The following is a 57,671-nucleotide window of genomic DNA, read 5'->3' on the forward strand; positions in this document are numbered from 1 at the left end:
AAAGAAACAGATCAGCACATAGACGATCATCGTACCGAGGAACGCTGGCCATGAACGGTTGATGTGCAAGCGGATCAGCGTGAGGAAGTACCAACAGCTCACCGTGCCGGCACAGATCAGCGCGATGGCGGTGGCGGATTGGGCCAGCGCAATCGCGATCAGCGAAAATAACGAGCAGAGGATGGCCCATGGATTACGCTGGCGGATCATCGGCAGCAGTAACAGAATAGCGATCGCGTTGATCCGTGCGCCGGCATTTTTTTCCGGGAAAATCCCTTTGAACGCACCATCGCGGGGACCGCCGTATACGAAGGCGATGTCAGGCCTGAACAGCGCGATTATCAAGCCGAAAAACGCTGCGGCGCCGATGATGCAGCCGAGCATGAAGGCGACTTTCTCGAGGCTGTAGTTGTAGGCGATGAAACCTGCAAAGAACACCACGCTGATCATTGCCACAAAACGTTTGAAACTTAACATCGGGTCGTAGGACCAACTGATCGATACGGCCACGCAGAGCATGAACATCAGTAGGAAGGCATTGTTCCTGTAAAAGCTTTTGCTGAGAAAGACCTTGTTGCGGATAAAGAAGAACAGCGGTACCAGCAGGGTGATCAGGCCGCAGATCTGGTTGATCGTGTTGCCTTCGAGGTCTTTTTCGGCGGCGTCCAGATTCGACACATCAGCCAACCCGAAAAAAAATCCAATCACCTGGATATAGAACAGCCCGCCGAACAACGTGAAGGCGTCGCGCAGGGTGGTGTACCTGACTTCCAGTTTGTTCATGACGACGGACTCCCAAGTAGCGCGTCGAGATAAGTTTTCGCCGCACAGGCGCTCACGAAACGGGCAGCGGCATCGATGCGCGCCTGACGGTTTGCCTCAGGCGGTAACGTTAGTTCCACGGTAATGGCCTGGGCCAATGCGCCAGGGTCGTCGACCGCCACCAGCGGGGCGATCGCGCCATTGTCGAGAATCTCTTGCGGGCCATAGGGGCAGTGGGTTGATACCACCGGGGTGCCCGTGGACATGGCCTCGACCAGCGCATTGGGACTGCCCTCGAAACGCGACGACAGCACAAAGCAATCGGCCGCTGCCACTTCCGCCAATGGATCGCTGGTATAGCCCGGCAGATCGAATCGGTCGGCCACGCCCAAGGCGACGGCCTGCTCGATCAACTCGGTTCTGAGTGCGCCTTCGCCGAAAATGATCAATCGGGTACTGGGGTCGGGTAATCGGGCGAAGGCATCGAGCAATACGTCAAAGCCTTTTTGCTGTGTCAGGCGACCTACGGCGACAATCACCGGGGTTGTTTTTTTCGACAGCCAGCGGTGGTTCGGACGTCCCGGCGCCTTGTCGCGAAAATCATTGTCGAGCACCGGGTTGTCGGCAATGGTGACATCCTGCGCGCGGGTGATGGTGGTGTCGACCAGGTCCTGGGCGACGCCGCGCGAGACGCAGATCACCGGATTGGGGATGAGTCGATACAGCAGCGGTGCCAACAAGTAAGCGGTGCGCACCATCAACGCGGGATTGACGTGTCTGTCATGGGAAAACGCGTTGCGTTCGCTGACATGCAGGCGCGCCAGCGTACCGGACAGCGCGGCGGCGGCGATGGCCACCACGTTGACATGGGTGAGGGCGGCCAGTTGCGCGTCAAAGCGATTGTGGCGAAGAAAGCGTGCCAGCGCCGGCACTGCCCTGGAGCTGCGCGCACTGTGCAACTCTACCTGTTTGACCCGTGGGTCGAGACCAGCCGAGTTCACCCCTGCGCCAGTGAGCATCAGCAAGGTCACGTCATTGCCTGCATCCGTCAGCGCTCCGGCGAGGCGCACCATCATTTTTTCGGCGCCACCTCCGCTCAAGTCCTGCAGAATAATCAGCAACCTTTTCATTGATTCCATACCTGGTAGTACGCCTGCGCGGCGGATTGACTGGTGTACTGTCGGACGGCTTCAGCGGCCACTTCCCCGCTGGGCGCAGCCTCGCTTTGCGTGATCAGGCTGCGCAGCATCCCTTCGGCCAGCGCCGCTACATCGTTGACCTTGACCAGGTCGCCGAGGCGGCCGTTATCAAGCAGTTCCCTGGGCCCGGTTTCGCAGTCGCAGGCCAGCACGGGTGTGCCCAGCGCCAGGGCTTCGATCAGCACGGTCGGCAAGCCCTCATGAAACGAACTCAGGATCAGCAGTCGTGCCTGCCTGATAAAAGGGTAGGGGTTGCTCAGGAAACCGGTGAAATGCACACGGTCCTCGATGCCCAGTCGGCTGGCCTGTGAGGTCAGCGCGTCAAGTTGCGGGCCATCGCCGATGATCACCAGATCCGGCAGTGCAGCGCTGCGCAAGGCCATGGCGTAGGCATCGAGCAGCAGGTGGAAACCCTTCGGTTCCACCAGCCGGCCCACCGCCAGCCAGAACTGCGCCGGCGTGTCGGTGAGCATGGGCGTCTGTGCGGCACTGAGCAGTTGTTCGGTGACCACAGCGTTGGGGCAATAACGAACGCGTTCGCGACCCCAGGGCACCCGCTCGGCGAGGGACTGGCGCAAGCCGTTGGAAACCGTCACTACCCGACCGTTGCCACAGAGGTACAACGCATAGAGCAGACGCAAGATGGCGGGGTTGATTTTCTGTTCGCTGCAATCCAGTGCTGCATGACGGCTATAGATGACCTTGCATGGGCTACCCAAGGTGGCAAACCAGCTGCAGAGGTTGGCTTGTTCCTTGGCGGCGATGAGGTGGGTCACCTCCTGGCGACGAATAATCCGCCGCAGCAGTACGATGGACTTGAGCAAACCGACGATGCCATTGCCGCCGCCATTGAGCGTGGCAGCCCCTTCATCGTCTGGTGTGTCGCCATTCATGACGAAATAACTGACACGCTGGCCATCTTTGAGAAACTGCCTGGCCAGGCGTTGCTGAACGCGCTCCAGGCCACCATCGGGCTTGAAGTCCTTGAGGATGAACAGGATATGCATGGTCGTTGCTCGGAGCCGGATGCTCAGGGATAAGTGATATTGATGGTCACTTTTCGCCGGATGATCATCACCAACAGATGAACAAAATTGGTCGGGTAATCGATCAGGTAGCGTTTGATGGTGTGCGGTTCGCGGTACATCCGATAGAACGCGCGCAGATGCAGGCGGTTGATCAGCTCAGGGTAATATTGATGAGTAGCCGTGGCCTCTTGGCGAATGAAACCGCCACAGGTAAATGCCACCCCGGTGAAGCCGGCGCGCAGGGCATCTTGCTCGAACTGCTCCTGCAGCCCGGCGCCCAAGCCTACGATGAGGATGTTCGCTTCACTGCGGCAGATGTCTGCCTGGATGCACGCGGCCTGCGCTGCATCGAAATAGCCGTTGTGATGACCGGCAATAATCAGCGCGGGGTAGCGAGCCTCTATCTTGTTGAGGAACAGGTCCAGTTCGGCTTGCTGGGCACCGACAAAATAAAGGCGCTTGCCTTGTTTCTCGGCGCAACTGAACACAGAGTCGGCAATGGACGAGAAGTCGAAGCTGACCCGGCCGATCGTGCGGCCGGTGATGCGCGACATGAAGGTAGACATCAGCATGCCGTCGCAAAAATAGGCGATGGAAGTCGGGTCCCGGTCGAACAGACTGCCGACGGACGCAAAATTAATGAAGGAAAAGGCCTTGTTGGTGTCCAGCAAATTCGGGGTGTAATTCCCGATTAATTCGAGACTGATCATTGCTGACTCCTGAGGTCTGTTAATGGATGAACTCGCGCCTGCTCGAGTTACGCAATAACCAGCTCCGAAAACACGCTTCAAGTTTCCCGGGACTAAATGTGTAACTACGGGTGGAGTTTTAAGTCAGTCAATAGGCAGGCTGTCAAATGTCACTAGTCAAAAATATAACCTTCTGTCCAATAACCTGTTCAGACGCTCCAACCATTTGTTTTCGCCCGCTGTTGTGAAGGAGGTGTCTGGATTAATCAGTCTCTGATACGGCTGAGGGATAATGAAAGTAATTTTTTGATTTGTCTGGCAATGGGGACTTCTATCTTTTTGTGGATGATATAAGACGCACCTATCATCAAGGCGACGGTGCCCCATAGCAGGATGTGCGGGTTAACAACTGGATAGGCAATATTAAAGATCATAAAGCCGATCATTTGATGTAATAGGTAAAGTGGGTAGGTCAGCGCTCCTAATGTAGTCCAGTTCAATGTCCCTATGGCTGCCGTTCTGTTCGTGGCGATCAAAAAAAACATCATGAAGAACAGGATAATTACGCTGCAAACGATCAGAGGATTGAATTCGGTTGAATATTTGGTTTCGAGCGATTCGGCCCATACAATTGAGGTATAGCTGGCTAATGTGAATGCACCTGTCAATAGGAGGATTCGTGTTTTTGTGAATCCCTTGGCCCATATAATGTAGAACGTGGCACCCGCTATGAAGTATGCAGCGTAATCGGTAACTAATATCGCGCGCATCTTTTCAAAAGTGAATGCTTCTGCGATGGCAGAGATGAGTAGCCAGAGTACGAGGTATGTCTCTATTTTTTCTATTTTCTTGAAGCCCAACAGAATGGATATCATTAGGTAGAATTTAATTTCTACAAATAGAGACCAGTAAACGCCGTCTATCGACGGGACGCCCATCAAGTCGCTAAGTAATGTCATGTTAATAATGTATTGATAAAAGCTAGCCGTATATCTTGGCTGTCCGATGGCAAGAGTGATTAGAAAAGTAATGGTGCAGCACACCAGGAAAGCAGGGTAGAGGCGAACGACGCGGGATATAAAAAATACTTTGAGATTATTACTCGAAGCGGTCATCAGAATGACGAATCCGCTGATCATAAAAAACAGTTCGACGCCTAAATAACCGTATTTAGCAGGCTCAGCCAATAGCGGGTAGGGCATCGTAGACATGTCGCCCCTTGCATACCCGCGAAAAGCATAGTGAAAAATCACTACTGCGAAAGCAGCAAGGAAGCGCAGCAAGTCTAATTCTTTCACTCGGCGCTTGATCATGTCTATGCGCTCCAAACGTGTTGGCGCTGATTGAAAACAGACCATCCTGCCGATTGATATTTGATCCGGGACGAACGTTATAGCGCGGTGTGCGGGCTATTGAGCACGGCGCCACATCTTGACGTAGTCGACGCTGAAGGTGGAGGGCAGGTCAGCATCGTCAACCACGCCGAACCATTTCCACATGGCCTCACTGTCAAAGACGATTTGCATGGGGAAGAAGAAGTGTGTGTTCTTCGATTCCCTGACCAGCACGCCATCGACGTACCAGCGCAAGGTGTCGGGCTGCCAGTCGAAGCCGTAGACATGAAAGGCACTTGCCAGGCGCCAGGGGCTGATCCAGGTGCTGCCGTTGGCGACATGTTCGGTGCTTTGCGGCGTGGCCCACAGGTGGGCGTTCATGTTGTATAGCCGGTCGAAGGCAGCGTCTTTGGTCTTGCCGCCGATTTCGAAGATGTCGATTTCGGTTGCGTTGTCAGCCATGCCCGTCCACGCAAGCCAGAATGCGCTGGAAGCTGCGGAGTTCATGGGTTTGGCATGTGCTTCGTAATATCCGTAGAAGCCGCGTTCAATGGTACGAACCATGGCTGAGGTGTAGTCCTTGAAACCGAGCAGGACATACTTCTGCGGCAAGGTTTCCTTGCGAAAGACAATGTTCAGGTTGCCATTGCTGACGGTGGCATTGCCCGGAGTGAAAAGCGCCGGTTTGCGTCCGAGCGATTCGGTTCCTATGGCATTGTTGACGTGCCAGCGCCCGGGGTCGAGGGTGGTGCCATTGAAGTCGTCGGACAGTTTCGTGTTGAGAATCCACTGACCGGCATTGGCCTGATCGGACAGCGGCAGATTGGCGTTGGTCCGGGTCGGCAATGTGCCGAGTGGTCCGACACGGGTCCAGGTATCGGCCTGTAAGGGAATGGCGACTGACCACTTGTCTGCCAGGTACTGAAATGCACGCTGGCGCTCTGCAAGGGAGGCAAACGGACGGTCGTACACCAGCACTTCTGCGATGTCGCCACGAAAGTTTTCGGAACTGCCGACGACATTGCGCCCGACTGCATACGGACCAATCGGCACATCGTAAAGCTCCAGGACGGAAAAGGTCGGCGCATACGCGGTGGTCTGTCGCAGGCTGATGGCGAAATTCGGCAACACGTTATCGTTGTTGGCGGTTTGCGGGCGTGAGCTGAACAACCGTTGCCAGGGATCGACCTGGGCTTGTTCGGGTAATCTACGGGACACGATCAATACCGTCACAGGGCCTTTGGCCGTTCGGATTGTTTTGCCGAGAAACGCCGAAGCGCCGCTGAAACGCACTACCGAATGACCATTCAGGGCGTTTGCCATCCGCTGTGGCTGCAAGGCAGCATCGTCTACTGTGGCGTCATTGGCCTCGCCGGATTTGTCGCTCCAGCGCTGGAGACGGTTCTGCGCATCCAAGGTCATTGTTGAAGCATCGGCCGCGTCCAGCCACAGCACGAGCCCGGTGGTGGGTACACGGGACGGCGCTTGTGCTGCGTTGCAAACAAGCGAAACCGACAGCAGTAATGCCAGCAGACATTCTTTAAGCATCTGTATCACTTCGCCTCAATCGGCGCCGGAATTTCAAATGAAGTCTGATACCCCTGCGGATTACACGACTGCCACCGCCAGGTATCGATGATCATCTGTTCCAAGCCGCGTTGATACCGGCTCAATCAGCGATGGTCGACGCCGTTGCCTTGCGCAATGATCTGGCGTGGGCATAGAGGTAGCGCAAGGTCGGTTTGCCGTTGGCGAAGATCAGTGCTTGCCAGGAATATTCCAGCATTTGCCGGTACACGCCAATCACTTGGGCATGCTCGCCGCGTCGGGAAAATGCATTGAGAAAGTCGGTGTGATTGCCCAGCACGAAATCGATCCGTTGCTTCTTGCTTAGCTGCGCGCCGTAGCGGGCCAGGTACACTTCGATGAACCTGATCTTGTTCTGGTAGTACTTTTTCGGTTGCGCGGTCATGTTGCCGCTGTTGACCGTGCGCTCCAGCAACACCTGTGGCACCGTGTGGATCTCCCAGTGTTCGGCTATTCGGGCCCACATGAAGCGGTCTTCGGAGTAACGCAGGCTGGCATCGAAGCCGCCCAGTTGCATGATCACATCGCGTTTGACCAGCGCGGTGGATACGCCATTGACGACGTTGGCGTGGATGAAATCGTAGAAATGCCTGCCGTTCTTGCGCCGGTTGTCCAGTTGTCGCCTGCCGTCGCTGTAATTGACCTGCGTATAGCAGTCGATTAGCCCCACCGGCCGTCCCTGACTAGTGAGTTCGTCATACAGCGCCAGTTGTAGCTCCAGCTTTTGCGGACAAAATTGGTCATCGGCATCGAGAAAGGCCACAAAAGTCTCTTCAGTGTGCTGCATTCCATGGTTGCGGGCGCTTGCCTGGCCTTCGTTGGCTTGATGCAATAGCGTCAGGCGAAACGGCGCCGCGAAGTCTTTGACCCGTTGCGGTCCGTCGTCGGTGGAACCATCGTCGACGACGATGACGTGATCGGGCAGTCGGGTTTGCCCGACCAGGGACGCCAGTGTTTGCTCAATGCTGTCGGCGCCGTTGTACATTGGGATCACGACGCACACTGAATGCGGTAAAAGGGGAGCTTGGTCTGACACGGGTGTTTCTCCTTTTGTTATGCCTTGGCCGGGTCGCGCGGTATTGCCCTGCCAGACGGACGCTGTTTCTCGGCGCAACTGAAGACAGAATCGGCAATGGACGTGAAGTCGAAGCTGACCCGGCCGATCGTGCGGCCGGTGATGCGCTCGATCAATTCCAGGTCGATCATTGCCTGACTCCTCAGTAAGTGTCTTTTGAGAACAATGTAAAAGGGGTCTTGACCAGAATCTTGATGTCGAGCCACAGCGACCATTGGTTGATGTAGTTGAGGTCCTGGGCGACGCGCTGCTGCATTTTTTCCAGCGTCTGGGTTTCACCGCGATGCCCGGTGATCTGGGCCAACCCGGTGATTCCCGGCTTGAGGCGATGACGGGCCATGTAGGCGCGAACCTTGCCGGTGTAGTAAATGTTGTGCGTGACCGCATGCGGTCGCGGGCCGACCAGGGCCATTTCGCCGCAGAGCACGTTGAACAGTTGCGGTAGCTCATCGATGGAACTGCGGCGCAAAAAACGCCCAAGCGGGGTGATGCGGCTGTCCTCGCGGGTGGCCTGACGGACTTCGTTGTCGTCGTGCAAACGCATCGATCGGAACTTCCAGACCTTGATCACCTCAGCGTTACAGCCGTAGCGATTTTGTTTGAACAACACCGGGCCGGGCGATGAAAGCTTCACGGCTGCCGCCACGATCAGCAGCAAAGGGCTGAGCACCATAATGGACACGGCGGCCAGGCTACGTTCGAACAACTCTTTGCAGAGCAGGCTGCCGGGGTGCGAACTGATAAGACTCTCATTGAGGTAGATGGCCGGCATCCGCTCTATTTCCGAAATCGACTGATTGAGCAGCACCATGCCGCCGAAATCAGGGATCCAGACCACGTCGACATTCATGTCCAGCAGGTCGATATACAGCGCTTCAATAAGGGCGGCTTGTGCCATCGGCAAGACGATGTACACCCGGCGTATGCGCAGGCGGGTGATGATTTCGCGAACCTCGTCGATGCGCCCCAGCAACGGCAAAACGCTCGGTGCCGGGCCGGTATGTTCGGCGGTCGCGATAAAACCCACTAGCGGCACGCGATTGCGCCGGGACAGTTTTCTCGCCAGCGTATGTGCGGTCGGACACGTCCCGATGATCACTGCGCGGCGCTCGTTGCAGAGCTTGTGCGAATGCAGTCGGGCCAGGTAATGCAGGGGCAAAAAGCTCGCCGCCTGGACCAGGTAACCCAATACGGCCCAGACGATGATCACCTGACGCGAGAAAATCACGCTGGTCTGGGTGACGAAGGCAATGCTGATCAGAACAGCCAGCAAAATCATCCAGGCCACCAGCAGCCGAGCGAGCCCGGACAACCACTCATGACGCTTGTGGTAAACCTGCATGACGCTGTAGATCGGCACCGAACCGAGAACGGTGAGAATCATCAGAACGCGGTATTCACTGGTCAGGCTGCCGACGCGCCAATACACAAGCAACATCAGCAGCATGTTGACCAGACTGAGAGCGCACAGCCATTGGCCCCAGAAGGTCAGACCTCGACGGCGCGTCATTTGAGCGGTGTAGAGCGATGTCATCGGCGCAACCTCCGGGCATGGGTTGGACTTCGGCGCCCAATACTGCACGCCCTCGTTCCCGCACGCTGGTATAGCTCGACTGGGATGAAGCAGCTTTTGGTAGATGTTTGGGAGGGGACTACGGGTGAGACAGGCGCAAGGTTCTACCGGGACATGTAGTCGTAGTTCTGAAACGTATCGGAATGGCTGTAGCCCTGTTTGCGTGCCTTGCTCAGGTCAACCTGGTTAAGCACCACACCGAACACCGGCGCATGACTCTGCTGCAGTATCGCAAGGCACTTCTGTACCTGGCTGACAGGCGTGCTTTCGGCCTTGATCACGTAGATCACCGCGTCCGAATGCTTGGCCAGCAACAGTGCATCGCTGACCATTTGTGCTGGCGGGGAGTCGATGATGATGCGTTGATACCGCGACTTCAGCGCCTCAAGCATGGGGGCAAGGCGCGACGAACCGAGCAGATCCAGCGGTGGTGGCGACAATTTCCCGGCCGGCAGCATGTCGAGATTGCCGACAGTCCGGATACAGTCCTCGAGCCGCGCAGTGCCCGCCAGAACGTTGGCCAACCCCGGTGCGTCTACCGGGAAATCGAAGTTGAGCGAAAGGCTGGGTCTGCGCATATCGGCGTCGATCAACAGGACACGCTCGAGCATTGTGAGCGAGTACGCCAGGTTGTTGGCGATAGTGCTTTTGCCTTCTTCGGCCATGGTCGAGGCAACGAGTACCACCTGTGACGACGTATCGCCGCTGTGCAACATCAACCAGGTGCGCAAGTTGCGTATGGTCTCGCAAAAACGCGGATGGTTGTTGTCGTCGAACAGTCGCGCGAGTTGCCGGCGGCTTTTCCTCGTGACCAGCGGCACCACGCTGAGCAGGGGAACGTCGAGCGTCCTTTCGATTGCTTCGTCGGTCTTGAAGGTTTTGTTCAGGGTTTCCGATAGCAATGCCAGCGCTACGCCGATCAGCGCAGACACGACGGCGACAATCGCCAGAATCAGTGTTTTACGCGGCTTGCTAGGTTCCAGAGGAACAATCGCAGGGTCGACGATGCGTGCTTTGGTGGAGTCCATGTCGGACGTGGCCGCGGTTTCCTTTAAACGGGTGACGAAGGTTTCATACAGCGCGCGGCTGCTGTCGACTTCACGCTGGAACTCACGCAGTTGAAACTCCTTGCGCGAAATGTCCTGTATTTGTGCCTTGTTGCTGTTGAATGATTGACGCAATGAGTTTTCGCTGGCTCGGGCTAGCTGGTAATCCTGTTCGATGCTGGCCACTACCTGTCGAACCTGCAGACGCAAGCTTTCGGTAGCCATTCGCAACTCGGCGCGAGCGGCGACAAGGGTCGGATGTTTTGGACCGTAGCGCCCGGACATTTCTTCGACCTTGGCTTGAGCCTTGGCCTGTTGTGCCTGGAATTTCTGCACCAAAGGATTACTCAAGACGGCCGGCACACTTGAGAGTTTGCTCAGGTTGCCATTGCTCAAGGTCTGGACCTGGCGGAACCGGCTCTCGGCCTCTGCCAGGTTACGGCGGGCATCGATCATGCGGTTGCCGGTCATTTCCAGTTCATTGGCGCTGATGGTGGCGACACCGCCGACGTCGACCAGGCCTTGCGCTTCCCGATAGGCCTGAAGTTTGTTTTCGGCACTGCGCAGGTTATTGCGCAACTCGATCAGGCGTGAGTTCATCCAGCTGGTGTTGGTCTGCGAGGACTTCAGGCTGTTGTCGAACTGACTATCGATGAAGCCTTGGGCAATCGCATTAGCGGTAGCGGCAGCCAAACCTGGGTCGGGCAACTCCACTTCTATGTTGATCAACTGGCTTTTGCCGACGAATTTGACGCTGGTTCGCCGCATGAGGTTCTGCGTGACTTGATTGAAGATCTCGGCTTCGGAGGGCATTACCTCGATGGGTGTCAAACGGCCCAGCACTGGCAGCCATTGGCCAAGCTCAAGCGTTGCCAACCATTTGCGTGGCGCAAACCATGACTGCGGTTGCTGGCGTGGATCGGTCACCGGATGGGTGGTGAGGTTCAGTTTTCTTACCGCGCGTTCGGCCAGATCCCGCGATTGCAGGAGTGCCAGTTGCGTCTGCAAATAATCGACGGTACCGGCGCTCGAATCCGTGACTTGCTGGAAGGCCAACAATGGTGGCGTTTTCTCTTTGATCAGCAACGTGGTGCTGCCGATGTACTGCGAGGGAATGAATGACAGCGTGGCCATCGCCAACGCACAGCCAAGCAGTATCAGCCAGCCGATTTTCCAATGGGCGCGCCAGATCACCCTCCAGTATTTGAGCAGGTCAATGGTGTCCTTGTCCTCGCTGTACTGCTGATGCTGCGGCACATGCGGCTGGATCGGACGTTCGACATATATGCTAGGGCTGTTGTCCATGATTAGAAAAAGCCTTGTGCAATGGATATGGTGTCACCGGGGGCGATGGCAGTGCTGCGCGTGACCTTGTCGGTCAGTGGTGGGGAGCCATCGCCGCGCACGATGGTCACCCGCTTGATCGAGGCTCGTTCGGTCAGGCCGCCGCCCAGGGCGATGGCTTTCTCCAGTGTCAGCCCGGGTTCGAACGGATAGCTGCCGGGTTTCTGTACCTCGCCATTGATGTAGAACGAGCGGTAGGCGATCAGGTTGAGGCTGACCTTGGGATCGACCAGATAACCTTGCTTGAGGCCGTCGACGATGACCTTTTCTACCTGCTGGGGCGTGAGTCCCTTGGCGGCAATTTCACCCAGGAATGGATAGGAAAACATCCCGGCATCGTTGAGACGGATTTTCTCGAAGCTCAGATCCCGCTCACCGAACACGGTGATGCGCAATACATCGCCGGCTGCCAGTTTGTACTGGGCGCCGGTGTCTGCTGCAAAAGTCACGGGCAACAGCCACGGCACGAACAACAAGACAAGCATTCGCGAGTTCATGGGGAAACCTCTTTAGAGACTTACGTTGAAGCTGAGCAAGAAGATGTTGCGTTCAAAACTCTGATTGTCGGCATCGGAGTCATCGTTGCGGTAGCGATAGCCCAGCTCGATATCCAGCCAGCGGCGCATTGCGTATTCCACGGCAAGGTTGTAGTCACGAAGGTCATCGGTGCGGTCCTGCCCTTCGTATTCGTAACGGCCCAGCCCGACTTCGGCCACTGTGGTGATGCGTTCGGTCCAGCCATGACGCCAGCCGACCAGAGCAGTGGTGGTCTTGACGGCATCAGCACCGTCGTCGCCCTCGGCCATGGCTTGGCGGGCAACAAACGAGAACGTCGAATAGGTTCGTGGTTTCCATCGCAGATCCACCTGCCAGGTCGGGTTACTGAGGTCATCGACACTGCTGTCATCGAAGTTCTTGCGCTCATAACCAACACGGACTTTACCGGTGGTGCGCGCGGTGAAGTCCCATTCGGCACCGGCGAGGACCGCATCGGATGTGCTGTTGAGACGGTTGTTGGACCGGTAATCAAAGTCGGTATGGTCGTATTCCAGCAATCCACGTGTGTTGCTGCCGATGCGGTGGTACCAAGTGGTAGTCAGGCCAGTGGTATCGCGCTCTTTGTCGTCGTTGATGCCGCCTGAATTGTCGTAGCGAAGTTGAGCGTAACTGGCGCCCAGATCGATCTGATTGGCAGCGCTCCTGGCGCCGAAGGTATAGAGGCCATTGACGCGGTTACTGCGAATCTTGTCATTGATGCCATCGACCGCGGTCGACGTCGTACGCTCGTATTTACGTGCTTCCGCTTCAAGTTTCAGTCGATGGCGGTCGGTGAATTCCATGATGCTGTTGAGGCGCAGGCGTTGTGCGGTATTCGAAGCATCCGAGTCGTCATGATAAATGTACCGGGTAGGCTGCCAGATAAGTCGGGTGGCACTGTTGCGGTCTTCAGCCTTGAGTTCGAAAGTGGGCGCCACTTTGGTCACCATGGAAGACTGCGCCCGCTCCAGTTCGCGAAAGTTGTCGTCATAACTTTCTGAAAACAGCAGGGTAGGGGTGAAGTCGAACCCATAAATATCAATGGACTGGGGATCAAGACTCCAGGCCGTTCCGGGACATAAGTACATCATGATCAGTGCGAAAGGGCCGCGGGTCTTGAGGGTCATATCATTGCTCCTGGGGGTGAGTTCAATGACTATAGACCGGAAAAACAGTGGGTGAATGTGGTTGTGTAATACCGGTAGCTATCAATAATTTATTCATGGGGGAGGAGTTTCTAAGTTTAATTAATAACTGGGCGGAGTGCATTAATTCAAAGGAGTACTAGCAGTAACAGAAATGTATTTGGAGTTGTGCCGGTTGTTGCAAAGTGCTAGTTAAAAAAGACAATGATTCATTTATAAATGAGGCCGGGGTCGTTCAATGTCAGTCAATGGCACGCGAACCTGATGTTCTCTGTTCAAGAAATGTAGAAGAATCATGACTCGCTCATCACCTAACGTGCTCAGGAAAACACCTTCAAGTGTTGACAGTGGTCCTCGGGTTATTTGCAGCGTTTCCCCAGGCTTGAATGGTTGGGGTGTGTGCAATTCTAGTGGTTTTAAACACCGGGCACGCAGATGTTCGATAACGTCGTCCGGTACCGTTGCCGGGCCTTGATTGAAATCGACGATGCGGCTGACTCCGCGGGTAGAGCGCAAGGGCGCCCATTTATCGTCACGGCTCAGCTGAATGAAAAGGTACCCCGGGAAGAGAGATTCAAGTGATTGATGGGGTTTGCCGTGAATCAGTCGCTCGCTAATAATTTGCGGGCAAAATATAATGTAGTTTTGTCGCAATAAATTGATTTGTGCCCGTTCATCCTGACGCGGCTTGCATTGTAAAAGATACCAGCTGGCACCTTGGGTACTCGTCAGCATTCTGGCAAGCTCCGGAATATGGGTTAAGCATGTCTGTTCGCGCATTAGCAATGCCACTGCGCTTCCAATGAACTCTTTAGAGAATGTGGAATCGCGAAAGTGTTAAGTCACTGGAACAGGTGTATCAATAATGAAGCATGTAATCACAATGACAAAAAAAGGTTGAGTCAATAATCTGGCGCGTACCCCGACTAGTGCGGGAAGGTTTATCTTGCAGGGGCTGCGTTTAATCAAGACTCTTGATCGAAAGTGTAAACGTTACTTAACGCTATAAGTGATATTGCCGCGTCATCAGAGGAGGGAGGTTCTTTACGATGGCCAAAGCTACCGCAGGGTCCGAACGCTCGGTCCTTTGGAAAACAAGCACTTTCGATCGTGAACTTAACGCAGGGGGACGACGTATATCTATTAATGGAGTTACATCTTTGGTTATACGTGGACCCTCTTATGTATCGACCACTCCAGACGGCCTGTCAAATGTCACTAGTCAAAAATATAGCCTTCTGTCCAATAATCTATTAAGGCGTTTCAACCAATTGTTTTAACAGGTGATTTTTTTTGACGCACGCAGGGCACTGGCTGAAAGAGAACACCGACAGACAACACCCAAACCTGCCGATGTGGTGGATCAAGAGCGCGCGGATGGCCGTCAAGGGTATTTACTGAAAATAGATCGCACAATACAATGAGAATCGTTATTACTAACTCATCGAGTGCGACGTCTTGAGCCAGCCCCACCCCTCTGCCCGCCGCAAGGTCTTCATGAAACACGCGTTGCCAACACTCTCCTGCGTTATGTTTGCCAGTCCACTGTGGGCACAGCAAGCCCTCGAACTGCCGACCACGGATATTCAGGCAAGCCGCGTCAGCCGAGACACGAGCTACACCACCTCTCAAGCCAGTACGGCGAGCAAAAGCAATGTGCCGATCAAGGAAGAGGCGCAATCGATCAATGTGGTCACCCAGCAGACTCTGGCCGACTATCAGGTGCGCTCGCTGGCCGACGCCATGAAGTTCGTCAGCGGCGTCAGCCAGGGCAACACCCTGGGCGGTTCCCGGGACTCGCTGGTCAAGCGCGGTTTCGGCACTAACGATGACGGCTCGATCCTGCGCGATGGCGTGCGCTCCAATCTGGGGCACAACTTCAGCGCCACGACGGATCGTGTCGAAGTGCTCAAAGGGCCTGCTTCGATGCTTTACGGCGCGCTGGAGCCTGGCGGATTGATCAACGTGATCAGCAAAAAGCCTGAATACACCCGGAGCACAACCCTGAGCGGCTCGGCCTATAGCGAAGGCGGCGGCACCCTGGCGGTGGATACCACCGGGCCGATGGGAGATACGGGCCTGGCCTATCGCCTGATTGCTGAACGTGGCCATGAAGATTACTGGCGCAACTACGGCGTGAATGAAAACACCCTGGTCGCGCCATCGCTGACCTGGACCGGCGACCGCGCCAGCCTGACCCTGAGCTACGAGTACAACGAATACTCCAATCCCTTCGACCGCGGCACCGTGTTCACCAACGGTCACCCGGCAGACATCGACTACGACAAGCGCCTCGACGAAAAATGGGCCAAAAGCGTTGGTATCCGTGAACTGGCCACCGCGCGTTTCGACTATCAGCTGAGTGATGATTGGAAAACCCGCGTTACCTACGGCTGGAACAACGACCGCTACAGCCTCTCGATTGCCCAGCCGAATTCGTTGACCGGCAACAATCTGCGACGTGCTGCCAACGGCGCTCACTACGATGATGAGACCCGTTACGCCAGTTGGGATTTCATCGGCCAGCAGGAACTGTTCGGCCAACGCCATGACCTGCTGGTCGGCGCGGACACCGAAGCGTCCGACCAATTCCGCGGCAAAACCTACCGTAATACCCCACGGTCAGGCTTCGACATTACATCGCCGGTTTATGGTCGTCTGGCCGAGCCCAGTCTCGTCAGCGCCGCTCAAAGCGACTTGAGCAACCAGCTGACCTCCAGCTCGGTGTACTTCAAGGATAACTGGCACCTCGATGACCGCTGGATCCTGGTCCTCGGCGGTCGTCAGCAGCATTACGATCAGTACAGCGATCAGGGCCGCGGCAGCAGCTACAAGGTCAACCGCGACGATAACGGCGATGCCTTCGTACCGTTCCTGGGCCTGGTCTACAAAGCCACCGATAGCTTGTCGCTGTACGGCAACTACAGCCGTTCGTTCAAGCCCAATACCGAGGTCGACGATGCCGGCCACACCTTCGATCCGGAGGAGGGGCGCAGCTATGAGGTCGGCGCGAAGTACGATCCACTGCCGGGGCTGAACATCAATCTCGCGCTGTTCGACATCGTCAAGAAAAACGTCGTGACCAGCCAGACGGTCAGTGGTGTCAGCCTCTCGGAGGCGGCGGGCAAGGTCGGTTCGCAGGGCCTTGAGCTGGACATCACCGGGCGTGTGGCCGAGCGCTGGGACCTGATAGGCACCTACGCTTACACCCACACGGAAATTCTCGACGATCCGGATGACGAAGGTCACCGCCTCGCCAATGCGCCGAAGCACACCGCCAGCCTGTACCTCACGCACCACCTGAACATCCCTGCGGAGTTCGGTGCCTGGCATACCGGTGCTGGCGCGCGTTACGTCGGCGAGCGTGCGGCAAACAACGCCAACGATTTCTGGCTGAGTAGCTACACCGTGGCCGATGCCTTCGTGCGTTGGGAATCGCCGGTGTTCGGGTACAAGACTTCGCTGCAATTCAATGTCGACAACCTGTTCGACAAACAGTACTACCCGTCCTCCACCGGCAGCCAGCTGCAGGTCAATGTCGGCGAGCCGCGCACGGCACGCCTCAGCGCCAGTGTGACATTCTGATCGTACTGACTTGACGCGCTGCCCCGTTTCGCTGGTTTGTACCGGGCGGAACGGGGGGCGCCTCAGTCTTTATTCACTATAAATTCTCGCCGAGCTCCTGATGTGCCCGGCATCTTCTCAAGGTTGCATGTCAATGCGTCGAACTCTCGTTTCTCTGTGTGTGATCCAAGCCATTTCCCAGACCACCTGGGCTGACCAGGCACCGACTGATCCTGCGTCAATAGAGTTACAAGCGATCGACATCAACGGCACATTCGAAGAGCAGGCCCAGGGACCGGTACAGGGGTATCGGGCGACCCGTTCGGCCAGTGCGACGCGCACCGACACTCCGATTCATGAAACCCCACAATCCATCAGCGTGGTCACCCGGGATGTCGTGGAAGACCTCGGCGCCACCCGCCTGCAAGACGCTCTCGATTACGCCGGTGGCGTGGGCCGTGCGAACAATTTCGGCGGCCAGGGCCTGACCACGTTCACCGTGCGTGGCTTTACCACCGGTGAGTTCTACCGCAACGGTTTTCCGATCAACCGCGGTTACCCGAACATGCCCGATGCCAATACCATCGAGCGCCTGGAGGTCCTGCGCGGACCAGCCACCACGCTCTATGGCCGTGGCGATCCGGGTGGCACCTTCAACGTGGTGTCCAAACAACCCCTGCCCGAGCGCACGGTCACGTTAGGCAGTCAGCTCAACGATCAGGGCATGCGTCGCGGAACGCTGGATGCCTCAGGACCGCTGGATGATGAAGGGCGACTGGCCTATCGGCTGAACGTGATAGGCGAGGGTGGAGACACCTTCCGTGATCACGTCGAAAACGAGCGTTACGGTGTGGCGCCGGTCCTCGGTTGGCAGGTCAACGACACCACCCGTATCACCTTCGAAGGCGATTTCATGCGCAACAACGCGCCGCTCGATCGGGGTGTGACCCGCTATCGTAATCAGATCGGCGTCGCGTCGCGGGATACTTTTTTCGGTGAAAAGGATATTGGCAAGCTGCACAACGACAACAACATGGCGCAATTGCGTTTCGAACATTTCCTCAACGACAACTGGACCTTGGGCGGCGGCACGCAATTTCTCGACGGCAGTCTGCAAGGCAATGCCATCGAAGCCAACGGTGTGGCTGCCGATGGCCGAACGCTGGGGCGCAACTTCAACTATCGCAAGCTGGAGTGGCGCGACCTTGATGTGCAGTTGAACCTGACCGGACATTTTTCCACCGGTGGATTCGACCACACGTTGCTCACGGGCATCGAGTATGAGGATTACGATTACAAATCGATCATCCGTCGCTCCAGTGGGGCGGTGAGTGCCTACCCCATCGACATTTTCAATCCGGTTTACGGCCAGCCGCGACCGGCGCTGACTCGCACCACCACCCACGATAAGGAAAACCTCAAGACCTATGCCGCTTTCGTGCAAGACCAGGTGACCCTGGCTGAAGGTTTAAAAGCCTTGGTGGGCGCGCGTTTTGAACGCTTCGAGCATGATTACGACAACTACCTCGTCAACGGCCCGAGCTGGACCAACAGCGACAACGCAGTCACTCCGCGTCTGGGGCTGATCTACGACTTGACCCCGACCGTGGCGATCTATGCCGACACGGCGCGGTCCTTCAAGCCCAACAGCGGTGCCAGTCGAACGGGCGGCGGCTTCAAACCTGAAGAAGGCAAATCCTACGAGGTGGGCATCAAGTGGCAGGCCCTCGATCGTCAGTTAAGCGTGGATGCCGCGGTGTATCAGATCGAAAAACGCAACGTCCTGACGACAGACCCGGTGGACTCGACCTTCAGCGTTGCGGCGGGTGAAGTTCGTAGTCGTGGCTTTGATCTGAATGTGGCCGGCAACCTCACGCCAGAGTGGCGCATGATCGGTGGCTACGCCTATGTAGATGCCGAAGTCACCCAGGACAACGTGCTGAAGTCAGGCACTCGCCTGGTGAACATTCCGCGCAACAGTTTCAGCCTGCTGAACGTCTACGAGTTTCAGGACGGTGGCCTCAAAGGGCTGGGCCTGGGGCTGGGTGCCAAATACGTCGACGAGCGCGCCGGCCAGACCGCGGCGAATGCCTTCTCCATGGATAGCTACAAGGTGTTCGACCTGCTCAGCTATTACAAAGTCAACGAGCACCTGCGGCTGAACCTTGACCTGAAGAACCTGTTCGACAGCCACTACGACGAAGGCGCCTTTGGCAATGTCTACGCCTATCCGGGCGCGCCGAGAACCGTGCAGGCGGGCATTTCATACACCTTGTAGAGAGGAAATTCCCGAACACCGCGAATGAACAGGCAAAGACGCCTGAAACCGAGAAGGTTTCAGGCGTTTTTTTGTTTTATGAACGCGTCGTTGGCGACCGCCGACCGTCTGCAAGCCTGCTCCCAGGTGGGGACTGCGCCAGGTTGTGTTTTTCAGAGCTGCACCCGCAGCAGTCTGCCGCTCAACGGGACGACGTTATTGTCTGGCGTGGGCAGTGGCCGGCCGGCCAGTCCCATGCCTTCGCTCACCAGTACCGCATCCTCCACCAGGCACAGATTGGAAGGGGTATCCAGGCCACGGGCGAGCACGGCGACCTGGGCGGTTTGCAGGTTGCAGCTCAGCAGTCGACCCGTGAAACGGGTGAAACCGCCATGCAACGGTTCGCCGTTCCAGTCCGGTGGCAGGGGTTGCTGCAGGCGGTCGCAGAGCTCCAGGACCAGCACATTGCCCTGCGGACACAGTGCTAGTCCGGTGGGCAGTTGCAGGCCTTGAATCAGCACCTCGATCTGCCCGCTGTCGGGCCAGACCCGAATCACTCGGCCTGCCTTATCGGCAAAGTCGATGCCCTTGCGCGCAGGGTCGCCCTGCAGCTCTCCGGAGAAAAGGCTGATCAGCACGGCGTCTGTCGCCGGTTCGTACACCAGGGTCACGGGAACGGCTTCCTGGCCCTGGTCCAGTTCGGGCAACTGGACCAATACGCACTCACCCTGTTCGCCGGTGAATTCCACCAACTGATTGGTATCGGGTTTGACCGCCAGCCAACTGTGGCGAGTCGGGTGGTAACACAGCGCATTCAGATTGCCACGGCTGTGAAACACCGGCTCGGGCGGGGTGTATTGCAGGTCCAGCAGTTTGGAACCTTCGACGTAATTGGTCTGGCTGACCAGGCAGCGCCCGTCACCGCAGGCGATGTCCGACAGCCCCATGATTTCATCGCGCAGCATGCGGGCCTGCATGTTCATGGCGCGAAAACCTTGCGCCAGTATTTCGCCGGGCAGGTAGGCGCCGGGCTTGTGTGGATCCGGTCGCAGTCGACTGATACGGCCGCTGAAGGGCTGGTCCGGCAGACCCGAGCCGGCTTCGGTCAGCAGCAGGCTGCCATCGGCCTGCACACAAACGCCCCGAGGGTTAAGCAAGCCGTCGGCGATGATCGTACTCGGGCGCAGGGTTTCGCGCGGTTGCGCAGGAATATGAAGGGGAACGGGCATAGGGCTTCTCTCCATGGACAAGGGATGGACGCGGTTACTGCGGCGGTTGCCACGGTTCGCCAGTGAGATAGGCCCGGAGCAGCGTCCGCTGGCAGGGCGACATCGAGCGCACCACGGGCATGAACAGAGTGGTGCCTTTGTAGGCGTCCGAGGTTCGGGCGAGGATGGGGTTCTTCGCGGCCATGATCGCGTCGGGCTGATTGAGCGGGATGTAGCGCGACATGGCGGGGAAGGCCAGGTAGTGAAAACGCAAGACGTTCGGGTACATCAGCTCCCAGGTGATGGTGGTGCCCGCGGGGATGCCGAAGTCGGTCTGTGCGTATTTGCGAAAGCTGGTGAAGTAGCCACCGCTTGCAAGACCGTTGACCGTGTAAGTCAGCGCGACAAAACCCGCCTGGGCCTCGGTGCCCGGCTTGAGGGTGACCGGGAAACTGACGTCGAGCTGGCCGGGGTTGATGGTCAGCGAGTCAGGAAACTCGAGGAAATTCCAGTATTTCGGATTTTTGTATACCGCAGGGGCACCGGCCTTCAGGTCGATTTCGGTGGCACTGGTGACCGGGCCGCCCAGGTACCTGACCTGCAGGGTGATCGACAGGCCGTTGGGGTAGTCCTCAAGATAAACGTTGCGCTGATCGGCATACACTCGATAGGTCGATTCGATGGCGTGCAGCGTGGTTTCGGAGACTGTATTGGGTGCGTTGATGGCCAGCGCCGTGGTTCGCACCGCTTGCTGCTGAGTGGTACTCAAGGGCAGGTCGACGATGCCGCCATACACGTAATAGTCGAACAACGGGCTGCTTGCCGGGTCGAGGGTGGTCAGGGTGGTGGTGCCGGCGCTGATCGTGACGGGACCGTAATCCGCGTTGGGCCCGATGGGGCTGGTGATGTCGTCCCTGACGGCCCTGAAGGTTTGCTTCGGGATGACGTTCACCATGTCGATGCTCAGGATGCCGCTGTCGCCCAGATCGGCATAGCCAGTGCTCTTGGTGCTCTGGTTGACCAGCTGCCGGCCCGGCTGACAGTTCTTCGGTTCGTCCGCGAAGGCCGGAGCCAGTGTACCGATGACTCGGCCGATGCTCGGGTTGGGGGTGTATCGGCCGGCGGCGTAATCGGCATCCAGTTGCTCGGTGGTCATCGTGGGGCACATCTCGAACATGACAAAGCGCAGGACAATGCCTGTCGCACCCGGCGCCTGGATGATCGATCGCAGGCCACTGCTGTTCTCGTTCCAGCTGACGATGCTGCTCAGGGGAAAGGTCAGCTGAAACGTGCCGCTGAGGCGGAAAGAACCCGGCGCATCCATCTCCTCTGGCTCCAACACCCGCATTTTGACATCCAGGCTGCTGCAGACCGTGTTCGCGCGAATCAGCAATTGGATGTCGCTGTTACCGCCAATTTGCAGACCGCCAACGAATATCTGGGTGGTGTTTGTGGCGGTGGGGTCCAGGTCCACCATCATCGGGCCGGAAACGGGCCCCTGTCCGGTCACCGGGTCCACCGAACCGAGCAGATAGACCGGCTGGCCCACCATATCGCCGGTGGTGTTGATGCTGCCCGGACTACCCTGCGAACTGATCAAGGCGTTCTGCATGTCGACGACGTGCTGCCCGTAGTGATTCCAGCCGCCGGCGGTGTAGTAGTCGCCCGTGGGTGCATTGATCATGTTGTTCAGCTGATCGTCGGTGTAAGACTGGGCTCCCGGCGCCAGGGTCGAGGTGGTCAGGTCGAAGAGCGGCCAGTGATCATTGCCGTCGTAAGGAATAGTGGGGGAGTTGTTCGGCAGGCTGACGTCCGTGCGGATGCCGCCCCAGAAATTCAACCGTGGTCCATTGAGAATGCTCATGATCTATTCCTCGTCCTTGGTGGTTTTGCCGACAGGCGCATTGGCGAATTTGAACAGGTAGGAGAAATCGGACTTGTAGGGGCTCTTGACCGGCGTCGCCATGGAGTGGCAATTCATGCAGCTGCTGTTGGGCTGGATGTAGCTCTCCATGGTCACGTTGGCCGAGAGCGCCGGGGTCGGCTGACCCAGTGGGTTGCTGGGGTTGTCCGGCATCAGCGGACGCTGGGTGGTGATGAGCTGGTAGTACTTCAGCACGCTTCTTTGCAGGTCCGGGTCGGTGCGGTATTGGGTGTTGACTCCATTGGTGACCTCGGCAATCGGGGTGACCCGGTTCAGCGGGTTCGGGGTCTGGAACGTGGTGCCGGGTTTGGGCACGCAGACCAGATGTGCGCCCTGCGTCTGCCAGTCGCACGGTGACTGGTTGAGGCTGGCGGCGGGGGCGGTGGAGTTGAAGTAGGAATAGGCCGTGCCGGATGTCGGCTGGTCGACCCACTTGTCGTTCACCAGCGCCTTGGACGGAACGTTGTCGATCTGCTCGAAGGTTGACCAGATCCACTGCGGATAGCCGTTCGCCTTGGTGATAATGTGCAGGCCCACCAAACCCAGGTAAGCCTCGGTGACACCGGTGCGTTGGCCTTGGTCGTTGAACGTGGGTACGCGCGCCAGCATGGTCAGGTAGCGGCTGGCGTTGTCACTGGTCGTGAGGATGCGCCAGCTCGACTTGACCTCGATGACCCCGTTGGGGAAGTTGATGTTGTTGGCTTTGGAAACGACATCGGCGTTATAGAAGCTGTTGTTGACGATGTAGTCGTAGGACGTCTCGTTGGCCGAAATGTCGTAGTAGGTCGGGTTACCGGCCTGGTCGATCAACCAGCCGCCGACAGCCTGGTCCACGGCATTCACCTGGGTGCTGTTCTTCAGCGCGGCGATGTTGATGATGCCCAGGCTTTTGGCGGTCTGCGGGGTGTTCCACGGGCCAGGATCAGCCCCCTTCGGCAGGAAGATTTCCTCCACGGTCTTGTAGGTCTGCCAGACGGTGTAGCCGGGGTCCCCAGGCTGTTTGGCGCAGTCGGGATCACCGCGCTGCCCGTTCTGTGCAGGCCAGTTCAAGGCGATGAACATCTGCCAGCTGTACTGATCGAACTGGTCCTGACTGGCCGAGGCGGCCGGTGCGGTGCTGGGAGGTTGGCAGTTCAGGCTGGTGGCCTGCGTCGATGGCATGGCCTGTTCCCGAGCCAGGGCTGGCAGGCTGGCCAGACCGAGTAACACCATGGTGAGGCGGAGCGAAGTTTTCATGGCGATCCTTCGTCATTGATCAGGGTTTGCGTTGCATGAGTTTGTCCCACTGCGCTCGCTTGCCATTACCCAGAGAGGGCGGCGGATCGAACAGTTGGCACTGCGGTGGATTCGCCGGGCACATGGCGGCCACTTGCGCCCAGGTCTGGGCCGGATCCGGTTTGGCGATGCGAAAGTTGGTGTAGTTCTGGCTGACGATGGGCGCATTGGCGACACTGGTGTCACCGGAGAAAAAGAACGACTGGGGATGCCGGTAGGGCGGTTGTCCCGTTGGCTTTTTGAAAAACGCATAGCCGAACAGGATCGGACCTTGCGGCGAATCGAGCTCCAGAGCGTAGGCCTGCACGCTGCCATTGAGGTTTTTGCTGCGCTCGGCGCTGTAGGGCAGATGCTGGATGAAGTCTTGCCGTGGCGGATGATTCATTGGCGAAAACATGCAGCAGGCCGGCATGTCCTTGGGGCGGTCTTGCGGGTACGTCAGGAAGTACGCCTTGTTGCCCAAGGACACGAACGAGCAGGTGTAGTTGTTGTTCTTGATCGGGAAAATCGGCAGACAGTATTTCTCGTAATGCTCCATCATGGCGCCGAAGCCGTCGCCATCCGCCGGGATGTAGGCAGTGTCGTAGTAACTGGTGCCGCGAGAGACGGTGTAGTCCGCCGGGGTCAGGGTGGTGGGTGGATTGCTGTAGGGCGGCGGGTTTTTCTCGTAGTTGTGCATCACCCGGTACATGGTCCAGTCGCTGATCCAGTAGGCCGGGAAAAACGGATCGGAAGGCTCGCCCACGGAACGCTTGGCGATGCAGTTGCCGTTCTTTTCGTTACACCCCAGGTTGTTGTGCACCCCCATGCTGAAGTAGATGGCCTCGCTGTCCTGGGCGAAAACAGGCGGGCTGAGCAGCAGGATCAGCAGCAACAACCGGTCCAAGATGATTTTCATGGGACACCTCCTGTGAAGTGCCGGGTGGCGGACTCGCCACCCGGTAATCCGGCGTGAAACGTCAAAGGTCGTTGTAGTCGCTCATGGAGAGCTTCCTGGGTGGGAAGTTGAGTTTCACCAGGCGTTTGGCCCACAGCTGCAGCACGGCGCGGCGGCTTTGCGACAGGTCTCGGGTGATCGGCATGGCCAGGGTGCTTTCGTCCTGGTTGTCCTTGTTGATCAATATGAGTAACTGGTCGACGGCGCCCTCCACCCGCGTGCGTGAATCAAGGGGCATGTACTTGTTCATGATGGGGTAGAGGTAATAGAACGACTGCAGCACCTTTGGAAAGATGAACGTGTTCCATATTTCTTCCGGAGCTTGCGTGGAGGTGCACATGCCGTTCCAGGTGTCGATGAAGTCCTGTTGCAACTTCATGTCCAGCGGCAGGACCCGCAGCGGGGCAAGGAAGTCGACGTAGGCCTCGGTGAGCGGGAAGCTGAAGGGGATGGTCGGATCCTTATCGCCTTCCTTCACGAAGAAGCGCAGGGTGGGGAAGCCTGGCGCGACTGCCTTGCAGCCTATCTGAGCGATACCTTGGGCGTTGGTGGTGATGACGGCATAGGTGTAATTGACGGAGTTGCCCTTCTCGTCGTTCAGCGTACCGGTGCGACCGATGGGCTTGTCCAGGGTCAGGCAGGGGCGCAGGTTCACCGCGACCGGTTTACCGGAAACAGTGAGGAACTCTTGATAACCGACTGGGGTTCCAGAAGGTTCAGGCACGTCCTGCAGGTCCGTCAGTCGGCGGCCGCTGCCAGTGCTGCGGTAGAGGCCGACCGAGGGTGCGTCGGTGAACTGCGGCAGACCGGCCGTGTTCTTGCTGCGGTCCGCCGGGTTGTCGTAGAACAGCGTGAAGTCGGCGGCGTTGCTGAATGCCAGGTAGTAGTCGCTGCTGGTCACCATGTAGGGGTTGTTGTACTCGGCCACCCACAGTGTCGTGTTGGCGGCCGGCTGGCCATTGTTCTGCACCATGATGGTCAGCTTCTTGTAGTCGCCGACGTCGATGAAGCTGCCGCTTTCGATCACCTCGGCGGTCCATGTCTGCTGGGTGGCGGCGACGGTCTGGGGAGCGCTGTACAGGCCCAACCGACGTAGAATCAGGGGACCGGATTCCAATACACCCTTGGTATAGTCATCGAGGGGAACATCGAGGATACCCGAGCGCTGGTTGAAGGCCGACTGCCGATAGTCCGCGAAGTTCAAGATGACCGCCGGCTTGAATGTTCCATCCTTCTCGGCACCCAAATGGTAGGTACCGGCATTGAATTTTTCCGGGACGGGGATATCAGCCGTGGCATCCACGGGATAGCTCGGAAAGGTATTGCCCAGGTCAAGTGACAGGGTGTAGTCGTTGATCTGTGCCGAAATCACCCCCAACTTGACTTGTTGTGTCTCCTGGGAATACAGCTGGCTCATCGACACCGCCTCATTGGCCACCAGTCGCCTTCCGGCGGGCGCGGTGGGGTATTCACCGGCGAACCACAGCCCCAGGACCGCCGAGGTGCGGCTGTAGGCAGGATTGAAGAAAATCTCGTTGACGTTGTCCAAGCCCTTTCTGTAGAGGTCACGCACTTTCGCCATGACGTTCGGGTTGTTGGAACGGGTGTCGAGGCGCTGTGGGTAATCGTTGAATATCCCGTTCTTGTCATAGCAGGTCAGGTAGACGCAAAAGCGGAACATCAGGCCCTGTGCCCCTTGCTGCTCCATCTGCTGCTTCAGGTTGGCCAGCAGGGACGAGTTGCCGAGCGCCCATTCCAGATTCTCCTTGGGGAAGCAGGTCTGCCAGGTGGTGCTGACGTTCACCAGGCCACCCAGGGCTCCCCAACTGAAGTTCAGGAAACGGTCCATCATCCGGTACTTGCGGTTGAGGGTCAGGCCGCAGTTCGCGTCCCCTAACACCAGTTTGTCGAAGTACAGCGCCGTGAAGGTGTTCTGCCATGGGCTGATATCCACGAAGCGCGCCGCGGTCGGGGTATTGCTGCCCAGGGGGCTGCCGAGCAAGTGGTATTGCGCGCCGATCAGTGCATCCTTATCGATGTAGCTATTGGGCTGCACTTCGCCGCCGATAACGGTCGACTTGGTTTTCCCGTAGTTCACCAGGCCGCAACCGTTGTCGCCAAACAGATCCCATTCGGCGGGCATGTACGGGTCATGCTTCGGATTGATATTGTTTGGCACCTGCTGTACATAGGTCGGCATGCCAGCCATGTACTGCGTCGAGATGGCCCATGGCATCAGGGTGTCGGGAGCATTGTTCCGGTCGATGCCGAAGTGCGTCATGAACGACCAGTTGATGTCCGTGTTCACCGCGTCATACAGCGGGAACATGTCGTTGTTGTTGGCTGTTGGCGGGTTCCAGAACATCTGGCCGTTGAGGTAGATGCGGGGAAAATTCAATACGCTCATGTCGTGCTCTCCTTAGCGTTTCCACTGGGCGCGTTTCAGCGACCAGACAAAATCCAGTTTTTTGTAGCCGTTGAAGTCTTTGTCCGGCAGCGGTGTAGTGGGGTAGGTGAGACCGCCCTGGGTCGGGATGGCGAAATTGAAGTAACCGTCGGTCTTCGAGTAGGCGGCGGTGCCGTGGCAGGCCAGGCAGGATGAGGTGTCCTGGAACGCCGATTCCAGCTGCGAGTTCGCCAGCACCTGGGTCTTGGGTTGATATTCCACGCCGATCAACTCGTATTTCGACAGCGTCGGGTTGTTGGCCTGGAACTGCGTATTGACCGGTATGGCATCCGATGTCGGTCCGGTGCTGTTTGTCATCGGCCGGGGCGGGTGGCCCTTGGTCACGGTGTACTTTCTGTTGTTGACGTTCTCGAAGGTGGTCCAGACCCAGCTGGAGTCCAGTTTGTTGACCACATGCAAGCCACTCAACGCCGCATAGCCGACCCTGTAGTCGGTGCCCTGCTGGTAATAGGCCTGGGCGGTGTAGTAGCCGTCGTTCTCCAGCTTCTTCTTGTAGTCCATGTCCGCGCCGATCCACAGCCAGGCGGCTTTCAATTCCCAGGCCGTGGCGGGAAAGTTCAGGTTGCTCGTCAGGGCCTCCTGGCCATCTACGTTGTAGACATTGTTCTTGACGATGTAGTTATAAGTGTCCTGGGACATCAGCAGTTGAAAGCGCACGACTTGGCCTCGCTGTGCCTCAGGCACGACGGTACCGCCCATTTCCAGGCTCATCCCGTCGACCTGCTGCGTGGCATTGAGGTTGTGCAGCAGACGGTTCGCGTCCAGCCCCAGGGCCTTGGCTTGCTTGAGCACCTCGTCCGGCGGCTTCATGCGGCTGTCATACGAGCCAGGGTTGACGCCATTGGCCAGGTAGACCTGGTCGGAAGGCTTGAACGACTCCCACACGCGGTTGTAACCCTGGGCGTCGGGCTGGTTCAGGCAGACGAACCAGTTCCAGGCCATGGTCTCGGGGTGCTTGTTGAACGCCGTACGGGTCTGGTCGGCACTGATTCCAAATTGCAGGAAGTTGCTGCAGTTGAAGTTGTTGGTGTCCTGTGCCTGAGCCAAACCGGCCAGGGCACTCAGAACTGTTATAGAAATGGCTCGCCGCATGGAAGCTCCTTGGCATTGGCCGGGTCGGTGTGTGAATGCCCCAGGAAGTGATCCAGGAGCAGTTGCTTCACGGCCGTGGCCGCAAGACGCTGGGGCAACGGCAGATCGCAATTGGTGATGAGCAGTGGGCCGGTCTGTTCGCTGGTGGGCAGGCGGCCATGGCTGCCGCGGACCAGGCGGGTGTCCAGCGGAATCAGGTCCATGTAGTAGCGAAAACCGAGCTTTTTCTGTAGCAGGCGGCGCGCCACTTTCAGTTTGGGGAAGCGAATGGCCGGGTCGATGAACAGTTCCAACGGGTCGTAGCCTGGCTTGCGATGGATGTCCACGGTGCGGGCAAAGTCAGGTGCCTTGCGATCGTCGAGCCAGTAGTAGTAATCGAACCAGTAACCCGGCGCGGCCACGGTCACCAGCTCGCCGCTGCGCGGATGATCCAGTTGCCAGGCCCGTTGTTCGGCTTTATCCAGCACCTGCTCGATGCCGGGCTGGCGCTGCAACAACGCTTTGACGCGAGGGATGTCTTGCGCCTGCTTCACGTAGACATGCGCGATCTGATGATCGACTACGGCAAAAGCTGCGCTGGCGCCGGGGTCGAGCAACTCCCAGGTCAGCGATTGGCGCACCTGCAGCAAGCCTTCCGAGCGCAATAGCCGGTTGATGGAGACCGATTGCTGGACCGCTTCGATGCCGTATTCGGACAGCAGCATCACCGCCGCGCCTTGTTCTTGGGCAAAGGTCAGCAGACGACCCACTTCACTGTCGATGGCCCGCACCTCGTCGGCAATCGACGGATGATCGGGGCCCAGGCGCTGCAGGCTGTAGTCCAGATGGGGCAGGTAGACCAATTGCAGGTCGGGTCGGTCGAGCTGGAATTCGGCGATGGCACAGTCGACGATCCAGCGGCTTGACGCGATGCCGGCCGCCGGACCCCAGAAACTCGGAAACGGGAATTCGCCGATCTGCTGCTCGATGCGTTCGTGCAACGAGGCCGGTGACGAATACAGACCAAACATTTTGCGGCCATCGGCCGGGTAGTGAGGGCGTGGGGTGATGGCGGCGTCCACGTCCGCATGCATGTTGAACCACCAGAACAACTGGCTGCAGCGAAACCCGGGGATCTCACGCTTGAGCTGCTGCCAGACCTTTTCCCCCTGGATCAATGCGTTGGGTTGCAGCCAGAAACGCACTTCGGCCTGGTCGCGAAAATACCAGCCGTTGCCCACGATGCCGTGTTGCGACGGCGACAGGCCGGTGAGAATCGACGCCTGCACCGTCGACGTGACGGCCGGAAACACCGGTTGCAGGCTGGCCATTTTTGCCGTTTTCAATAAGGCATTGATGTGTGGTGTCGCCGGCCCCAGCAGCGCCGGGGTCAGCCCGACCACGTTGATCAGCAGCAGCGGTTGACGCTCGTGATCAGAGGGCATTGGCGCACGCCTCCCGCGCTTGAGGTTGCAGCAATTGCCGTTGTCGCAATTGGTCTTCTACCCAGCGCAGTTCTGCAGCGATCCCCTGGAGCTGGGCGTACTCGGTGTTGGGCCGCAACTGCTCGGGCAGGACGCCCCAGCTATAGGTTTCCACTTCCAGCACGGGACGAAAATCCCCATGGTTTGTGAGAAAGTCGAAGGTCTGCGACAGGGCGATCTGAGTGCCGCTGAGTTCGGGCAGCAGCAAGTGTTCACTGAACAGTGGAATGTGGAAATGAATCCTCAGTTCGGAGTATTGCCCCGGGCTTTTAGCGCAATCGTCGAGTGCGGCGGGAAGGTCCGCCCAGGCCAATAACCGGTCCTGCGCATCGCGGGCTTTCACTTGATGCAGGTAGGTGGTTTCGGCAAAGTCGCTCAAGGTCTTGAGTATGTGTTCGCGCCGGTTGTCGTCTTCAGGGGGCAGGTGACAAATCAGGGCGTTGGACAGCTGGATCTTGCCGACGGGCACCCGGGCCTGACGCAACCTTTCTAGCGATTGATAGCAGTCTTCGAACATCACTGCCTGGTGGCAGACATCAAAACACAGCGCCAAGTATTCATGGTGCTGGTCCGTGGCTTGGTAGCGGTGGAAGAAGGCGATGGTCTGATCGGTGTTTTCCAGCACGCAGTCCGGCTCCATTTCCAGGCAGAACACGATCTTCTTGCCCGTCTCCAGATGCAGCCTGGCCAGTGCGGCCGTGAGTTGGCGCAGCAGATGCTCGGCACGCTGCTGTAAGGCCGGGTTCCAGCTAGCGGCATAGCCCAGCGGCACGGTGGAGATCACCCCTTGTTTACAGTCCGGGGGCAGGGCATCCGCGAGGATCCGCGCCAGATTCAGGCTGTATGCCAGCCGTTCCGGATCGGCCCAACTGGGCAGATACACCTCGGCTTTCACCGCGCCCTGATGAAATTGGCCGTAGGGAAAGCCGTTAAGCGAGGTCAGGCGTAGGCCGCTGCGTTGCAGCAGGCTCAGGAAGTCCGTGCGAGCCGATGCCTGTTGTAATTCAGACGCGGCGAGGGCGCTGATCCACAATCCACTGTCCTGCTCGTTCAACCCGCGCAGGGTTCGCACACCCTGAAAATGCTGTTCGATGGAGGACCGTAGCCCCGCCAGGTCACGGGTCGGGTGCACATTGCTGCAATAACCGACCTGCGCGGCAGCCCAACCCGTGCCGGCACTCATTTGATCACCGGTTCCTGGCCACGCAGGGCAGAGTTGTCCTGCCACTGCCGACGCTGGTCGATGGGCAGCGGGGTGCTGACCAGGGCCTTGTCCAGTTGGCCGCTTTGGGCAAAAAAGTCCACGGGGTTGTGGAACAGCACCTGTTCGACTTGGGCTTTGCTGAAGCCGGCAGCCAGCATCGCTTCACCCGTTTTCGGCACCTTGAGCGGGTCGCTGATGCCCCAGTCGGCGGCGCTGTTGACCACCATTTTCTCGGTGCCGTACTGCTGCAACAGGGCGACCATGCGCTGTTCCGACATCTTGGTGTTGGGGTAGATCGAATGGCCGCGCCAGCAGTCGCTGTCCAACACCAAAGGCAAGGTCAGTTCGTTGAGGTGGTCGATGATCACCAGGTGCTCGGCAATCCCGACTTCGCGAATCACTGCCAGGGTGCGTTTGGTGCCACCGATCTTGTCGCGGTGCGGGGTGTGCACCAGCACCGGCAAATTGAATTGTCTGGCCAGTTCCAGCTGAGCGGCGAGGAAGCGATCTTCCTCCGGGGTGATGTCGTCGTAGCCGATTTCGCCGACCGCCACGACGCCGTCTTTCACCAGGTAGCGCGGCAGAATCTCCAGCACTTCATTGGCCACCGACAGGTCGTTGGCCTCCTTGGGGTTGAGGCCGATGGTGCAGAAATGATGAATGCCGAACATGCTGGCGCGAAAGCGCTCCCAGCCCAACAGGGTGTCGAAGTAGTCGATGAAACTGCCGACGCTGGTCCTGGCCTGGCCCTGCCAGAAGGCCGGTTCGATCACTCCGGTGATGCCGGCGGCGGCCATGTTCTGGTAGTCATCGGTGGTACGGCTGACCATATGAATATGCGGGTCGAAGTACTTGAGCATGGTAAATCCTCGTCAAGGAAAAGGAGTCGTTGAGTGTCAGTTCTGTGAGGCGTCGGCCAGGTACTCGTGCCACTCAGGCGGCAAGCGTTGCTGCTGACTCAGGCCGCTCAGACGCTGGTGTTGCGCCGGGCTGAGCAGGTCGAAGGCAATCATTCGGGGCAGCCCGGCGGACACCGTTCGTTCGGCAGCGAGCTGTTCGTCCAGTAGGTCGAGGGCCAGTTGGTTGAGGGTGACGCTGTGTCGTTGCGTCAGGCCGATCAGGCGGCGTATGTCGAGCCCCATGCCCAGTGCTTTGAGCACCAGTTGATGGAAGGCCCGTTCGCTGTAGTGACGCGACGGGTAGAGGGTGTCCAGGGCGAGGGCGGCGAACACCTGGCTGTTACTGGTACGCCCGGCTTGCAGTGCCAGTTCCACGCAAAGCCCGCGACTGTCGAGCCAGTCGAGGGCTTTCAAGGTGGCGATTTTTTCCTGATCGTCACCCCACAGGAACAGTTGGCGCAGCAACGGCAGTTGCCCGGCCTGGGGTTGTTGCTCCAGGACCTGAGCCAGCAACAACGCCCGCGCCAACTGAATGTTGCTCCAGCCGGGATTGTGGGGCAGTGGCTGTTCCTTGAGGTTGCGCCTGCACTGGCTGCTCAACAGCGCCGCAGTATTGGCGTCCGGGTGTTGGGCAAGCCGCTCCTGTGCCTGGTGCCACCACTGCAGCTCGGTGTCATCGAGCTGCAGTGTGAGGGCCTGGTGTTGTTCGGCGAGGCAGTCGTGGCGCATTTCGAGGGCCGCCGATGGCGATGCAGTGACGTCCATGTTCATGTCGGTTTGATCCAGCGCTGGAAGTGTGGAAGCAGGAAAAACACCAGAACGCATAACAGGCTGCCCAGTGGCTGGTTGGCCACAGCCAGCACCAGGGCATCGAACAGTGGCAGAGCCGCCAGGCCAGCGCCGATGAAGGCACGGACTTGCCGTTGCTGCGGGTGGGCCAAGTGGTGCCAGTAGTGCCAGCCCAGCCAGCCAAGCCAGAGCAGTAGCACCGGCCAGAACCAGGCGTTGTCGGAATAGATCGCCAGCGCCAGCGGGCTCAACATCAGCAGTAGCGGCAGGCGACTGAGCAACTGGTTGTTGTGTTCCTGACGAGCCAGGTAAGTCAGGCCGCTGATGTAGACACCCAGCAACATGGCGCACAGCCAGATCGGCTCCGGCGGCACCGCCAGGCTGGCCGCTGCCGTGAGGTAGAGGGCCGAGCGACAGGCGCCCATCAACCAGACGCTGTGGGCGTATTTCTTGTGCAGCAAGTTGTAGCCGAGGATGCAGCCCACCAGCAGGGTGGCGCTACCCAGCAACCAGTGCGGTTGATCGATCAACCGGCTCAGGCCCAGTACCGAGGCCGCAGCCAGTATCAGCAACAGCGCAGTAGCCAGCCCCACTTGTTGGCGGCTGACCAGACCCAACGTGATGGGGCGCGGGTTGTGGTGCTGTTGGTCCCAGTCGGCGTCCAGCAGGTCGTTCAACAACATGCCGGCCAAATACAGCAGCGACAGCGCGGCCAGCAGCAGGATCCACACCAGCGACGACGGTGGCGCCAGGGCACCGGCACTGCTGGCCAGCAGGGCGGCGGCCAGGGTGTTGGTCCACACCGTGGGCAGGTTGGATACCCTGCCCAGGGTCATCCAGGTCTTGAGGTTCGGTGATGTCTGGCTCATCGCGCGCAGCCTTCGCTGAGGGTGAGTACCGGGTCGATGCGGGTGGACAGTCGCTGCAACGCTTGCTCCATCCGCGCGGCATCGATCTCATGCAGGTCCACCGACTCGCCGATCCGGCTGAGCATGGGGATGGAGAGTTGCCCGCCCAGGTGCTGGCGGAATTCCTCCAGCCCGAGCAAAACCTGTGAGCGCCCCTGTGCATCTTTCAAGGACAGTTCCGGCGGGCACAGGTTGAAGCCGAGCTTAAGCAGCAGGTTCAGCACCCGTTCGGTATCGGTATCGCTCAACAGTCCCAGGGCATTGGCATAGAGTCCATCCAGGGCCATGCCCACCGCCACGGCTTCACCATGGCGCAGTCGGTGCTGGCTGAGGTTTTCCAGTTTGTGCGCGGCCCAGTGCCCGTAATCCAGTGGTCGTCCGTTACCGCGTTCGAAGGGGTCGCCGGCCCCGGTGATGTGCGCCAGGTGCAACTCGGCGCAACGGCGGATGGCATAGCGGCTGGCCGGGTGATCGAAATGGGCGAGGGCGTCGGCCTGTTGCTCCATCCATTGGAAGAAGGCCTGGTCTTTGATCAGCGCCACTTTTACCGCCTCGGCCAATCCGGCGATCTGGTCACGGCGGGTCAGGCTGGTCAGCAGCTGGAAGTCGTTGATCACCGCAGTGGCGGGATAGAACGCCCCCAGCAGGTTTTTCTGGCCGAAGGCATTGATGCCGTTTTTCACACCGATGCCGGCGTCGTTCTGCGCCAGCACGGTGCTCGGGATGCGGATCAGGCGAATGCCACGGTGGAAGGTGGCGCAGGCGTAGCCCACCGCATCCAGCACCGCGCCGCCGCCCAGGGCCAGCACATAACAATGTCGGTCCAGCCCATGGTGCAACATGTCGCTGTAGAGCTGCTGCAACACCTGCGAATCCTTGCTCAATTCGCCGGCCGGCACCGTAATCGGCGCGGCCTGCAAGTGCAGGTCCGCCGCATGGGCGGCAAAGTAGGCGTTGATCTGTTCCAGCAATTGCGGGGCGCTTTGCAGCAGTTGTTCATCGGCGAACACCAGTGCCGTCACCGACCCTCTGTGCCGGGCGGTGAGCTGCTGGTGCAGGCAGGGATTGGCCGGATCGAACAAGTGATCGGTGAACAGCACCGGGTAGTCGTAATTGACCTTGAAACGCCCGTGCAGTGGTTGCTCCGCGTCGTGCCTGCGCAAGGTCTTGAACAGGCTGTACCCAGCGATAAACAGCCCGGGCAACACCATGCTGGCGAGGAGGGTCACCAGCAGCGCGTTCTGCTCGACGAGGAAGGTGCCGATGGCGCTGTAGGCCAGTGCCAGGCCGGCATTGGCCAGGGTGGTGACCAGTAGAAACGCGCGCAGCGGATAACGTTGCATGCCGGCGGCCACCACCGAGGTTTCCGCCAATACCGGCACACCGCGCAGGCAGATCAACGACAGCGTGCCCAACCGATACGCCAACTGCCCCGGCTGGCGCTGATGCAGACCCAGGCGGCCGGACAGCAGACGAAAATAGCCGGCCCCCAGCGCATAACCCAGACCGGCACCCAGGCACAGGCCAATGAAAATCACCAGATAGCCGCCGAGACTGCCGAGCATGGCCACGGCCAGCAGCGCCACCATGCTCGAAGGCACCGGCAGCACCACATCCAGCGCGAGCAGGGCGATCAGCAGCAGTGCCAGGTTGAGTTTCTGAGTGGGTGTGGAGGGCAAGTACAGGTTGAGATGGGTCAGGAAGTCCTGGATCTGTTGTTCGAACAACAGAAAACTGACGATCACCAGGCCTGAGAAGCAAAGCAGTGACAACCAGAAATGTCCGACCGGCCCCTTTTGCGAGAACGCACGATACCCATGGCTGCGCTTCATCAAGCATCCCTCTTTTTTGTTATGACTGATTCCGTGTCAATAATTAAAAGCAGCGTCTGGTCGGTTTTAGATCAATAGATTCTCTCGCCTGAGGGGCCGGTTTATGTACGGTTCGGTTACGTCTGTAGAGATAGTTCTGAACTTAGACGGTCGTTGTGTTTTTGCAAGGTAGCTTGATGGCAATCTGACTTTTTCACCTGCGTCGACGGATGCCCTGGGTCGATGTTAAAAATGTTATTTTGAAAAAAATACTTCACAGCTGCCGGCCGACTCGATCCTGCGCGGCATCATGACCGTGCTCGGCGCGCCGCTGGTGGCGCTGCTGATCGATACCTTGCTGTGTGCCTGGTTGCTGGGTTCGCGCCGGGGCTGGAGTCGTACTCAGGTGTCTGACGTGATCGGCTGGGCCTTGCCTGGCGTGGCCATGGTGATCCTGATTGCCGGTGCCGGCGGTGTGTTCGGCAAGGTGTTGGTGGATACCGGAATCGGCGCCGTGGTCTCCGATATGCTGCGCACCACCGGCCCAAGGAGCTACCATGCCTCGTTTTGCTGCAAACCTCAGCATGCTCTATCCGGAACATGAGTTTCTGGACCGCTTCGCCGCCGCTGCCGCCGATGGTTTCGAAGCCGTGGAATACCTGTTTCCCTACGACTACAGCGCTCAGGAACTCAAACAGCGCTTGAGCGATAACGGCCTGGTGCAGGCACTGTTCAACGCACCGCCCGGCGATTGGGCGGCGGGCGAGCGGGGCACGGTATCGTTGCCGGGGCGGGAGAGTGAATTTCGCAGCGGTTTCGATCGCGCGCTGGAATACGCCGCGGCGCTGGGCAACTCGCGCATCCATGTGATGGCCGGGCTGCTACCGTCGGAAACTGATCGCCCACGCCATCACGGCGTGTACCTGGAGAACCTGGCTTATGCCACCGCGCAGGCCGCCAAGGCCGGCATCACCGTGCTGCTGGAACCGATCAACACGCGGGACATGCCGGGCTTTTTCCTCAACCGCCAGGATCAGGCCCAGGCCATCTGCAAGGAAGTGGGCGCCACTAACCTGAAGGTTCAGTTCGACTGCTACCACTGCCAGATCGTCGAAGGTGACCTGGCCACTAAACTGCGTCGGGACTTCGACGGCATCGGCCATATCCAGATCGCCGGCGTGCCGGATCGACATGAGCCGGACCTGGGCGAAGTCAATTATCCCTATCTGTTCGAGTTGATCGACCAGTTGGGTTATGACGGCTGGGTAGGGTGCGAATACCGGCCGCGTGGTAACACCTCGGCCGGCTTGCAGTGGCTGCGGGACTGGAAGGCGCGCTAACGCCCTACACGTTGCTATCGGAAGGCAACAACAGTTCGACACCCTGCTTGCGAATGCTATCGGCCGCGGCAGGGATCATCGGTGCGCCGCTTTCGGCGGCGATGTCCTTTTGACTAGGCATTCGGGCTCCAGAATGAAGAAATCCGCAGGCAAGGAAAGCGGGGCAAACATAGTAGCGAATCTACGGTAAAGGGACGAGTTGTTGCGGGTCGTTATGGCGACAAATAGCTCTTCTGTATACGCGCCAGAGTGCCGTCATCGCGAAGCGTTTCAACCGCCGTGCGCAAGTCTTGCACCCGTTGAGCGGAGCAACGCCTGGAGCAAGCCAGATAGAGCTCCGCTCTGCTCATGACCGGGCTCATGAACAGCTTGCGTTCAGACATCTTCGGCCAGATGTATTGACTCTCGGGAACACCGTTGAACCAGGCATCAAGGCGACCTTTCAAGAGCATCTGCGCGGGGTTATCGCCAATGGTCAGCGGATGGATCTGCTCGTCGCTGAAGCCTTGTGCACGCAGGATTTCCTCCTGCGCACTGCCCAGGCCGACGCCGATCACCCGGTAGGTTTTTTGGGCTTGTGCAAAGCTGCTCACCGGCCGGTCGAGGCTGAAAAAAGCGCGCTCCATGGACATGATCGGTGCGACCCAGGTGAAGCGATCTTCGCGTTCAGGCGTGCGAGACAAGGGGGCGATCAGAAGATCCTGCTTCTCGCTGACGTATTTCTGCGCTCTGGCCCAGGGAAGCCCATGGACATGAGCGACATAACCAGCGTTGGCAATGGCCGTCAGGACGGCTTCTCCGACCATTCCGTGGCCTTTGGAGCCATCGACAAACGTCAGTGGCGGCGCGTCAGGGATATACAACTCAAGCGGCAATGGCGCGCCTGAGGCGTTACCTGCAATAAGCAACGATACCGACAGACAAAACCTGCAAAGCGCTTTTGTATTGGCAATTAATACCCATGAGCTCTCGCTCATGGTTGATAGGTCAGGCATTGAACGTAGAAGGGCGCCACAAGTCACCAGTGGTGTTGATCACAAGGATGATGAGTCTGCCGACCGTTTTTTGTTATTGAATCCGGTTTCGACACGGCATTCTACGCAAACTTGAGGTCAGGACACATCATCCCCCAGGTGCCGAAGGAGGAAGGCGCTGATCTGGTCCAGTGCCCGGCGGGCTTCTTCGAGTTGATCGCTCATGCTCTGGAAGACATGAATCATTCCCGGCCAGACGTCCAGGTGTACCGCCACTTCGGCGCTGGCCAGGCGGCTGGCGAGTCGGGTTGAATCGTCCAGCAGGCATTCCCGGCTGCCCACCTGGATCAGCACTGGTGGTAGATTCTGAAGGTCACCGTATAGGGGGGAGGCCAGCGGATTCAGTGGTTCGGCGCCCTGCAGATAGGTGTCGGCCATAAGGGTCTTGCCAGCAAGCGGGCCGAGCAATGGATCTCGAGCCTTCTGCAAATTCCAGGACGCTCCCGTCTGAGCCATGTCCACCCAAGGCGACATCACTACCGCAGCCGCGGGCAGCGGCAAACCAGCGGCCTTGGCAGCCAACATCAGAGCCATGCACAGACCGCCGCCGGCACTGTCGCCGGCCAGCACCAGGTGTTCGGTGTTCACACCGTTTTCGAGGAGTGTACGGTAGACATCCAGAGCGTCCTCTACGGCGGCCGGGAAAGGGTGTTCCGGGGCCAGGCGGTAATCGATGCAAAGGGTACGAATCCCGCTGCGGGCTGCCAGTTGGCTGACGAGCGGGCGATAGGCCTGGGCGCTGCCGAATGAGTAGCCTCCGCCATGCAGATACAGCAAGACGAAGTCAGGCCGGGCATCTGTGGGAATGGCCCAAAGCCCGCTGACGCTGGCCAGACTGGCGGCCTCAAAGGTCACGCCCTCGGCACAGGAGCCGGCGCCGAAGAGTTGTTCGGCCTGTTGACGTTGTTGGTCGATAGTCAGCGAGCCGAGGGAGGGCAGTTGGCTGAGTTGTTCGATGATGCCGTCGATGTTGTTGTTATGGGGCATGTGGACTCCGGGGCGCGTGTTATGGGGCAAACTAGTTAACTTTAAATATAGTTAATCACCATAACTATATTGGCAAGATAATTTCGTTTCATCCTCATCTACAACGGGTCTGCATTGACTCGGCCTGAGTCAGGCCGATGCCTGTCGGTACTTCTTCAATCGGTAGGCAAACTGCGCACGACTCAACCCCAGCAGTCGTGCGGCGGCGGCCAGATTGCCTTCGCTCTTTTGCAGCGCTTCGTCGATCAACCGCGACTCCAGACCCTCAATGGAGAAGCCGTGTTCCAGGCGAGCCAGGGTTTCCAGCAAGGCCGGGCGAGGCTGCGTGTTGGCGGGGCCCGGGTCAGTAGCTGCGAGGCTGCCATTGCCGTCCAGAGAGTACGCCTCCTGTGGCATGGGTTCGTTGCGAAACAGGTGGACCAGGTCGATGGCTTGACCATCTTCGCTGGCGATCAGGCCGCGCTCGACCAGGTTCTGCAATTCCCGAACGTTGCCGGGGAAGTCATAGCGCAACAACACCTTCAGTGCGCGCATGGTCAGCCCGGCGGGCTTGCGGGCGTAGGCCTGACAGAAGCGTCGCAGAAACGCGTTGACCAGCAACGGGATGTCATCACGACGTTCACGCAATGGCGGCAACGTGATGGGGTAGACGTTCAGGCGGTAGAACAGGTCCTCACGAAAGTCTCCGGCCGCCACGGCTTTGCGCAAGTCGACATTGGTTGCCGCCACCACCCGGACATCGACCTTTATCGGCTGGCTTGCACCGATGCGCTCGATCTCACGCTCTTGCAGCGCACGCAGCAACTTGCCCTGCCCAGGCAGGCTGAGGCTGGCGATTTCATCGAGAAACAGCGTGCCGCCGTGAGCCCGTTCGAAGCGTCCAGGGCGCGAATGGGTCGCGCCGGTATAGGCGCCGCGTTCGACACCGAACAGTTCGGCCTCGATCAGATTGTCCGGGATCGCGGCGCAGTTGAGGGCCACGAAAGGTGCTTGATGGCGTGGGCTGAACTGATGCAATTGACGGGCGAACAATTCCTTGCCGACTCCGGACTCGCCGCTGAACAGCACTGTGGCAGGCGTCGGCGCAACCCGCTGCAAGGCGAGGGTCGCGGCATTGAAGGCGGCGCTGGCGCCAATGGGTTTTGGCCCGCCGGGTGTTTCGCTGTCGTCGTCCTGAGGCGCGGGTGCCGGGGCGGGACGCTGCTTCGGGGCGACGCCGGATGGCGAAGCGGTGAGGTAACTCAGGTCCTGTTCGACATCGCCCCATTGCTCGGCGGTCTTGCCGATCACCCGGCAGCTCTCATGGCCCATGCCCCGGCACTCGGTTTCACGGAAGATCACCAAGCGGCCGAACAGCCCGCTGACATAACCGATGGCATAGCCCAGTTCGGTCCAGCACACCGGATCCTGGCCGATCCCGTAGGCGGCGATATGTTCGTCGGCCTCACAGGAGTGGTGCCAGAGGAATTCACCTTCGTAGAAGCCTGAGTCGGCGTCGAATTTGAAGTGCAGGGGTTCGACCTTGGTCATGCCTTCGAGTGTGTGCAGGCGCGTGCCGGCGGAGAAAACCGCCGCGGCATCGGCGTCTGGCCAGCGCTCGCGGATCAATCGCGCATCGCGTGCGCCGGACAAATAGCCGGTGCGGGTAAACAGACCGCGGGTCTGTTCCAGGCCCTGGCGCTCGATAATCTCCCGTCGCAGTGCGCCGAAGGATGAACTGTGCAATAGCAGCATGCGCTGGTCGTTGAGCCAGATACGTCCGTCAACCGGGGAAAAGAACAGGCATTCGGCTAACTCGGCCAGGGTCGGTGAGTTGCCCTCGGTCAGTTGAGTGCTGTCTCCTCGGGGCGAGAAATGTTCCTCCTGCACCGCGAGATGAGGAAGCAGCGAATGGGGATTATTCATTGTTATATGCCCCTGAGCGAGTCGACTGATCGAAATGATCAATTAGCAAAACAGTTATTAAACATAACTTTATCATTTGGACAAGTGGCCGGGTGTCGACCGAGCGCCAAACGCCTTGCCCTTTTCATCGGTACTCCTCTCAAACCTTCAGGCCAGAGCCTTCGCTACCTAAAGCGCGTGGCAACGGAAGAAGTCGGCACAGCCCTTGCTCTAGTGCTTTCAAGACGCTGCATCATTTTCGCGAGGCCGCGTCAGGCAATGACAAACACAAGAGCCGGGAGACCGAAATGTCGGTAAGTGAACCATCTGATTTTCTGCGGGACGAGCCGTGGTGCGAACGCATCTTCAATGGCGACTGGATACGTCCATTGGGCGGCGTCAACAGAGTCATCGAGCCGGCCACCGGCGAGGTACTGACCGTCACCGGTTTAGCCGATGCGGCGGACATCGCGTTTGCCACCCTGACCGCCGCTCGTGTTCAACCGGCCTGGGCGGCATTGGGGCCACGGGAACGGGCAGAGATCTTTCGCAAAGCAGCAGCCCTGGCCCAGCAACACTTTGCCGAACTGGCGCTGTACATCGCTCGGGAAAGTGGCGGCAGTCTGTTCAAGGGGGAGCATGAGGTTCGTGAGGCGATCGTCTTGCTGCATCAGGCCGCCGGTCTGCTGTCGCAACCCCATGGTCTGGTTCTCCCAAGCGAAGCGGGGCGTTTGTCCTATGCACGCCGGTTGCCCCATGGCGTGGTCGGGGTGATCTCGCCCTTCAACTTTCCTCTGGTGCTCTCCCTGCGCTCGGTGGCACCGGCGCTGGCGGCCGGCAACGCGGTGGTGCTCAAACCCGATCCGCAGACCCCGGTCAGTGGCGGTTTCATCATTGCCCGGTTGTTCGAGGCGGCCGGTTTGCCAAAAGGGTTGCTGCAGGTTTTGCCGGGCGCAGCAGTGGCCGGAGAGGCCCTGTGCCGCGACCCGCAAGTTCGGATGATCGCGTTCACCGGTTCGACTGCGGCCGGGCGCAAGGTCGCGGAGGTGGCTGGGCGTCATCTGAAAAAAGTCGCCCTGGAACTGGGCGGCAAGAACTCGTTGATCGTGCTCGAAGATGCCGATCTTGAGTTGGCGGCGAGCAATGCCGCCTGGGGTGCCTGGCTGCACCAGGGGCAAATCTGCATGGCCACCGGACGCATCCTGGCCCATGAATCGATCGCTGAAGAACTGGTCCGCCGGCTGGCAGAGAAAGCCCGGGCGATCACGGTCGGCAATGCCGCTCGTGGCGAGGCGGTCTTGGGGCCTTTGATCAACAAACGACAGTTACAACGCGTGCATGAAATCGTCACGGAGAGTGTGACTGCCGGGGCAAAACTGCAAGCCGGCGGCGAGTTTGAACAGCTGTTCTACCAACCTACGGTGCTTTCCGGCGTGCGCCCGGGCATGCGCGCATTCGACGAGGAGATCTTCGGCCCGGTCGCCACGGTGGTGAGTTTTACCAGTGACGATGAGGCCATCGACCTGGCCAACCGCACCGAGTATGGCTTGTCCGCGGGGATCATTTCGCCTTCCGTCGGGCACGCGATGGCGATGGGCGAGCAACTCAATTGCGGTCTGCTGCACATCAACGACCAGACGGTTGCCGACGAATGCATCAATCCCTTCGGCGGACGCGGTAACTCGGGTAATGCCGGCAGCGTAGGCGGCCCGGCCGACTGGGATGAATACACCCAATGGCAATGGGTGACGGTCAAGGATAAGGCGCCGCGTTACCCGTTCTGACGGGCCGTTTTTTTACCGGGTCGATAAGGTAGGTCGGCCCACCGAGTACACAAAAATAATAAGAGGACTCAACATGAAACTCGACAACAAGATTGTGCTGGTCACCGGGGTCTCCTCGGGTATCGGCGCCGCTACTGCAAGCCTGCTGCGCGCCCACGGCGCCCACGTGATTGGCCTCGATCTGAAGGCCCCGCACATGACCCTGGACGGCTTTGTCCAGGGCGATTTGAGCAGTGCCGAGAACATCGACCGGCTGTTGCCGCAGCTACCGGCACGGATCGACAGCCTGTGCAATATCGCCGGGGTGCCGGGCACCGCAAACCCGCAATTGCTGGCGAAGGTCAACTACCTGGGGCTGCGTCACCTGAGCCAGGCATTGCTGCCGCGCATCGCCGCTGGCGGCAGCATCGTCAATATCGCCTCGATCCTCGGCGCCGAGTGGCCGTTACGCCTGGAACTGCACAAGGCGCTGGCGCGCATCGAAGGTTTCGCCGCCGCACAAGCCTGGCTGGCCGAGCACCCGGTACTGGATGAGACCTGCTACCAGTATTTCAAGGAAGCCTTGATCGTCTGGAACTACCTGCAGGCCCAGCCCTGGTTTCTCGAACATTCAGTGCGCATGAACAGCGTGGCGCCGGGCCCGGTCTTCACGCCCATCCTCGGCGACTTCGTGAGCATGCTGGGTGAAGCACGGACCCAGGCCGATGCCCATCGCATGAAACGGCCCGGTTATGCCGATGAGGTGGCGGCGGTGATCGCTTTCCTGTGTGCCGACGAGTCGCGCTGGATCAACGGCGTGAACCTGGCAGTCGATGGCGGATTGGCCTCCACCTACATCTGAAACGCACACCCGTAGACAGCGGCGCAAGCCGCTTGCCTGAGCGTGTTGGCTGGCGCCATGCGTGCAAAGCCATGCCAAAAATAAAAATAATGAGGAGCGTCCATGGACAACGTTAAACGTTGCTTTCGTTTCAAGCATTGCGCCCTGTTTCTGGCGTTATGCAGCGCAGGCGTGATGGTCGAAAGCGCCGAGGCCATGCAAATGGACCTGGGGGATTCGGACTGGAAACTGCGTTGGGACAACACCATCAAGTACAGCCAGGCCTGGCGTCTGCACGGTCAGGACAGCCGATTGGTCAACGCGCCGACCGCCAATGGTCTGTACCCGTCGATCCAGAGTCAGGGCGATAAAAACTTCAGCCGCGGCCTGGTCTCCAACCGTCTGGACCTGTTTTCCGAAATGGACCTCAGCCGCCAAAACTATGGGCTGCGTGTGAGCGGTGCGGCCTGGTACGACGATATCTACAACCAGGACACCGACAGCAGCGAGCAACCGCATTTCCTCAGCGAAACCCGCAAGCTCCATGGTCGCGACGCGGAAATTCTCGATGCCTTCGTGTTTCTGCGCGGTGACCTGGGCGAAGACTCCCAGGGCGTGGCGCGTCTGGGCCGGCACAGCCTGATTTACGGTGAAAGCCTGTTCTACGGTGGCAACGGCATTGCCAATGCCCAGGGCCCGACCGATGTGGTCAAGCTGCTCAGCGTGCCGGGGACTCAGTTCAAGGAGATCCTGCGTCCGGTCAACCAGATCTCCGGGCAGTTGCAGATCAACCCGCAGTTGTCGGTGGGTGCTTACTACCAGTTCGAGTGGGAACGTTCCAATCTGCCCGGCGCCGGCAGCTACCTGAGCGATGCCGATGCCATTGGTTATGGCAGCGGTTCGCTGCGCGAAGTGTTTGGCAACGACACGGTGAATGGCGGCGATTTGAAACCGAGGAACTCGGGGCAGGGCGGTATGCAGATTCGCTTCAAACCGACCGGGACCGAGCTGGAGCTGGGTTTCTACGCCGCGCAGTATCACGACAAAGCCCCGATCGGTCTGTATGCCTACCTCGACGGTGCGGCCGCGGCGGCCACCGGGCTGCCGATCCTGAGTTCCTATCGTCAGGTCTACGCCGAAGACATCAAGACCGCCGGCGTCAGCTTCTCCACTGCCTATGGGCCGTTCAACTTTGCCGGTGAAACCTCCGTGCGCTGGAATGCGCCGCTGGTGAGCAACCTGCAAGTGGTGACCCCAGGCATGGAGGCCGATGGCGGCGATGACTCATTGTTTGCCCGAGGCAAAACCGCTCACGCCAACCTGTCGGCGATTTACCTGTTATCGCCTGGTGCTTTTTGGGATGGCGGCTCGGCACTGGCCGAGCTGGCGTGGAACCGCACCCTGAGCGTCACCAAGAACGCCGCGGCCCTGGATTCCAACACAACGCGCGATGCCACTGCATTGCGGGTACTGGTGGAGCCTGCGTACTTCCAGGTTGTCGACGGGATCGACCTGACCGTGCCGATCGGCATGGGCGTGGTGCTCGATGGACGTTCTTCGGCCGTCAACAAGTCGGGGTTCGGAAATACCCATTCCGGCGACTGGAGTGTCGGGCTCAAGGCGACCTACCTGCAGCGCTGGGATGTCGGCCTCAACTACGTGAACTTCTTCGGGGCGCCGAAAGCCGGGCTACGCGAGGACGGCAATTTCAGTTACGGGCAGTCGCTGGCCGACCGCGATTTTGTCTCGCTCTACGTGAAAACCTCATTCTAATAAGGTGGATTCGCCATGCAGAACAACGCTTTTCTGAACACTTGCGTCCTCACCCTGACACTGGCCGGCATCAGCCTGGCGCAGGCAGCGGTGTCACCTGAACAGGCTGCACGCTTGAAGTCCGAACTGACGCCCCTTGGCGGCGAGCGCGCCGGCAATGCCGATGGCAGCATCCCGCGATGGGATGGCGGTTACACCAAGGTCGCGCCCGGCTACAAACCGGGCGACAAACGTGCCGATCCATTCGCCGGCGAGAAACCGCTGTATTCAATCAAGGCCTCGAACATGGAGCAGTACGCCAGTGTGCTGGCCGAAGGCACCAAGGTTCTGTTGAAGAAATACCCGGACTATCGCCTGGATGTATACCCGACCCATCGCTCGGCAGCGGCCCCGCAATGGGTGTATGACAACACCGGCAAGAATGCCACCCGTGCCACGCTGGATGTGGAAACCGAAAAAGTCGCCAGCGCCTATGGCGGCATTCCGTTCCCGATCCCGGACAACGGCGCGCAAGTGTTGTGGAACTACCGGTTGTCCTGGCAGGGCGGCGAGACCATCAGCGCACCTTTTGATACCTGGCTGATGACCGCCGGTGGCAAGAAGGTCCAGGCGACCCGAGCCCTGTTCAGCTATCAGTTTCCCTACTACTCCGAAAGCGGCAGCCTGGAAAGTTTTGCCGGCAAGTACCAGGTAGGCAAGCTGCTGACCGAATTGCCGTCATCCAAGGCCGGCGAAGGCCTGATGACCCATTGGGACATGGACCCGGCCAACCGTGCGGCCTGGCAGTATCTGGTCGGCCAGCGCCGGGTACGCCGAGCGCCGAACATTGCCTACGACACCCCGGACTTCGTCACCTCTGGCGTCGGTCTGTTTGACGAAGCGTTCATGCTGTTCGGGCCTACCGACCGCTACGATCTCAAGCTTGCAGGCAAGAAAGAACTGATCGTCCCCTACAACAATAATCGCGCCGGCCTGGCCAAGAGCGACGATCTGGTCAAACCGAACTTTCTCAATCCTGATCTGGTGCGCTGGGAGAAGCATCGGGTCTGGGTGGTCGAGGCCACGCTCAAATCCGGCAAGCGCCATGTGGTGCCGCATCGGACCTACTACGTCGACGAGGACTCCTGGCAGATCCTGATGGTCGACGGGTATGACGCCCAGGGCAAACTGGGACGGCAGATGTATTCGCTGACGCTGTTGGCGCCGGACCTGCCGGCGCTCACTGCGCAAGTCATGTGGGGCAGCTACAACCTCGATACTGGCGCCTACTTCCTTAACGCTTCGAGCAACGATCTGGCGGTCCAGTACCAGACGATCGCAAAACCTTCGGCTTCCTTTTACACACCGGATGCCATGGCCAACGAAAACATGCGTTGAACCATGGAGCGCCGTGACGAGCGAAAAGCTCGTCGCGGTCGCTGGCGATTTTCCAGGCGGGATAAAGACATGAACGTTGAAAAAAGCTTTGCGAGTTTCGGTCTGCGATGGAGTGCCTGCGCGCTGACGTTGTGCCTGTTGGCGAGCACGTCCATGGTTGCGCAGGCCGCGACGTTCGCGGTACTGCAGCAGCCGGCACTGCCGACCGCCAAGGCTGCGCGAGCGGTATTGCTTGGGTTGGCCCGGGCTGGCGAGCGTCTGGTGGCGGTCGGCGAGCGCGGCATCGTGCTGCTCTCGGATGACTTTGGAATGACTTGGCGCCAGGCCCGTGTGCCGGTCAGCGTCAGCCTGACCGCGGTGCAATTCGTCGATGCCGAGCAGGGCTGGGCGGTCGGTCATCTGGGCGTGGTGTTGCACACCGAGGACGGTGGCGAAACCTGGCACAAGCAACTCGACGGTGAGCGTGCCGCCGCGCTGGCGGTGCAGGCCGCGGAGCGCGATACCGATCAACCGGGCGGCGCCAGCAACCTTGCGCAGGCACGGCAGATGCTGGATGACGGGCCGGATAAACCGTTTCTCGACCTGTACTTCAGTGACCGCCTGCATGGCTACATCGTTGGCGCCTACAACCAGATTTACCGCACCGACGATGGCGGGCGTAGTTGGCGGCCGTGGATGCAGCATGTGGACAATCCGCAGGGCCTGAACCTGTATGGGATCCGCGCGTCGGGTAACGATCTGCTGCTGGTGGGGGAGCGCGGTTTGCTGTTGCGTTCGACCGATGCCGGGCATTCGTTCCAGGCCCTGAAATCACCTTATGAAGGCAGCTTTTTCGGTCTGCTCGGCACCCGCGGCGGAGCGTTGATTGCCTATGGACTGCGCGGCAACGCCTGGTGGTCCGAGGACCGTGGTAGCAGTTGGCGACGCCTCGACACCGGCATCGAATCAACACTGGCGACAGCCATCGAGCTGCGTGACGGCAGCTTGTTGTTGGCCAGCCAGAGCGGTGAGTTTTTGTTCAGTCATGACCAGGGGCGCAGCTTCGACAAGCGCCAGAGCCGCAGCGGTGGGACGGTCGCTGCCGTGCAACAGACAGCCGACGGCGGTCTGGCCAGCGTCGGTTTGAGTGGCGTGGCAACTGACCAGGATCCGCGGGCCTCCGCCAAACCTTGAAACTTCACGGTGTAGCGCTATCGGGCCATGGCCCGTGCAACAGGAGTCAGACTTGAAAGACGACAAAACCCAAACCGTGATCGGCCGCCTGGAAGACTTTGACCAGGCTTCAGGCAACTTCGCCGAGCGAATGATCTTCAACCATCGACCGCTGGTGATCCTGCTGTGTCTGCTGGTGACATTGGTGCTCGGTTGGCAAGCCACGCGCATCGGTATCAATGCCAGTTATGAGAAGACCATCCCTACGGGGCACCCCTATGTCGCCAACTTCCTGGAGAATCGAAGCGAGTTGAGCGGTCTGGGCAACTCGCTGCGGATCGCCGTGGAGGTCAAACAGGGCAGCATTTTCACCAAGGACTACCTCGACACCCTGGCCAGGCTCAACGATGAGCTTTATCTGCTGCCGGGTGTCGATCGGCCCTACATGAAGTCGTTATGGACCCCGACCACGCGCTGGACCGCCGTGACCGAAGAGGGGCTCGATGGCGGCACCGTGATCCCCGACGACTACGATGGTTCGGCGGCCAGTATCGAGCAGGTGCGGACCAACGTTGGCCGTTCTGGTGAGGTCGGCCAATTGGTCGCCGGCAACTTCAAATCCAGCGTGATCTTCGTGCCGTTGCTCGAAGTCAGTCCGCAGACCGGCAAAGCCCTGGACTACGGTGAGTTCTCCCGGCAATTGGAGGCGCTGCGGGACAAGTACCAGACCAATGAACTGCGAATCCACATCACCGGTTTCACCAAAATCGTCGGCGATCTGATCGAGGGGCTGACCCAGGTCTTGTTGTTCTTCGTGATGGCGGTGCTGGTGACCGTGGTGGTGCTTTACGGTTACACCCGCTGCGCGCGCAGCACCCTGGTCGTGGTGACTTGTTCGTTGGTGGCAGTGCTTTGGCAGATGGGCCTGCTCGCGATGCTTGGGTTTGAGCTGGACCCGTACTCGGCGCTGGTGCCGTTTCTGGTGTTTGCCATCGGCATGAGCCATGGCGCGCAGAAGATGAACGGCATCATGCAGGACGTCGGTCGCGGCACCCACCGAGTAGTGGCCGCGCGTTATACCTTTCGCCGACTGTTTGCCGCCGGCATGACCGCTTTGCTCTGCGATGCGGTGGGCTTCGCCGTGTTGCTGCTGATCAACATCCGGGTGATTCAGGACCTGGCGATCACCGCCAGTCTCGGCGTGGCGGTGCTGATTTTCACCAATCTGATTCTGCTGCCGATCCTGCTCAGCTATATCGGTGTCAGCCCGGCAGCGGCGCAACGCAGCCTGAGTTCTGAAACCGCCGAGCTGCAAGCACAGATCAAGCATCCGTTGTGGCGTTTTCTCGATCTGTTCACCCAGCGGCGCTGGGCCATTGGCGCGATGTTGGGCAGCCTGCTGCTGGCAGCGTTTGGTTTTGCCGTGAGCCTGAACCTGAAAATCGGCGATCTCGATCCCGGTGCTCCGGAGTTGCGCGCCGACTCGCGCTACAACCGCGACGCGCTGTTCATGACCCAAAACTATGCGGCCAGTTCGGATATTTTCGTGATCATGATCAAGACGCCGGAAGATCAGTGCACGCGCTACGCCAGCCTGTCTGCGGTGGATGCGTTGGCCTGGCAACTGGAGCAATTGCCTGGCGTGGAGTCGACCACTTCAATGGCGGCGCTGAGCAAGATCGCCACGGCCGGTTACAACGAAGGCAACTTCAAATGGTATGAGCTGATCCCCAATGACGGCGCGCTGGGCGCCGTGCAGACCCGTGCACCGCGGGAGCTGTTCAATCAGGGCTGTTCGATGCTGTCGCTGTACGTTTACCTGGCCGATCACAAGGCCGATACCCTGAATCGGGTGGTGGAGGCGAGCGAGGCCTTCATCGCTGCGCATCAGGTGCCAGAGGTCAAATTCATGCTCGCCGCCGGCAGCGCCGGAATCGAAGCCGCGACCAATATCGTGGTGAAAAAATCCATGCACGAGATGCTGTTCTGGGTCTACGGCGCGGTCAGCCTGCTGTGCCTGCTGACCTTCCGTAGCTGGCGTGCAACCCTCTGCGCGATGCTGCCGCTGATGCTCACCTCGATTCTTTGCGAGGCGCTGATGGTGGGTCTGGGCATGGGAGTAAAGGTCGCGACACTGCCGGTAATCGCGCTCGGCGTGGGCATCGGCATCGACTATGCGCTCTATGTGTTGAGCGTGATCCTGGCTCGCATGCGTGCCGGTGACACCCTGGCCCAGGCCTATTACCAGGCGCTGTTGTTTACCGGCAAAGTGGTTCTGCTGACCGGCATGACACTGGCGGTCGCGGTATCGACCTGGGCCTTCTCGTCGATCAAATTCCAGGCGGACATGGGCATCCTGCTGGCCTTCATGTTCCTGGTGAACATGCTTGGCGCCTTGATCCTCCTGCCGGCACTGGCCTGGCTGCTGCTGCCGCAGAAGGTCTTCGCAAAAAAGCCTGAGACGAGCCAGCTTGTGCAATGGGTCAAGGAGAGCTGAAGGGCTCGGCACGCCGGGCCCACAGGTCTCGCGTTTTAACTGACGGGAATCAGGCCTTGGCCTTTTCCATCGATACAGTCAGTGGGGCTGAACGGGCAATCACGCTAATGATGGTCAGTGCTGCAATCACCAATCCGGGGGAGGTCGCCAGCAATACCCCGGTGGTGCCGGCTCCGGCCGCCAGAATCTGCCCAGCGGCCAAGGGCCCGGCGACTGACCCCAAGCGACCGATGGCCACTGCTGCGCCGACGCCGGTGGCACGCACCGAGGTTGGGTACGACGGCGGTGCCAGCGCATAAAGCACCAGTTGCGCCGCCATCACAAACAGCCCCGCGGCAAACCCGGCGATGCCCATAGGGACGATGCCCACCGACAGGCCGACCCCCGCCAGCGCTGTCAGCAACCCGGTATAGACAAACAGCACCACCTTGATGCCGTTGCAGCGATCCAGCAGCAGCCCGCCGAGCAGGGAGCCGAGGGCGCCGCCGATATTGAACAGCATCTGCACCAGGCCAGCCTGGGGTTTGCTGAAACCCTGTTCCAGCAGCAGTGATGGCAGCCAGTTGAGCAACATGTACATCACGGTCAGGGTGAAGAAGTAGCTCAACCACAACGCCAGGGTGACGCGAGCCCGGCCTTCGCCGAACAGTGCCTGGCCGGTTGAGGCGCGCGCCACGTTGACGGTGCCTTGTTGCTGGCGAAAGGCGCTGGACTCGGGCAGCAACAGGATCATCAGCGGCACCACCAGCAAGGGCGCGAGACCGCCGATGATGAAGGTCGTCTGCCAATGATCGGTGAACAGCATGGCGACCACCGCCGCCAGTGCTCCACCCAACGGCACGCCGGCATACATGATGCTGATGGCGGTACCGCGACGTTGCTCACCCACGGCTTCGGCGCACAGGGCGATCAGGTTGGGCAGGGCGGCGCCCAGGCCCAGGCCGGTCATGAAGCGCGCCAGCAGCAGGCTGGAGAATGTGCTGACGTAGGCAGTGCTGAGCGAGAACACGCCGAACAGCAGCACGGCGCCGATGAGGATTTTTTTGCGGCCGATGCGATCGGCGATCCAGCCGCCGAAGAAGGCGCCCGGCAGCAAGCCGATGATGCCGGCACTGAACACCCAGCCCATCATTTTCGGGTCCAGGGCAAAGGTCTGGCGCAGGCCCGCGGCGGCAGTGCCGGCAGCCTGCAGGTCGAAGCCTTCAATCAGTGCAACGATAAAACACAGGGCGATGGTCAGCGTCGTACGACGTGATGGGGTGTCCATGGCGAACCTCATTATTGTTTTTGTGAGTGTGCTGACGGGTGAGCGCGAGCCTGCTCGCCTCAAGCGATGACAGGCTGGAATTAAGATTAACAAAGATAACTAAAAAATGAACGACCAAGGTTTTTGGTCAAAAAATGGCATTTATCTTATTAAAATCAACGTCATGACGTATTGGTTAAGAAGGATCTAAAAAATAGATAATAATATTAATGTTCGTTTATCGGTCATTGTGGATTGACGTCACCCCTCAGCTGTTTCCATTCTCTGGCCGGGGATCCCTGGGACAACCCAGACGATCCCGTTCAAAAACAACAACAATAAGTGGACATCGAACATGCCAAAGCTCCCTTGGAACGCCCTTGCGGCGACTTCAGCCTTACCTGTTCGCGCACCTTGCCTGATCCTGTTGGGCTTGAGTTTGATTGCCACCCCGGCGCTGGCCGAAGGCTTCATCGACGACAGCCACGGTACCTTGACCTTGCGCAATTACTACCTGGATCGCGACTACAAGGATGACGGGGCGAAAACCGCGGCCAGGGAATGGGCTCAGGGTTTCATCATGAATGTGGAGTCGGGCTTTACCCCGGGGACTGTCGGCTTAGGCCTGGATGCTCGCGGGCTGATGGGGGTGAAGCTGGACTCGTCGCCGGACCGTAGCGGCACCGAGTTGCTGCCGGTGTCCAGCAGCGACAAGCGCGCGGCGGACGAGTATTCGCGCCTGGCCATGACCGCCAAAATGCGTTTTGCCCAGACCACGGTGAAGACCGGCGATGTGTCGATTTTCCTGCCGTTCGCTTTCGCCAGCCCGTCGCGGCTGTTGCCGCAGACTTTTCGCGGCACCACCCTCAGTTCAAAGGACATCGACGGGCTGACCCTCAACACCGGCTACATCGATCGCATCAACAAGCGTGATTCCACCGACTACCAGCCGATGAGCATCGCCTCGCCGAACCGGCGTTTCAACGGCGCGGCCACCTCATCGCACATGGCCTATGTCGGCGGCGATTATCAGGTGAACAAGGACCTCAGTCTGCGTGCGTATCACGCCGAAGTGGCGGACCTGTACCAGCAGAACACCCTGGCCTTGCTGCACAATCTGCAGGTCGGCGAGGGCATGCTGACCACCGATCTGCGCAGTTTTTTCAGCGACGAGGATGGCAGCGCCAAAGCCGGCAAGGTGGACAACCGCAACCTGTCGGCACTGTTCGGCTATCGCTTTGGCGGCCATCGCCTGAGCTTGGGCTATATGCACGCCAGTGGAGATACAGCGACGCCTTATGTGTCGGGCACCGAGTTGATGGGCATGAGTGAGCTGACCATGAGTTCGGACTTCCTCAATGCCAAGGAGCGGACCTGGCAAGCGATGTACGACTATGACTTTGCCGCCGTCGGGGTGCCCGGGCTGAAGAGCCGGCTACGTTATGTGCGCGGTGACCATATCGAACTGGCGGCGCTGAATGCCGATGACCGCAAGGAGCGGGAATTCCAGATGGAACTGGGGTATGTGATCCAGAGTGGCCCGCTGAAGAACGTCGGGCTGATGGCGCGCAAGTCGATCTATCGCAATGACTTCCCCGCCGGCGCGGCGTTTCGCGATGAAAACCAGACCCGCTTTCTGGTGCTCTACACCGTGCCGATCTGGTAAGTCGTTTTACCTGTCATGAAGCCGGCCGTTCCCCAGGAATGCGCCGGCATTGGCGTTTCAGGCCTGATAGACCTTTTTCAATAGCCTGAGCAGTTCTTCGCGTTCCTGGCTGTCGAGGTTGGACGTTGCATCCATGTCGCTCTCGGCAGCGATCAGTTTCAGCTCCTTGAGGAGAGCCTCGCCGGTCTTGCTGAGAAAAATCCCATAGGAGCGCTTGTCCGGTTTGCAGCGCACCCGCACCGCCAGCGCGCGGCTTTCCAGTTTGTTCAGCAGTGGCACCACTTGCGGTGGCTCGATGGTCAAGGCCTTGGCCAGGTCGGCCTGCATCAGCCCGGGGTTCTGGTCGATGATCGCCAGGGCCGAGAACTGCGCTGGTCGCAAGTCGTGGGCCGAAAGCCGGCCGATCAGATTCTGGAACAGTTTCAACTGCGCCCGGCGCATGGCGTAACCGATCAGATCGTCCAGGGCGGAATCCAGCGGCGCCTGGGTTTCGGCGCTGTCGGCAGGGGCCTCGGGGGCGGCGGCAATCTTGGAAGACTTGGCCATTACAGGGTGAATCCTCGGCTGGCGGTTAAGAAGACTATCTAGTTTGCCGAGATTGGCCGGGGATAGCCATGACCTCTTTCAGATCTCTGGGCGTTGGGCCTGTTTTCGGGACGAAAAACATTTGGTTAATTGGTTTAATAGTTAATTGACATAACTAATATTCGGGTTTAGTTTTTACCCATCGTCAAGCCAAGAACAAGAGAGCAACGCCATGAGCAATTACGAAGGTCGCTGGACAACGGTCAAAGTGGAAATCGAGGAAGGCATCGCCTGGGTCATCCTCAACCGCCCGGAAAAACGCAACGCCATGAGCCCAACCCTGAACCGCGAGATGATCGACGTTCTGGAAACCCTGGAGCAGGATCCGGACGCCGGTGTGCTGGTGCTGACCGGTGCGGGCGACGCCTGGACCGCCGGCATGGACCTCAAGGAATACTTCCGCGAAGTAGACGCCGGCCCGGAAATCCTGCAAGAAAAAATTCGCCGTGAAGCCTCTCAATGGCAATGGAAACTGCTGCGCATGTATGCCAAGCCAACCATCGCCATGGTCAACGGTTGGTGCTTCGGTGGCGGTTTCAGCCCGCTGGTGGCCTGCGACCTGGCGATCTGCGCCGATGAAGCGACCTTTGGCCTGTCGGAAATCAACTGGGGCATTCCGCCAGGCAACCTGGTGAGCAAGGCCATGGCCGACACCGTGGGCCATCGCCAGTCGCTGTACTACATCATGACCGGCAAGACCTTCGGCGGGCAGAAAGCCGCCGAGATGGGCCTGGTCAACGAGAGCGTCCCCCTGGCGCAACTGCGTGAAGTGACAATCGAGCTGGCGCGTAACCTGCTGGAGAAAAACCCGGTGGTGCTACGTGCGGCCAAGCACGGCTTCAAGCGTTGCCGTGAGCTGACTTGGGAGCAGAACGAAGATTACCTCTACGCCAAGCTCGATCAGTCACGCCTGCTGGACACCGAAGGTGGCCGCGAGCAGGGCATGAAGCAGTTCCTCGACGACAAGAGCATCAAGCCCGGTTTGCAGACGTACAAACGCTGAATTCCGGCGTTGAAATCAAGGCGAGCTGGCCGGGCGATCGAGCGTCCGCCAGCTGTTCGCCCCGGCGCCCAGGCGCTACTGTGAGCCCCTCGACTGTATTCCCGATAAAGACAATAAAGAGGAATCACCATGCTGGACGTGCCCCTGCTGATCGGCGGCCAGTCGTGCCCCGCCCGAGACGGTCGAACCTTCGAACGGCGTCATCCGGTGACCGGCGAAATCGTGTCGCGGGTTGCCGCCGCCACCCTGGAAGATGCTGACGCCGCCGTGGCCGCGGCCAAAGCGGCATTTCCCGCCTGGGCGGCCCTGGCCCCCAATGAACGACGCACCCGGTTGCTGCGTGCGGCCGAGCAGTTGCAGGCCCGCAGCGCAGAATTCATCGCGGCCGCCGGCGAGACCGGCGCCATGGCCAACTGGTACGGTTTCAATGTGCATCTGGCGTCCAACATGCTGCGTGAAGCCGCGTGCATGACGACCCAGATCACCGGCGAAGTCATTCCCTCCGATGTGCCCGGTAGTTTCGCCATGGCCTTGCGTCAACCCTGCGGCGTGGTGCTGGGTATCGCGCCCTGGAATGCCCCGGTGATCCTCGCCACCCGCGCCATCGCCATGCCGCTGGCCTGCGGCAACACCGTGGTGCTCAAGGCCTCGGAACTGAGCCCGGCGGTGCATCGGCTGATCGGCCAGGTGTTGCAGGACGCCGGCCTCGGGGATGGCGTGGTCAACGTCATCAGCAATGCGCCCCAGGACGCCGCGGCAATTGTCGAGCGGCTGATCGCCAACCCGGCGGTGCGTCGGGTCAACTTCACCGGCTCGACCCATGTCGGGCGCATTGTTGGTGAACTGTCGGCGCGTCATCTCAAACCGGCGTTGCTGGAACTGGGCGGCAAGGCGCCGTTCCTGGTGCTGGAGGATGCCGACCTGGACGCAGCGGTGGAGGCTGCGGCCTTCGGCGCCTTCTTCAACCAGGGGCAGATCTGCATGTCCACCGAGCGCCTGATCGTCGATGCCAAAGTGGCCGATACCTTTGTCGCCAAACTCGCGGTAAAGATCGCCGCCTTGCCCGCCGGCAACCCCAACGCTGAAGGTTCGGTGCTCGGTTCTCTGGTGGACAGCAGCGCCGGTGAACGCATCAAGCTGTTGATCGACGATGCCCTCGACAAGGGTGCAACCCTGGTCACGGGTGGCCAGCTGGAGGGCAGCATTTTGCAGCCGACCTTGCTCGACGGCGTCACCGATGCCATGCGCCTGTACCGCGAAGAGTCCTTCGGCCCGGTGGCGGTGGTGTTGCGCGGCGAGGGCGATGAAGCACTGTTGCGTCTGGCCAACGATTCCGAGTTCGGCTTGTCGGCGGCGATCTTCAGTCGCGACACCGGTCGTGCGTTGGCCTTGGCCCAGCGGGTCGAGTCTGGCATCTGCCATATCAACGGCCCGACCGTGCACGACGAGGCGCAGATGCCGTTCGGCGGGGTCAAGTCCAGCGGCTATGGCAGTTTTGGCGGCAAGGCGTCCATCGAGCACTTCACCCAATTACGCTGGGTGACCTTGCAGAACGGACCGCGGCACTACCCGATCTGAGCAGGCGCCGCAGCGTCGGGCGACGAGCGCTTGAGAGCGGTCGCCGCCCGCGTGCAGGCCAGATATAACAATAACAAGGCTGCAGCCACAGGCTGCCATGCCCCGGTTGAACGCATCGCTGCGAGCCGGTGGCGTGCCTTGATGGAGGACAAGCACGTGAGTTCCGAATTCAGATCGCCACCCCAGACCGAAGCCAAAGCGCCGCGCTATCGCCAGGTGTCCATCGGTCATCCTGCGGTCGAGGTCAGCGAAGAGCAGGGCATCCTGCATATGCGCTCCCTGGAACCCTTGGCCGAGCTGCCCGCACGCTTGCTGGATCGCCTGGTGTATTGGGCCCATGTGCGCCCGCAGCAGACCTTTATCGCTGCCCGCCAGAACGGCTGCGACTGGCGCCGGGTGAGTTACGCCGAGATGCTGACCAGCGTCCGCGCCATTGCCCAAGGCCTGCTCAGTTATGGGCTTTCGGCTGAACGACCGCTGGCGATCCTCTCGGGCAACGACATCGAGCATTTGCAGATTGCCTTGGGCGCGATGTATGCCGGGATTCCTTACTGCCCGGTTTCTCCTGCCTATTCGTTGTTGTCCCAGGATTTCGCCAAGCTGCGGCATGTCTGCAATCTGCTGCAACCGGGCCTGGTGTTCGTCAGTGACGCCGCAGCCTATCAGCGGGCGATCGATGCGGTGCTGCCGGCCGAAACGCCGCTGATCAGCGTGCGCGGCCAAATACCGGGCCGCAATCAGGTGAGTTTTGCCAGCCTGCTGGCGCAGCCCGGTGGTGCCGAGGCCGATTGCGCTTTCACGGCTACCGGGCCGGACAGCATCGCCAAGTTCCTGTTTACCTCAGGCTCCACCAAGTTGCCCAAGGCAGTGATCACCACCCAGCGCATGCTCTGTGCCAACCAGCAGATGCTGTTGCAGACTTTCCCGGTGTTCGGCGAAGAACCTCCGGTGCTGGTGGATTGGCTGCCGTGGAATCACACTTTCGGCGGCAGCCACAACGTCGGCATCGTGCTGTACAACGGCGGCACCTTTTACCTGGACGACGGCAAGCCGACCGTCCAGGGGGTTGCTGAAACACTGCGCAACCTCAAGGAAATATCGCCCACCGCGTACCTCACCGTGCCCAAGGGCTGGGAAGAACTTGTCAACGCGCTGGAGCAGGACGGCGAGCTGCGCGAACGTTTCTTCTCGCGCATGAAACTGTTCTTTTTCGCCGCCGCCGGTTTGTCCCAACGCGTTTGGGATCGCCTGGACCGGATCGCCGAACAGCATTGTGGCGAACGCATTCGCATGATGGCCGGGCTCGGCATGACCGAGGCGGCCCCGTCCTGCACGTTCACCACCGGGCCGCTGTCCATGGCCGGTTACATCGGCCTGCCGGCACCCGGTTGCGAAGTGCGCTTGGTGCCGGTGGACGGCAAGCTGGAGGGGCGTTTTCGCGGACCGCACATCATGCCGGGTTACTGGCGTGCACCACAGCAGACCGCCGAAGTGTTCGACGAGCAGGGCTTCTACTGTTCCGGCGACGCATTGAAACTGGCCGACGCCCGCGATCCGCAACTGGGGCTGATGTTCGACGGGCGCATCGCCGAGGACTTCAAACTGAGTTCCGGCGTGTTTGTCAGCGTCGGCCCGTTGCGCAATCGCGCGGTGCTCGAGGGCTCGCCCTATGTTCAGGACCTGGTGGTGGCGGCGCCGGACCGTGAGTGTCTGGGTGCGCTGGTCTTCCCCAGGCTTTACGAATGCCGACGTCTGGCCGGTTTGAGTGCGCACGCCAGCGATGCCGAAGTCCTGGCCAGCGCGCCGGTGCGAGATTGGTTCGGCGATT

General features: G+C 59.5%; 43 protein-coding genes and 1 pseudogene (2 of these 44 cut by a window edge). 14 read left to right on the forward strand and 30 right to left on the reverse strand.

What is annotated here, in order from left to right; all coding sequences use genetic code 11:
* The 13 genes from MMG91_RS22245 to rfaH all read right to left on the reverse strand — a co-directional run.
* On the reverse strand, positions 1–783 hold the 5' portion of the coding sequence (locus MMG91_RS22245) for an O-antigen ligase family protein (RefSeq protein ID WP_310660711.1). It extends 534 nt beyond the left edge of the window; only the first 783 of its 1,317 coding nucleotides appear in the window; it begins with the start codon at positions 781–783; the stop codon falls past the left edge of the window.
* Positions 780–1,892: a glycosyltransferase gene (locus tag MMG91_RS22250; RefSeq protein ID WP_305502087.1), complete on the reverse strand. Its 1,113-nt coding sequence runs from the start codon at positions 1,890–1,892 to the stop codon at positions 780–782. Before MMG91_RS22250 ends, MMG91_RS22245 begins: the two co-directional genes overlap by 4 nt.
* Positions 1,889–2,968: a glycosyltransferase gene (locus MMG91_RS22255; protein WP_310660712.1), complete on the reverse strand. Its 1,080-nt coding sequence runs from the start codon at positions 2,966–2,968 to the stop codon at positions 1,889–1,891. Before MMG91_RS22255 ends, MMG91_RS22250 begins: the two co-directional genes overlap by 4 nt.
* 23 nt (positions 2,969–2,991) lie before the next feature.
* Positions 2,992–3,699: a WecB/TagA/CpsF family glycosyltransferase gene (locus MMG91_RS22260; protein ID WP_310660713.1), complete on the reverse strand. Its 708-nt coding sequence runs from the start codon at positions 3,697–3,699 to the stop codon at positions 2,992–2,994.
* 245 nt (positions 3,700–3,944) lie between these two features.
* Complete coding sequence (locus MMG91_RS22265) at positions 3,945–4,991, reverse strand: acyltransferase (RefSeq protein WP_310660714.1); 1,047 nt, start codon at positions 4,989–4,991, stop codon at positions 3,945–3,947.
* Between the two features lie 96 nt (positions 4,992–5,087).
* Positions 5,088–6,560, reverse strand: a complete 1,473-nt coding sequence (locus MMG91_RS22270; protein WP_310660715.1) for a family 16 glycosylhydrolase — start codon at positions 6,558–6,560, stop codon at positions 5,088–5,090.
* 121 nt (positions 6,561–6,681) lie between these two features.
* The gene (locus MMG91_RS22275; RefSeq protein WP_310660716.1) at positions 6,682–7,635 is read right to left on the reverse strand and encodes a glycosyltransferase family A protein; all 954 of its coding nucleotides are present in this window, start codon (positions 7,633–7,635) and stop codon (positions 6,682–6,684) included.
* Positions 7,636–7,652: 17 nt separating this feature from the next.
* Complete coding sequence (locus MMG91_RS22280; RefSeq protein ID WP_310660717.1) at positions 7,653–7,805, reverse strand: hypothetical protein; 153 nt, start codon at positions 7,803–7,805, stop codon at positions 7,653–7,655.
* Between the two features lie 11 nt (positions 7,806–7,816).
* A complete protein-coding gene (locus tag MMG91_RS22285) occupies positions 7,817–9,208 on the reverse strand; it encodes an undecaprenyl-phosphate glucose phosphotransferase (RefSeq protein ID WP_305445719.1) in 1,392 nt (463 codons plus the stop codon).
* Positions 9,209–9,351: 143 nt separating this feature from the next.
* The gene (locus tag MMG91_RS22290) at positions 9,352–11,598 is read right to left on the reverse strand and encodes a polysaccharide biosynthesis tyrosine autokinase (protein ID WP_310660718.1); all 2,247 of its coding nucleotides are present in this window, start codon (positions 11,596–11,598) and stop codon (positions 9,352–9,354) included.
* Between the two features lie 2 nt (positions 11,599–11,600).
* On the reverse strand, positions 11,601–12,134 hold the full coding sequence (locus MMG91_RS22295; RefSeq protein ID WP_305445717.1) for a polysaccharide biosynthesis/export family protein: 534 nt from the start codon (positions 12,132–12,134) through the stop codon (positions 11,601–11,603).
* 12 nt (positions 12,135–12,146) lie between these two features.
* Positions 12,147–13,301, reverse strand: a complete 1,155-nt coding sequence (locus MMG91_RS22300; RefSeq protein WP_310660719.1) for an outer membrane beta-barrel protein — start codon at positions 13,299–13,301, stop codon at positions 12,147–12,149.
* Between the two features lie 231 nt (positions 13,302–13,532).
* Positions 13,533–14,054 (reverse strand): transcription/translation regulatory transformer protein RfaH, encoded by a 522-nt coding sequence (gene rfaH, locus MMG91_RS22305; protein WP_310660720.1) that lies wholly within the window; start codon positions 14,052–14,054, stop codon positions 13,533–13,535.
* A gap of 723 nt (positions 14,055–14,777) precedes the next feature.
* On the opposite strand from rfaH, the gene MMG91_RS22310 reads away from it, so the two are divergent.
* Positions 14,778–16,904, forward strand: coding sequence for a TonB-dependent siderophore receptor (locus MMG91_RS22310; RefSeq protein WP_310660721.1), 2,127 nt, complete (start codon positions 14,778–14,780; stop codon positions 16,902–16,904).
* A 133-nt stretch (positions 16,905–17,037) separates the two neighbouring features.
* Positions 17,038–19,161, forward strand: coding sequence for a TonB-dependent siderophore receptor (locus MMG91_RS22315; protein ID WP_310660722.1), 2,124 nt, complete (start codon positions 17,038–17,040; stop codon positions 19,159–19,161).
* A gap of 152 nt (positions 19,162–19,313) precedes the next feature.
* Here the strand turns inward: MMG91_RS22315 and MMG91_RS22320 are convergent, their stop codons facing one another.
* The 12 genes from MMG91_RS22320 to MMG91_RS22375 form a co-directional block, all read right to left on the reverse strand.
* Complete coding sequence (locus MMG91_RS22320; protein WP_305502054.1) at positions 19,314–20,369, reverse strand: hypothetical protein; 1,056 nt, start codon at positions 20,367–20,369, stop codon at positions 19,314–19,316.
* A gap of 34 nt (positions 20,370–20,403) precedes the next feature.
* Positions 20,404–22,212 (reverse strand): hypothetical protein, encoded by a 1,809-nt coding sequence (locus tag MMG91_RS22325; protein ID WP_310660723.1) that lies wholly within the window; start codon positions 22,210–22,212, stop codon positions 20,404–20,406.
* Between the two features lie 3 nt (positions 22,213–22,215).
* Entirely contained in the window at positions 22,216–23,508 is a 1,293-nt protein-coding gene (locus tag MMG91_RS22330) for a hypothetical protein (protein ID WP_310660724.1), read from the reverse strand.
* A 19-nt stretch (positions 23,509–23,527) separates the two neighbouring features.
* Entirely contained in the window at positions 23,528–24,445 is a 918-nt protein-coding gene (locus MMG91_RS22335; RefSeq protein ID WP_310660725.1) for a hypothetical protein, read from the reverse strand.
* A gap of 61 nt (positions 24,446–24,506) precedes the next feature.
* A complete protein-coding gene (locus tag MMG91_RS22340) occupies positions 24,507–26,891 on the reverse strand; it encodes a hypothetical protein (protein ID WP_305445689.1) in 2,385 nt (794 codons plus the stop codon).
* 12 nt (positions 26,892–26,903) lie between these two features.
* A complete protein-coding gene (locus MMG91_RS22345; RefSeq protein WP_019578685.1) occupies positions 26,904–28,043 on the reverse strand; it encodes a hypothetical protein in 1,140 nt (379 codons plus the stop codon).
* Complete coding sequence (locus MMG91_RS22350) at positions 28,022–29,467, reverse strand: alkaline phosphatase family protein (RefSeq protein WP_310660726.1); 1,446 nt, start codon at positions 29,465–29,467, stop codon at positions 28,022–28,024. Before MMG91_RS22350 ends, MMG91_RS22345 begins: the two co-directional genes overlap by 22 nt.
* A complete protein-coding gene (gene eboE, locus MMG91_RS22355; protein ID WP_310660727.1) occupies positions 29,457–30,689 on the reverse strand; it encodes a metabolite traffic protein EboE in 1,233 nt (410 codons plus the stop codon). Before eboE ends, MMG91_RS22350 begins: the two co-directional genes overlap by 11 nt.
* On the reverse strand, positions 30,686–31,570 hold the full coding sequence (locus tag MMG91_RS22360; RefSeq protein WP_310660728.1) for a TatD family hydrolase: 885 nt from the start codon (positions 31,568–31,570) through the stop codon (positions 30,686–30,688). The genes eboE and MMG91_RS22360 overlap by 4 nt, the downstream gene beginning before the upstream one ends.
* A gap of 36 nt (positions 31,571–31,606) precedes the next feature.
* Positions 31,607–32,380, reverse strand: a complete 774-nt coding sequence (locus MMG91_RS22365; RefSeq protein ID WP_310660729.1) for an EboA domain-containing protein — start codon at positions 32,378–32,380, stop codon at positions 31,607–31,609.
* Positions 32,377–33,267, reverse strand: coding sequence for a UbiA family prenyltransferase (locus MMG91_RS22370; RefSeq protein WP_310660730.1), 891 nt, complete (start codon positions 33,265–33,267; stop codon positions 32,377–32,379). Before MMG91_RS22370 ends, MMG91_RS22365 begins: the two co-directional genes overlap by 4 nt.
* The gene (locus MMG91_RS22375; RefSeq protein ID WP_310660731.1) at positions 33,264–35,138 is read right to left on the reverse strand and encodes a 3-dehydroquinate synthase; all 1,875 of its coding nucleotides are present in this window, start codon (positions 35,136–35,138) and stop codon (positions 33,264–33,266) included. The genes MMG91_RS22370 and MMG91_RS22375 overlap by 4 nt, the downstream gene beginning before the upstream one ends.
* A gap of 250 nt (positions 35,139–35,388) precedes the next feature.
* Here MMG91_RS22375 and MMG91_RS22380 point away from each other — a divergent pair.
* Together MMG91_RS22380 and otnI are read left to right on the forward strand one after the other, a co-directional pair.
* Positions 35,389–35,661: pseudogene (locus MMG91_RS22380) on the forward strand (transporter); the annotation flags it as partial.
* Positions 35,662–35,674: 13 nt separating this feature from the next.
* Positions 35,675–36,457: a 2-oxo-tetronate isomerase gene (otnI, locus tag MMG91_RS22385; protein ID WP_310660732.1), complete on the forward strand. Its 783-nt coding sequence runs from the start codon at positions 35,675–35,677 to the stop codon at positions 36,455–36,457.
* A gap of 212 nt (positions 36,458–36,669) precedes the next feature.
* Here the strand turns inward: otnI and MMG91_RS22390 are convergent, their stop codons facing one another.
* The 3 genes from MMG91_RS22390 to MMG91_RS22400 form a co-directional block, all read right to left on the reverse strand.
* On the reverse strand, positions 36,670–37,434 hold the full coding sequence (locus tag MMG91_RS22390; RefSeq protein ID WP_310660733.1) for an ABC transporter substrate-binding protein: 765 nt from the start codon (positions 37,432–37,434) through the stop codon (positions 36,670–36,672).
* Between the two features lie 135 nt (positions 37,435–37,569).
* A complete protein-coding gene (locus MMG91_RS22395; protein WP_310660734.1) occupies positions 37,570–38,478 on the reverse strand; it encodes an alpha/beta hydrolase in 909 nt (302 codons plus the stop codon).
* A 129-nt stretch (positions 38,479–38,607) separates the two neighbouring features.
* Entirely contained in the window at positions 38,608–40,383 is a 1,776-nt protein-coding gene (locus MMG91_RS22400; protein WP_310660735.1) for a sigma 54-interacting transcriptional regulator, read from the reverse strand.
* A gap of 287 nt (positions 40,384–40,670) precedes the next feature.
* On the opposite strand from MMG91_RS22400, the gene MMG91_RS22405 reads away from it, so the two are divergent.
* From MMG91_RS22405 to MMG91_RS22430, 6 genes are all read left to right on the forward strand, one after another.
* Positions 40,671–42,146, forward strand: coding sequence for a benzaldehyde dehydrogenase (locus MMG91_RS22405; RefSeq protein WP_310660736.1), 1,476 nt, complete (start codon positions 40,671–40,673; stop codon positions 42,144–42,146).
* 73 nt (positions 42,147–42,219) lie between these two features.
* Positions 42,220–42,987, forward strand: a complete 768-nt coding sequence (locus MMG91_RS22410; protein WP_310660737.1) for a coniferyl-alcohol dehydrogenase — start codon at positions 42,220–42,222, stop codon at positions 42,985–42,987.
* A 102-nt stretch (positions 42,988–43,089) separates the two neighbouring features.
* A complete protein-coding gene (locus MMG91_RS22415) occupies positions 43,090–44,739 on the forward strand; it encodes a DUF1302 domain-containing protein (protein ID WP_310660738.1) in 1,650 nt (549 codons plus the stop codon).
* Positions 44,740–44,754: 15 nt separating this feature from the next.
* Positions 44,755–46,116 (forward strand): DUF1329 domain-containing protein, encoded by a 1,362-nt coding sequence (locus MMG91_RS22420; protein WP_310660739.1) that lies wholly within the window; start codon positions 44,755–44,757, stop codon positions 46,114–46,116.
* A gap of 69 nt (positions 46,117–46,185) precedes the next feature.
* A complete protein-coding gene (locus MMG91_RS22425) occupies positions 46,186–47,289 on the forward strand; it encodes a YCF48-related protein (protein ID WP_310660740.1) in 1,104 nt (367 codons plus the stop codon).
* A 52-nt stretch (positions 47,290–47,341) separates the two neighbouring features.
* On the forward strand, positions 47,342–49,765 hold the full coding sequence (locus MMG91_RS22430; protein WP_310660741.1) for an MMPL family transporter: 2,424 nt from the start codon (positions 47,342–47,344) through the stop codon (positions 49,763–49,765).
* A 49-nt stretch (positions 49,766–49,814) separates the two neighbouring features.
* On the opposite strand, the gene mhpT is transcribed toward MMG91_RS22430, so the two are convergent.
* On the reverse strand, positions 49,815–51,032 hold the full coding sequence (mhpT, locus tag MMG91_RS22435) for a 3-(3-hydroxy-phenyl)propionate transporter MhpT (protein ID WP_310660742.1): 1,218 nt from the start codon (positions 51,030–51,032) through the stop codon (positions 49,815–49,817).
* A 334-nt stretch (positions 51,033–51,366) separates the two neighbouring features.
* Between mhpT and MMG91_RS22440 the strand changes: the two genes are divergently transcribed.
* The gene (locus MMG91_RS22440) at positions 51,367–52,677 is read left to right on the forward strand and encodes an OprD family porin (RefSeq protein ID WP_310660743.1); all 1,311 of its coding nucleotides are present in this window, start codon (positions 51,367–51,369) and stop codon (positions 52,675–52,677) included.
* Between the two features lie 57 nt (positions 52,678–52,734).
* On the opposite strand, the gene MMG91_RS22445 is transcribed toward MMG91_RS22440, so the two are convergent.
* Positions 52,735–53,223, reverse strand: coding sequence for a MarR family winged helix-turn-helix transcriptional regulator (locus MMG91_RS22445; protein ID WP_063340120.1), 489 nt, complete (start codon positions 53,221–53,223; stop codon positions 52,735–52,737).
* Positions 53,224–53,434: 211 nt separating this feature from the next.
* Here MMG91_RS22445 and MMG91_RS22450 point away from each other — a divergent pair, with 211 nt between their 5' ends.
* The 3 genes from MMG91_RS22450 to MMG91_RS22460 form a co-directional block, all read left to right on the forward strand.
* Entirely contained in the window at positions 53,435–54,265 is an 831-nt protein-coding gene (locus MMG91_RS22450) for a p-hydroxycinnamoyl CoA hydratase/lyase (RefSeq protein WP_038983132.1), read from the forward strand.
* A gap of 129 nt (positions 54,266–54,394) precedes the next feature.
* The gene (locus MMG91_RS22455; protein WP_310660744.1) at positions 54,395–55,843 is read left to right on the forward strand and encodes an aldehyde dehydrogenase; all 1,449 of its coding nucleotides are present in this window, start codon (positions 54,395–54,397) and stop codon (positions 55,841–55,843) included.
* A 156-nt stretch (positions 55,844–55,999) separates the two neighbouring features.
* Positions 56,000–57,671, forward strand: the 5' portion of a protein-coding gene (locus MMG91_RS22460; RefSeq protein ID WP_310660745.1) for a feruloyl-CoA synthase. Its footprint extends 212 nt past the window's final position; the window shows 1,672 of its 1,884 coding nt (coding positions 1–1,672); its start codon is at positions 56,000–56,002; the stop codon falls past the right edge of the window.

Origin of the sequence: Pseudomonas sp. JL3, from assembly GCF_031570575.1 — a bacterium.
Taxonomy (GTDB): Bacteria; Pseudomonadota; Gammaproteobacteria; order Pseudomonadales; family Pseudomonadaceae; genus Aquipseudomonas; species Aquipseudomonas cucumis.

Coding starts and splice junctions, on each gene's coding strand:
- MMG91_RS22360 (WP_310660728.1), bottom strand. CDS start 31,570: ATGCTCAAGTACTTCGACCCGCATATTCATATGGTCAGCCGTACCACC.
- MMG91_RS22405 (WP_310660736.1), top strand. CDS start 40,671: ATGTCGGTAAGTGAACCATCTGATTTTCTGCGGGACGAGCCGTGGTGC.
- MMG91_RS22345 (WP_019578685.1), bottom strand. CDS start 28,043: ATGCGGCGAGCCATTTCTATAACAGTTCTGAGTGCCCTGGCCGGTTTG.
- MMG91_RS22350 (WP_310660726.1), bottom strand. CDS start 29,467: ATGCCCTCTGATCACGAGCGTCAACCGCTGCTGCTGATCAACGTGGTC.
- MMG91_RS22420 (WP_310660739.1), top strand. CDS start 44,755: ATGCAGAACAACGCTTTTCTGAACACTTGCGTCCTCACCCTGACACTG.
- MMG91_RS22300 (WP_310660719.1), bottom strand. CDS start 13,301: ATGACCCTCAAGACCCGCGGCCCTTTCGCACTGATCATGATGTACTTA.
- MMG91_RS22395 (WP_310660734.1), bottom strand. CDS start 38,478: ATGCCCCATAACAACAACATCGACGGCATCATCGAACAACTCAGCCAA.
- MMG91_RS22255 (WP_310660712.1), bottom strand. CDS start 2,968: ATGCATATCCTGTTCATCCTCAAGGACTTCAAGCCCGATGGTGGCCTG.
- MMG91_RS22260 (WP_310660713.1), bottom strand. CDS start 3,699: ATGATCAGTCTCGAATTAATCGGGAATTACACCCCGAATTTGCTGGAC.
- MMG91_RS22290 (WP_310660718.1), bottom strand. CDS start 11,598: ATGGACAACAGCCCTAGCATATATGTCGAACGTCCGATCCAGCCGCAT.
- MMG91_RS22400 (WP_310660735.1), bottom strand. CDS start 40,383: ATGAATAATCCCCATTCGCTGCTTCCTCATCTCGCGGTGCAGGAGGAA.
- MMG91_RS22425 (WP_310660740.1), top strand. CDS start 46,186: ATGAACGTTGAAAAAAGCTTTGCGAGTTTCGGTCTGCGATGGAGTGCC.
- MMG91_RS22375 (WP_310660731.1), bottom strand. CDS start 35,138: ATGAAGCGCAGCCATGGGTATCGTGCGTTCTCGCAAAAGGGGCCGGTC.
- MMG91_RS22340 (WP_305445689.1), bottom strand. CDS start 26,891: ATGAGCGTATTGAATTTTCCCCGCATCTACCTCAACGGCCAGATGTTC.
- MMG91_RS22450 (WP_038983132.1), top strand. CDS start 53,435: ATGAGCAATTACGAAGGTCGCTGGACAACGGTCAAAGTGGAAATCGAG.
- MMG91_RS22410 (WP_310660737.1), top strand. CDS start 42,220: ATGAAACTCGACAACAAGATTGTGCTGGTCACCGGGGTCTCCTCGGGT.
- MMG91_RS22390 (WP_310660733.1), bottom strand. CDS start 37,434: ATGAGCGAGAGCTCATGGGTATTAATTGCCAATACAAAAGCGCTTTGC.
- MMG91_RS22285 (WP_305445719.1), bottom strand. CDS start 9,208: ATGACATCGCTCTACACCGCTCAAATGACGCGCCGTCGAGGTCTGACC.
- MMG91_RS22365 (WP_310660729.1), bottom strand. CDS start 32,380: ATGAACATGGACGTCACTGCATCGCCATCGGCGGCCCTCGAAATGCGC.
- rfaH (WP_310660720.1), bottom strand. CDS start 14,054: ATGCTGACGAGTACCCAAGGTGCCAGCTGGTATCTTTTACAATGCAAG.
- eboE (WP_310660727.1), bottom strand. CDS start 30,689: ATGAGTGCCGGCACGGGTTGGGCTGCCGCGCAGGTCGGTTATTGCAGC.
- MMG91_RS22265 (WP_310660714.1), bottom strand. CDS start 4,991: ATGATCAAGCGCCGAGTGAAAGAATTAGACTTGCTGCGCTTCCTTGCT.
- MMG91_RS22320 (WP_305502054.1), bottom strand. CDS start 20,369: ATGCCCGTTCCCCTTCATATTCCTGCGCAACCGCGCGAAACCCTGCGC.
- MMG91_RS22270 (WP_310660715.1), bottom strand. CDS start 6,560: ATGCTTAAAGAATGTCTGCTGGCATTACTGCTGTCGGTTTCGCTTGTT.
- MMG91_RS22455 (WP_310660744.1), top strand. CDS start 54,395: ATGCTGGACGTGCCCCTGCTGATCGGCGGCCAGTCGTGCCCCGCCCGA.
- MMG91_RS22250 (WP_305502087.1), bottom strand. CDS start 1,892: ATGAAAAGGTTGCTGATTATTCTGCAGGACTTGAGCGGAGGTGGCGCC.
- MMG91_RS22330 (WP_310660724.1), bottom strand. CDS start 23,508: ATGAAAACTTCGCTCCGCCTCACCATGGTGTTACTCGGTCTGGCCAGC.
- MMG91_RS22445 (WP_063340120.1), bottom strand. CDS start 53,223: ATGGCCAAGTCTTCCAAGATTGCCGCCGCCCCCGAGGCCCCTGCCGAC.
- MMG91_RS22415 (WP_310660738.1), top strand. CDS start 43,090: ATGGACAACGTTAAACGTTGCTTTCGTTTCAAGCATTGCGCCCTGTTT.
- MMG91_RS22335 (WP_310660725.1), bottom strand. CDS start 24,445: ATGAAAATCATCTTGGACCGGTTGTTGCTGCTGATCCTGCTGCTCAGC.
- MMG91_RS22370 (WP_310660730.1), bottom strand. CDS start 33,267: ATGAGCCAGACATCACCGAACCTCAAGACCTGGATGACCCTGGGCAGG.
- MMG91_RS22295 (WP_305445717.1), bottom strand. CDS start 12,134: ATGAACTCGCGAATGCTTGTCTTGTTGTTCGTGCCGTGGCTGTTGCCC.
- otnI (WP_310660732.1), top strand. CDS start 35,675: ATGCCTCGTTTTGCTGCAAACCTCAGCATGCTCTATCCGGAACATGAG.
- MMG91_RS22280 (WP_310660717.1), bottom strand. CDS start 7,805: ATGATCGACCTGGAATTGATCGAGCGCATCACCGGCCGCACGATCGGC.
- mhpT (WP_310660742.1), bottom strand. CDS start 51,032: ATGGACACCCCATCACGTCGTACGACGCTGACCATCGCCCTGTGTTTT.
- MMG91_RS22440 (WP_310660743.1), top strand. CDS start 51,367: ATGCCAAAGCTCCCTTGGAACGCCCTTGCGGCGACTTCAGCCTTACCT.
- MMG91_RS22315 (WP_310660722.1), top strand. CDS start 17,038: ATGCGTCGAACTCTCGTTTCTCTGTGTGTGATCCAAGCCATTTCCCAG.
- MMG91_RS22325 (WP_310660723.1), bottom strand. CDS start 22,212: ATGAGCATTCTCAATGGACCACGGTTGAATTTCTGGGGCGGCATCCGC.